Source organism: Cedecea sp. NFIX57 (genome assembly GCF_900177785.1).
In the GTDB taxonomy this organism is placed as follows: Bacteria; Pseudomonadota; Gammaproteobacteria; order Enterobacterales; family Enterobacteriaceae; genus Cedecea; species Cedecea neteri_C.
The window spans coordinates 1-57,041 of sequence record NZ_FXAS01000006.1 but is presented as its reverse complement, the minus strand read 5'-3'; the positions used below and the strand labels follow the sequence as shown (position 1 = coordinate 57,041).

Sequence of the window (57,041 nt, the reverse complement as noted above, 5' to 3'; positions counted from 1 at the left end):
TCCAGCTGAGACTGTGTGCCATGCAGCCAGCCTTTCCCCACCAGGCCGCCAGAACCAATCGCGATTTTTGACTGAATGATGTGATAACCCGCCCCACGTGGATCTAGCGTCGGATCCAACAGCATCATGATGCGTTCGCGCTGGTAGTCATGCATAAGAAAGAACCATAGCACCGGAATGAAAATGGCCATCAGCACGGCGGCTGCGGCGATAATTCTCCAGCTAATCCCCGACAGGAACAGCACAAAAAGACCGGATGCCGCCACCAGGATGGCGGTGCCGAGGTCAGGCTGCATCGCAATAAGTAAGGTAGGCACAAAAATGATCGCCAGGGCAATGGCCGTCTGTTTAAGCGACGGTGGGCTCGGATTCTGATTGATAAATCGGGCCACCATCAGCGGAACGGCAATCTTGGCAATTTCCGAAGGCTGGAAGCGGATAATGCCGAGATCCAACCAGCGCTGAGCCCCTTTGCTGATTTGCCCGATGCTATCGACCAGCAGCAATAAAATCACGCACAGGGCAAAAAGCCAGGGCGCGGATCTTTCGTAGAAGCGCGGAGTGATTTGCGCCATGGCAATCATTACAATAAGCCCCATCGCGATCTGCCCGGCTTTACGCTCCATCATCCCGGTATCCTGGCCGCTGGCGCTCCACATCACAAAAGCGCTGTAAGCCAGCAACAACATAATCAACAACAGCAGCGAGGGATCAAGATGAACTCGTGCCCAACACATTCTTTTCTGATGAATATTTTCCATGTAATACCTCTGCAGCCGTGAGGTAATTCAGTTCGGATTAGCCTGGTGATATCCGTGTATTAGTTCGAGCTGCTAACGATAGAGTAAGTGTAGGTAGCCGGTATTATTTTTTTATCTACGGAAGAGACTAATCCAATAGCCATTGCCTCACTGGGAGAATAGCCCGTGAGGTTATACTCGCTATGCAATATTTCGGCTATTTTGGCTTCATCAAGTTTTGTACATGCACGATACGTTTTTTTAAACATTTCATTGAAACGACGGGTTTCTTTTTCAAGATAAGTCACATCAGCGGGCCTTAAATCCCCGCTGTGTGAAATAGAAGCCGGGTGCAGAAATAAGCTACCATCCGGTAATGAACGCCTGTCATCTGCGGCACAGAACATGATCGTTGCCGAAGAGCCGACGGTAGACATGGCCACGGTTGTGACGGGGATGACGGAGCTTCTGACGGCCGCAGCCGCCATCAGGCCTGCGTCCATATCACCGCCATAGCTATTTATATATAAATAAATTCTCTCTACATCATTATTTTTATTAATTTCATCAAAGACGCTGACCAGCCTCGACACGGCAGACGTTTGCATTTCTCCCGAGTAATAGATTTTGGCGATTTTATTTTTATCTTCAACAGACTGCGCTGCAGCAAATGAAACATACGAAATTAACACGGTCATGATCAGGTGTATTATGGCTTTCACATCTCTCTCCTTGATAAATTTTACGTCACACTCCATTTTTTCACAGCTTATAATATAGTGTTGCAAAAGCAAGGTGTTTTATATCCGGAGTTTAAACAAAACGTTAATGTAGAAGTAAAAAGAAGAAAACATATAAAAACAAAACAACCCTCTGTAATGACTAACAATATTAACCAGTTCTATAAACCTCCGTTATAAATGATTGCGCTGTAAAGCCGGAGGGGCATCGGTTCTCTACCAGGCCGCAACTTCATAGCAGCAATAACAGAAGAAATTGAATTACAGGTATTTTATTTCAGAAAACATTATTAAGCTGGCCGTAGCGACAAGATGGTCGCCAGCGGCCTGGGGGGGCTAAAGTAATAGCCCTGCAGCCGGTCACAGCCTGCCTGGCAAAGCAGCTTGAGCTGGTTTTCGTTTTCCACTCCCTCTGCCGTCACCGCCATACCCAGCGCGGTGGCAATTCGTACCGTGCCGTTCACCAACGCCAGCGCCTGCTCATCGCTGTCCACCAGGCCGGCGAGCGATTTATCAATTTTGATCGTGTCGAAGTGAAAGCGACGCAGATAGCCGATGCTCGAATAGCCGTTGCCAAAATCATCCAACGCCACCGCCATGCCCAGTGATTTCAGATTTCGAATTGCCGCCAGGGCGCGATCCGGGTTTTCCAGCACATAGCTTTCCGTCACTTCCAGTTCAAGCCGCTGCGCCGGGAAGAAAGTATCCTGTAGCACCCGGGCAACCTTATCCTCAAACTCTGGATCCCGGAACTGCGCCGGGGAAATGTTCACCGACAGGCGGAGATCCTCACAAGACGCTAAATCGCGACACGCCCGGCGGAGCACAAACTGCCCGAGAGAATAGATAAGACCGCTGGTTTCTGCCACGGGAATAAACTCATCGGGCAACAGCTCGCCTTCCGGGCGGCGTGGCCAGCGCACCAGCGCTTCTACACCGGTCATAGCCTGGCTACGCGCATCAATAATTGGCTGATACCAGACTTCAAATTCATCTCGTGCAAGACCCACACGAATGTCGTTTTCGATGGTTAAGCGACGCTCACGAACGTTATTTAACGCTGAATCATAGTAAGTTGTGCGCCCTTTTCCGGTAATTTTAGAGTGATACATCGCAATATCGGCGCGGCGGAATAGCTCAGAGCTGCTGCAGTCCACCAGCGATCCCGACGCAATCCCGATGCTGGCACTGATATGAATAGTGCTTTCCCCCACGGGTATGGGCTGGCTCAGATAATCCAGCACTGAACCTGCAAATGTCGCCGAGTGTTCCCCTGCGCGTGCGCCACCGATCATCATGGCAAATTCATCCCCACCCATGCGCACCAGCATACCGTTTTCCGGCACGCGCTCGCGTAGTGCATGAGCAATAGTCACGATTAACTTGTCGCCCTTGTCGTGCCCGTAAATATCATTCACGTCCTTAAAACCATCAAGATCGATAAATACCACGCTTTTTTCGTCGGTATCTCCCCGTTTGCTGATGGTTTCCAGCCGCTCTATAAGCGCTCGTCGGTTGGGTAAGTGACTGAGCCAGTCGGTCAGCGCGATGTTTCTCGCCTGCTTTTCTCCACGTGCCAGCTTGTACAGCCCCAGGCTACTGATGACGATAAACACCAGGATTAACACCGCCGCAAGCAACGTAATACGCAGAATGTCTGCCGAAGCGGCACGGGCAGCCTCTGCCCCAGGCTGCCTTGGTTCCCAACTTAGATAACCCAGTGTTTCACCGGATGCGCTGTTTAACGGGACGCTGGAAGAATCTGTTGGAGTGGCCGTCAGGCGCAGATTCTCAATTTGGAAGGTGTTGCCCAGCTCTTTCAGCATGAGATCGTTGATCTGACGGCCAATCACCAGGTAACGCCGCGTCGCATCGTGGACCTGAAGCCGCCCTAGCATGGGCCGGATAAGCCCAATCCCGATAAACGAAACGCCGCTTCCGGTCTGAGTGATACCGGCAAAGATTTTTTTGTCATCTCTCAGCGTTTGCGCATTTTGATACACGAGGGACTCAAACCCCTTCCCGAGTTGTGAGATGTTTTGCCCCGTCACTCGCTGCCCACGAAACGATCCCCAAAGCACATTGAACCCCTCATCCAGCACATACACTCCGTCGTAGAGGTTATTGATTTTGTAACCCGCACCCCAGGTGTTATACAGCCAGTTAACGTCCAGTTCAGGGCGGTAAACTTGATTTACGGCATCGTCCCAAACCGCATTGTCGATAACCAACGCCCACACGCGATTAACCGAGGTTTGTATGGCCCCTTGTACCGACAGTGCGCTTCGGTGTTCATCTATCTCATTGGTTTTGCTGCTGATAAGGTGAAGTGAAAGGTAGAGAAGTGAGATAACCGACACGATCAGCCCGATGCCTGCCACAAACACCATGGCAAACAATGTTCCGGCAACGGGTGTACTTTTCCAGCTAAGGAGATTACGCAATTTCAGCTCTCTTCTAAGTGAAATAACGTGGAGATTTCCGGCATTGGATTTAGAGAAGTGCTTTTACCGTAAAATAAGCGTAATACACCCTGGGGAAAGCGCTGCCCGAATAATTAACGGGCAGCGTGATGGATCAGGCAATTTTGATAATAATCATCCCCACCAATAGCAGGCTAATGCCGACCCAGCCTTTGCGATTGAGGCGCTGGCCGAAGAGGATCCAACCTGCAGCCACGGTGGCAGCAATACCAAACCCGCCCCAGAGCGCATAGGCTACGGATAACTCAATACCTTTAACCGCCTGAGCCAGGGCACTGAACGCGGCCAACACGGCCAGCAAGGACAGTACGCCGTATATCGGGCGTTTAAAACCATCAGATTGTTTTAAAAAGATATTAGCAACAATTTCCAGCACGATAGCTAATGCCAGCCACAGCGCGTGTACCCACTCAAACGACAGCATGATGTTCGCCTTTCTTTGACATTACCGGGCGTGATTTTTTTGCTCGCGTACCCGATTTAATCAACGAAATACCGACAACCAGCGTGGTCAGGCCGAGTATTTTTAGCGGTGAAATGGACTCATCAAACAGCATGACGCTGAAGACGGTAATAAACAGAATGCCGATACCTTCCCACATGGCATAGGCCACACCAAGGGCAATTTTTTTTACCGAAAACGCCAGAAAAATATAGGAGATCGCGATCATGACCAGCATAAAAATATAACCCATATTACTATCGCTAACGCTTGACCATTTCATTGATAAGGTGCCGGTAATTTCGGCAACGATGGCTAATCCCAATAAAATCCAATAAATCATGATTTCTCTCCTGACAGAGAAAATAAAGATGCAAAAAACCGACAAGCGACGTCGAAACGACGGGCAAGGGAAAATTAAAAAACCAGAGAAAATGTCAGAAGAAAGGGACTATAGCGCGTTGCGCCAGTGCTGCTCACCAGAAAGTGAAGAAGTAGACGTGATAAAAACAGAATGCTGATTGATTGAAATGCTGAACGTATTGTCCATAATATTTCCAACTTATCCGCGGTGTTGCTTCTCGTCAGTTGCGGATAGAAAATTGTCCTCAGTAGTTAAACACGGGGATTTTATACCATAATTCGGTATGTTAGCGCCTGACCTTTACACTCCTTTACGATAAGCAACAGCAAAAACACAATGTATGAAACTGTTTTTAACGTTTAAAATAACGTAATAAAGGGATGACTATTTTAACGGCGGTGTATTATTCCCCCTCCCGCACACTGGAGAACCAGCCACAATGGCAAAACCAATTATTACACTTAAAGCACTGAAAGCCGTGATTATGCTGGGCATGCTGGTCATTATTCTGGTGGGTATTAAAGCGGCCGCCGATATCATCGTGCCTTTTATTCTGGCGCTATTTATTGCCGTTATTCTCAACCCGCTGATTCGTCGCCTCGAGGGGCTGCGGGTGCCGCGCGTATTGGCCATTAGCCTGGTCATTGTCGTCATTATCCTGAGCATGGTGCTGCTGCTGGCATATCTTGGCACTTCGCTAAATGAACTGGCGCGAACCTTGCCGCAATACCGCTCTTCGCTAGTGGTCCCCTTAAAAAACCTTGAACCCTGGCTACAGCGCGCGGGAATCTCCGTTTCCGTCGATGAGTTAATGAAGTATGTCGATCCTAATGCACTGATGACGCTGGTGACCGGCCTGCTGACGCAGCTTTCCAACGCGATGACCTCTATCTTTTTACTGCTGCTTACCGTGGTATTTATGCTAATTGAGGTTCCTCAACTGCCGCGCAAACTGCAGCAACTGATGGCTCGCCCGGAAGAAGGTATGGGCGCCATTCAGCGGGCGCTGGACAGCGTCAGCCATTATTTGGTGCTAAAAACAGCCATCAGCATTGTCACCGGCCTTGTCGTCTGGGGCATGCTTGCCGCCCTGGACGTCCGCTTTGCCTTTATCTGGGGGCTGCTTGCCTTCGCGCTCAACTATATTCCAAACATCGGCTCCGTGCTGGCGGCCATCCCGCCAGTAGTACAGGTTCTGGTGTTTAACGGGCTGTACGAGGCGCTGATTGTTGTCGCAGGTTATCTGCTCATTAATCTGGTATTCGGCAATATTCTGGAGCCGCGCATGATGGGCCGCGGGCTTGGGCTCTCCACGCTGGTGGTATTCTTGTCTCTGATTTTCTGGGGCTGGCTGCTTGGCCCGGTGGGTATGCTGCTGTCTGTACCGCTGACCATTGCGGTGAAAATTGCGCTGGAGCAAGCGGAAGGCGGGAAGAGTATTGCGGTGCTACTGAGTGATATGAGTAAGTCCTGAAGATTTTGCCCCTCTCCCCAAAGGGAGAGGGCGGAAACAGCAGGTCAGGTTAGAACAGTACACAATGTATTCCCTCTCCCTTCCAGGGAGAGAGCCAGGGTGAGGGTGTTAACCGAACACCTAAGCTCGCCCCAGTCCCTCCTTCTTTGGGGGAAGGAAAAAATCACTCCGGCTCTAACTCAAAACGCTCCGCAATATACCCCAGCGCCTGAGACACACCATCCGCGCTAATGGTATGCACCACGCCGGGTTCAAACAGCGTTTCAACTTCCGCCCCGGCTTCAATTAACGCAGCGGCCGCCGCTTCACTTTCAGCCCACGGAATCACCTGATCTGCCATGCCATGAATCAACAACGCCGAAGCGTCTGCCGCTACATGATAAGGTTTTGGTGAAGCAAGACGCCCGGAAAACGCAACCACGCCCGCCAGCGGAAAACGGGAGGTAGCCAGAACATCAAGGGCCATAATAGATCCCTGAGAGAAGCCCAGCAGGATGACCTGATCTTTGCCCGGCGTTACGTCATGCTGCTTAAAAATAGCCTGCAGCTTCGCATCAAACTCGGCACGGGCCTCTACAATGCGCTGCGGGCGGTTTTGTACGGTCACACCTTCCAGGCTGAACCACTGCCAGGCATCGCCGCCGCCGTCAAAAGGTTCGCTGCCGTTCGGTGAAGCAAACAACACTTCCGGCATCACCTGTTGCACGAACAAACCTAGCCCTTCGAGATCCGCCCCGGAACTCCCTACCCCATGTAACATCACGATCAGTTTTTTCATTTCCCTGCCCTGTGCTCAAACCTGAATGAATATCCTCGCAGGCGGCTACCTTATCGTGATATCCCCCTTCACAACAAGTCAACCACCGCTAAATACGTGGCAATGTCGGACTTGTTTTTGAGCAAGTGCTCAAGTATATTTTGCGCTTGAGCAACCGCTCAAATTTGGCTTTTTTAGAGGCATTCAACATGCGCTTCACTAACCGCTGGCTGATTCTGGCGATCCTGACCAGCACCCTTTTCCTGATCATTATTGATATGACGGTGCTCTACACCGCGCTACCAAGGCTCACTCAGGCTTTAAACGCTACGGCGTCTGAAAAACTGTGGATCATTAACGCCTACCCGCTCGTGGCGGCGGGCCTGCTTCCCGGCGCGGGCATGCTGAGTGACCGCCTTGGCCACAAGCTGCTGTTTATGTCCGGATTGCCAGTATTCGGTATAGCTTCGCTTTGTGCGGCTTATTCGCCCACGGCTGAACTGCTGATCGCTTCGCGTGTTTTTCTGGCCATTGGCGCAACCATGATGATGCCAGCCACGCTCGCCATTGTCCGCCAGGTGTTCACTAACGAGCGCGAGCGGGCGCTGGCCATCGGCATATGGTCTGCTGTGGCTTCCGCCGCCGCGGCGCTTGGCCCGGTTATTGGCGGCGTGCTGCTGGAATACTTCTGGTGGGGATCAGTTTTCCTGATTAACGTACCGGTCGTCTTGCTGGTGATCGTCTTTGCCTGGTACCTGATCCCGCGGGATGCGGGGAAAGCCAGTCGGCCCTGTGATTTCACCGCTTCGCTGCTGATTATGCTCGGCCTTGTAGGTGTGATTTACGCGCTCAAGGAACTCAGCAAGATGGATGCCTCGTGGCTAACCGTGGCCGGCTCTTTGCTGGCTGGCATACTCTTTTTAACGCTGTTTGTTCGTCGTCAACAGCGTTCGGCCCAGCCGATGATCGATTTCTCGCTGTTCCGTAACCGCATGTTTGCCAGCGGCATTAGCGTGGCTATTATCACCATGATCGCGCTAACCGGCATTGAACTGGTGCTGACCCAGCGCTTACAGCTTGTTTTGGGCCTGACGCCGCTGTTAGCCGGGCTGTCGATTCTGCCGATCCCGATTGGCTCTGCCCTCGCTTCACCGCTGGCGGGCATCGTGCTGCCGCGCTGGGGCGGCGCCAAACTTATGGTCTTCGGCCTGCTGGTGACAGCCATGGGTATGACCGGCATGGCTTTGCTGGCCGATTACAGCCTGGCACCACAGCTCGCCGCGCTGTTTGTCATCGGGCTTGGGCTTGGCGTGGCGTTTACCGCCGCATCAACATCCATCATGCTAAATGCTCCGGAAGAAAAAGCCGGCATGGTCGCGGCGATTGAGGATGTCTCATGGGAAATGGGTGGCGTCCTTGGCGTCACATTGCTGGGCGGGCTGATGACGGCGGTCTACAGCGCAAGCCTGGTGTTGCCTGAAGGCCTCGTCGCGGGAAACAGCGCTTACGACAGCCTGGATGAAGCGCTGCATCTTGCAGGCTCGATGAGCACAGCCAGCGCCGGGCTGCTGAAAGAGCTGGCGCGGAACGCCTTCAACCACGCCTATCTGACGGTGATTATTTGCGCCGCAGTGCTGGTCGCCGTCAGTACCGTGGTATTGAAATATGTGCTGCGCCAGCCGGAAAAGCTGTCCAGCCAACGGGTTAAAAGCTGATAAGATGCCCCACCAGCGATTCAGATAACCGTGGAAACGTCATGAAAGAAGCACCGGACACGCTAAGAAGCAAAATCCTGAGCGGGGCCATTGAGCTGTTCATCGAGAAAGGCATTGAGAAGGTGACCACCCGCGAACTTACCGAGCGGGTGGGCATCTCGCGAAGCCACATTTACCACTACTTCAGCGACTGGCAAACGCTTTGCATTGAGGCTATGACGGCGTTTTTAATGGCCGATCTGCACAAGTTTACCGATGAAACCAAAACGTTTTCCCCGGAAGATAAGCTGCAACGTTTGATCCACACATATCTCCCTCACGCGCCGGACGCTGTCTGGCAGCTTTACGGCGCGCTGTGGCACCAGGCGGCGCACAGCAGCGTATGGGCGGAGCTTGCGCTGGTGATGACGCAAAAATGGGAAAAAGTGCTGGCCGATATCGTCGATGACGGTATTTCAGCAGGCGTGTTTAAAGCGGTGGATGCCGCCAGAGCCACGCGCCAGTTCAGCGCCCTGTTAAACGGCTATGCCGATAAACTGCTGGTCGCCTCAGCCCCCGCCGACAGGCAGCTGGCGCTGGACGACATCGACAGTTTTATTCGCTTGGTCCTGCGCGCTGGCTAAATAGCTATCCGGCGGCTGATCTCTACCACACTGTCGCTCGGCAGGCGGTAATAGTGCGTCACGTGCGTGGCGTTTCTCACCATAAACGCGAAGCACTTACGCTGCCAGCCCGGCATACCTTGCCCGTCCTCACGAGACACGATGGTTTCATGGCCCAGATAATAGGTCACGTCGTCCACGCTGAAGGCACACACCATCTCCCCTAACCTCGCCATCAGTTCAGGAATATGGGGTCTTTCCATAAAGCCGTACTGAGCGATTCCGCGCCAGTAATTCGGTGCCTGCTCCACGATCACCAGCCTTTCTCCGGCCGGTACGCGCGGGACGTTCATGATGGAAATGGTCAGCGAAAGCACCTGCTCCTGCAGCGCGTGGTTGCGTGCCACATGCCACCGCATAACCGGCGGAATACCGTTGCGCGTTTTTGTCAGAAACACCGCCGAACCCTGCACGCGCGGAACGCCACGCTCTTTCAATGCGGCGAAGAAGGTATTTACATCGATAACCTTTTCATTCACCGCGTTGGACGCCGCCGCCGCGCCACGGTGCCAGACCAGCATCGTAGTACAGACCACGGCTGCCAGCAGCAGCGGAATATAGCCGCCCTCCAGCACTTTGCTCAGATTAGCGATCAGGAAGCAGGTATCAACGATCAAAAAGCCCCCCGCCACCAGCGCACTGGTCAGTCGCCGCCACTGCCAGATATGGCGCATCGCCACATACAGCAGCCCGGAGGTCATCAGCATGGTGAGAGATACCGCAATCCCATAGGCCGCCGCTAAGTTCTCGGACGACTTAAAGAACACAGTCAGAAACAGCGTGACGCCCATCAGCAACCAGTTAATCACGCCGATATAAATTTGCCCGTAGCTCTCCGCCGCCGTCTGGCGTATGCGCAAGCGAGGCAGCCAGCCCAATTGAATCGCCTGCCGGGTCATCGAAAATGCCCCGGTGATAATCGCCTGGCTGGCAATAATGGTGGCCAACGTGGCAAGGATCACCAGCGGGATCAGCAGTGCCGGCGGGCAAAGGCGGAAGAAGATATTCTGGGTGATATCAGCCCCGGAAAGGATCAGCGCCGACTGCCCCGCGTAGTTCAGCAGCAGACTCGGGAAGACCACGCCGTACCACGACATCCAGATAGGCTTTTTACCGAAATGCCCCATGTCGGCATACAGCGCTTCCGCCCCGGTAACGCACAGAAACACGCCGCCCAGCACCATAAAACTGACAAAACCATTAGAGACGAGAAACTGCAAACCGTACCAGGGGTTAATAGCCAACAGCACGGCGGGATGCTGCGCAATCCCCCAAATCCCAAGCCCCGCAATAGAAATAAACCACAGCGCCATAATCGGCCCGAAGACTTTACCGATTTTAGCCGTGCCGAAAGGCTGCACGGCAAACAGCAACACCAGAATCGTCACCGCAATCGGCAGCACCCAGGTTTCAGCCTCAGGCAGGATCATATTCAGCCCTTCAATCGCGGAGAGCACTGAAATCGCAGGGGTAATCGCCCCATCACCGTATATCAACGCCGCGCCCAATAAAGCCGCCAGCACCACCCAACGCGAGCCTTTGTCTCTCGCCATCAGCAGCGACATCAGCGCCATAATGCCGCCCTCACCGTGGTTGTCGATGCGCATAGCAAACATCGCATACTTCACCGAGGTGATAAGGAGCAGCGTCCAGATAATCAGAGACAACAGCCCTAGAATAACCGACGGGGTCGGATCGTTGCCGGATAACAGCAGCACCGTTTTCAGGGTATAAAGCGGGCTGGTACCGATATCGCCAAACACCACGCCCAGGGCGCTTCCGGCAAGGATAAATTTATGCGGCGTTGTCCCGGAGGCTTCCGCGCCGTCCGCTTGCGACAGGTTTGTCATGTCCAGTCCTTTCTGTGATTTTTCTGGCAGTTGCCATGACAAAGTATAGAGGTGGATAAAAAACTTAAGATAAACAGTGGCAAATAAAAAGGCCTAACGGTTTCCCGCCAGGCCAAAGGTACTCCACATTAAAACACTTTTTTAATTAAAGACCATCCCACCGTCGATAAGCAGCGACTGGCCGGTCATATAGTCGGAGTCCGCGCTGGCCAGGTAAGACACACAAGCGGCCACATCTTCCGGCTCGGACAAACGGCCCAGGGTGATGCGTTTGGCGAACTCGGCGGTGCCATAGCCCAGCGGTTTGCCTGCGGCTTCGGATACCTGGCGGTCGATTTCAGACCACATTGGCGTTTTGACGATCCCTGGGCAGTAGCCGTTCACGGTGATGCCCAGCGGGGCCAGGTCACGCGCAGCGGTTTGGGTCAGGCCGCGCACGGCAAATTTGCTGGAGCTGTAAACCGCCAGTTCCGAGTTACCCACGTGGCCGGCCTGGGAGCAGGCGTTGATGATTTTCCCGCCGTGACCTTCAGCTTTAAAGGCTTTCACCGCGGCCTGAATACCCCAAATCACACCCTTCACGTTGATGTTGTAGACCTTGTCGACGATTTCCGGGGTGATCTCCTCGATAGGGGTAGAAGGCGCTACGCCCGCGTTGTTGACGATGACATCAAAACCGCCCAGTCCTTTACGGGCAGCCTCAACGGCGGCGAACACTTGATCGCGGTCGGAAACGTCTGCAGTCACCTCCAATGCGCGGCCGCCGTTGCGGTTAATTTCATCCGCTACTTCTTTTGCAGTTTTGGCGTTATAGTCAGCCACAGCGACGGCAAAGCCGTCTTTAGCCAGACGCAGCGCGATAGCTTTACCGATCCCCTGACCGGCACCGGTAACCAATGCTACTTTTTTCATCACAATATCCTTCTGTAGTTTAAAGAATTTGGCTGAGGTGCAGCTGACTCATCAACAGATGGTTGTCGCTGTAATCAACCGGAATGGCTACCACCGCCGGCCCCTTCACATCCATAGCCGCGCGTAAAGTTGGCTCCAGCGCTTCCGCGCTTTCCACCGCGAAGCCACGTGCGCCAAAGGCATCCGCGTAAGCTTTAAAGTCCACAGGCCCGAAGTTAACGCCGGACAGACGCTGGTATTTTTTCTCTTCCTGAATCGCCACCATGTTGTAGGCGTTATCCACCCAGATGATGTGCAACACGTTAGCGCCAAGACGCACCGCCGTTTCCAGCTCCATGCTGGACTGCAGGAAGCCGCCGTCGCCGGACACCGAAACCACTTTACGTCCCGGATTCACCAGCCAGGCACCAATGGCCCACGGCAGCGCTACGCCCATAGTTTGCTGACCGTTAGAGATCATCAGCTGGCGTGCGCGGAAGCTATAAAGGTAACGGGCGATCCAGATGTGGAAACTGCCCATATCGACGGTTAAGGTCACGTCGTCGTTCACGATATCCTGCATCGCCCGGACGATACGCAGCGGGTGAAGAGCAAACTGATTCAGCTGTGCGCCCCGGCGGCTTAAAAGCTCGCGCTGGTGCTGCCTGTCTACAAGAATTTCAGATGCGCGTGGGCTAAGAATCAGCGGTTTTTCAATACGGGCGGTGAGCTTGTCCAGCGTGCTGGCGATATCACCTACCAGCTCGACGTCCGGTACGTAGTTACGTTCCTCATAGGCGGGCAGTACGTCGATATGCACCAGCGTAGCATCGCCGGTGTTCCACATCGCCGGCTCGTATTCCACCGGACTGTAACCGATACAGATAACCAGGTCGGCAAGCTGCAGCAGGCGGTCACCAGCCTGGTTGTTAAACAGCCCAACGCGCCCGGCAAAACGACCAAAGTGCTGCTGATTCACCGCGCCTGCGGCCTGATAAGTGCTGGTGACCGGAATATGGCTTTTTTCCAGCAGATGGAACAACGCCGCACTGTTTTCCTGTTGGCTCGCCATCAGCCCCAGCAGGAAAACAGGGTTTTTGGCCTGCGTGATAAGCTTCGCCACATCATTAATGGCCGCATCCGGTGCGGCACCGGCTTTAACTGACCCATTCGCAGGCAAAATGCTCCCGGTTGCCGGGCCGTCGCTGATGTCCTGCGGCAGGCTGACAAAGGCGCTGCCAGGGCGGCCATGCTCGGCGGCGCGAAAAGCATTTGAAACTACCTCAGCAATCGCATCCGAAGACGGGACTTCTACCGAGTATTTCGTCACCGGGCTAAACATTGCCACGGTGTCCATACTTTGGTGTACCAGTTTGGCTTTATCGGAACGTTTTACTGCCCCGCCCAACGCCACAACCGGATCGCCTTCACTGTTGGCGGTCGCCATGCCGGTTATCAGGTTTGAGCAACCTGGACCAGAGGTGACCAGCGCCACGCCCGCTTTCCCGGTGATACGCCCGACGGCTGCCGCCATAAAGGCGGCGTTAGCTTCGTGTCGCACTGGAATTAATTCAATCGGCGAGTCGTTGAGCGAATCAAAGACCTTATCGATCTTCGCCCCAGGGATCCCAAAGACGTGCTTCACGCCCTGAGCTTCAAGCTGGCTGACCACCATGTCAGCACCGTGCGCCCACTGACGCAAAGGTTTTTTGTTATTCATGGCTCACATCTCCTCAGGGAACGCTAGTTTTCAACCGCGCGGATAGCCGCGTCGAGGTTTTCTGGGTGCAGGTTGGCGTTAAGAAATGCGCTGTCTGCCGGAAGGTCGATCATCAGTTTGTGGATCTCGCCGAAGGTCAGCACCCCCTGCTCCAGTTGATAGTCGAGCAGATGCCCGCCGCCCTGGCGGTCATCGGTAATAAAGTGTTCGTGATAGCCCGCCACGTTGATGCCCTGCATATGTTGTGGGGTACGGAACCCGACTAGCACGCCTTTACGACCGTTAAAGCGGAACACCGGCTGGTCATCCAGCACGTCCGTCATCGCGCGGTATGGCGGCTTCTGGCGTGGAACGGTGCGGGTATGTGCATGGCGGAAATGGCCGTCGATGCGCAGGGCACAAAACAGGTTATCGGAGGGAATTTTTGCGTCGATAATCTCGTGCAGCTTCTGGCGACTGGTCGTGCTGTCGATACTCAGGCGGTATTGAGGTTTAAACCAGGTCATCACCGCAAACGGAGTTTTCTGCTCTGGACTGGCTGCCCTGGCGCTGCCGTCCGACCGTAATTGATACACGTTGCTGTTGAAGGCAATCATCTCGCCGTCCAGCTCGTTAAACGTGCCCAGGCCAAAGTCACCGAGCTTCAACAGGTCGGCCATGGTGGTTTCCCCTTCATAGACGCCGCTCAGTAACGCGCTCATCAATGAAGTCTGATATATCATGTTTTCTTTATTGGCTACGGCGAAGGTCTCGACCATCTCTAAAAGACTTTCTTCGCAGGAACATAGAGTTAGATCGCTCATGGCGTCTGTCCCCTCTGGCTGAACGTTAAGAAACTTTAATTAAATGTTGACGTGATCCAGCTCACAGTTCCAATATAAAAGCCCTTCTGGTTTGAGACGTTTTTGATATGGAACTTCGCTATCTCCGCTATTTTGTCGCCGTCGCCCAGACGCACAATTTCACCCGAGCAGCCGAACTGCTGGGTATTTCACAGCCTCCTCTTAGCCAGCAAATTCAGCGCCTGGAACGTGAAGTGGGCACCCCACTTCTGCACCGCTTAACCAGAGGCGTGGAGCTGACCGATGCGGGAGAAGCGTTTTATCAGGATGCCTGCCAGATTCTGGCCCACAGCGACGCTGCGCTGGAGAAAGCCCGCGGCATTGCCCGCGGTATTAACGGCAAGCTGTCGCTCGGGATAACCAGTTCAAACGCGTTTAACCCCAAGATTTTTTCTCTACTGCGCCAGTTTCAGGCGCACTACCCGGCCATCGAACTTCGCCAGAGGGAAACCAATATGGCGGGCCTGATGCAGGAGCTGGATGAAGGCTTGCTGGATGTGGCGTTCGTACGCCTGCCCTGTGAAAGCAGCAAGCGGTTTGCGCTCAAGCTGATTGACGAAGAGCCGATGATGATTGCCCTGCACAAGGATCACCCTCTTTCAGGGGAGAAAGAACTGGACCTGCAAGCGTTAGCCGACGTACCGCCGGTGCTGTTTCCGGAAGAAGTGGCCCCAGGGCTTTATGGACTGATGTATGACGCCTGCCTGCGGGCGGGTATCGATCTGACAGGCGCCTGCCAGGCTTCACAAATTTCGTCCTCGTTAAGCATGGTTTCAGCAGGCTTCGGCTTTGCCCTTGTACCGCAATCGATGACCTGTATTGCCAGCACGAATGTCACATTCCACGTGATTCGCGGTGACCAGGTGAAAACGGACATTGCGCTGGCCTGGCGGCAGTTTGAGCGTTCCCCGTCGGTGAAACGCTTTATTCAGTTATTCGCACACTGAGGCAATTACCGCTGGCGGCTTGCTATCCACTTACGATACTTTTTGGCTCTTAACATACTGTCAGCCTGCTGCAACAGTAGCGCCCACAATGGAGAAACAGCGGCGTTAGGACGTTTATTCTCTCCCATTCTGCGCAACTGGTATTTTACCAAAGCCATATTTGCCAGCGCGACCATAGGTTTATTTTTCCACCTGATGGGCGGAAGCTGAGGTTCGGTGTAGTCGCCCTGGAACCACTCACGTGGCAGTGCCGGATTAAGCGCCAGTGCAGTAGCCATTCCCACCACTGCAACGCCGCTTTCAACCACCGTTTGCGCCACGGCAAGGCGCCGAATCCCGCCCGTCACCATGAGCGGCATTAGGGCAATCTCTTGAACATCCTTCGCAAACTCAAGAAAGTAAGCTTCACGCGCCAGCGTACGTCCGTCGCGGGTTTTGCCCTGCATCGCTGGCGCTTCGTAACTGCCGCCCGAAAGCTCGACCATGTCCACCGCCACTTCCCCCAGTAACCGAACTACCTCTTTTGCATCCCCGGCGCTAAAGCCCCCACGCTGAAAATCCGCAGAATTGAGTTTTACGGCCACGGTAAACCCTGGGGAAACCACTGCGCGCACTGCGTTAATAACCTCTAACAACAGGCGAGCCCGGTTCTCAAGTGACCCACCCCAGCGGTCCGTTCTCTGATTAGACAGAGGAGAAAGAAACTGGCTTAGCAGATAACCGTGGGCGGCATGAATCTCCACGCCGGAGAAACCCGCCTGCTCTGCCAGATTCGCCGTCGTGGCAAAGCGAGTAATGACCTCATCGATCGATTGTTCGTCCATTGCCTGCGGCACAGCAAAATGACGGGACATGCTACCAAGGTCGAGCGCAACCGCAGAAGGTGCCCAGGTTTTTTGCCCTAATCCCGCCGGCATCTGCCGCCCCGGATGATTGATTTGCAGCCATACCTGAGCCTCGTGCGCGCGGCTGACCTGCGCCCAGCGGCGGAATTTATCCAGCTGGCCGTCATCTTCCAGCACCACGCCGCCCGGCCCGGTCATCGCGCGGCTGTCTATCATCACGTTTCCGGTGATAATCAAACCCGCCCCACCTTCGGCCCAGCGCCGGTAAAGCTCAATCAGCGGCTGAGAGGGCGCGTGATCCACATCCGCCATGTTCTCTTCCATGGCCGCCTTAGCCAGGCGGTTCGGAACGCGCGTGCCATTGGGCAAAAGTAACTCGTCAAAAATGTTCATGGGTTTATACCTGGTGAGATAACAAACCCAAACCCTAAGCTTAAAGTTAAGTTTAAGGTCAATCGATTTTAGGGATTGTCGTTAACACCCGCCTGGCGTTTGCCGCACAATCGAAATCATTCGGCCGGTTCTCAATCTCCTCCAGCAGCGAAGCAAGTTGCGCTTTATTTTGCGCCAGCTCCTGCTCAATCTGTTCAATATCCGCCACTTTTCGGCGTAATGTGACCAGAAGCTGCTCACGATCCCATTTCATCAGGTCGCCAGGCAACAGCGTGCGAAGTTCTTCGAGTGAAAAACCTGCTCTCTGAGCGGTCACAATCAGATTCAGTATCAATACGGCTTCCGCAGAATAGTGCCGGTAGCCATTGGACTGCCGCTTTATGGCTTTCAGCAAACCAATACGTTCGTAAAACCGAATACGTGAGGCGTTAAGCCCGGTCATTCGGGCAAGTTCACCGATATTCATCCAAATCATTCCCCACGCTGTTATGCCGTACCTGATGTTTTAAAGCTTATAACATGCCGCTCGAAGTGACCTAATGCTACAATAGTCACCATTCACAAATCCGAACACAGGGAGAAAGTATGTCTGAAACTCACGTCCAGGGCGGGGAAACCAGAGGACCAGCAGAACACAGCGTCAGGGAACAGATCATCGAGGCGGCGACCGAGTTCTTCGGCCACTATGGGTTTGAAAAAACAACGGTTTCCGATCTCGCTAAAGCCATCGGTTACTCCAAGGCTTATATCTACAAGTTTTTTAAATCCAAGCAGGAAATCGGCGAGGTTATCTGCGACAACCGCCTGACAAAGATGATGGAAATCGTCAGCCAGTCGGTGGATGACGCCACTGGCGCATCGGCTAAGCTGCGGGCGATGTTCAGTGCCTTAATCGCCGCGGGCAGCGACCTGTTCTTCTATGACCGTAAACTCCACGATATCGCCATTGTTTCCTGCCTGGAGAACTGGCCCTCAGCCGAACGTTACAAGCTGCAGCTACGGGCAGTGCTTACCGTCATCCTCCACGAAGGCCGCCAGTCCGGTGAATTTGAGCGCCGTAGTCCGATGGATGACACCGTGAACGCCGTTTTTCTCGTCATGCTGCCGTTTATCAGCCCGATCCAGCTGCAATATAACCTTGAGCTGGCTAAGCAGGCCGAACAGCTTTTGCCCGCGCTTATCCTCAAAAGTTTAATGCCCTGACCGCATTTTGTGACCATTGACTAAATTGGTCACTTGAATAATTATTGCGTTCCTGCTACGTGTTTATAAGGGAACGTATGTTTCGTCTTCAGCCTTTTCCTGCCGCTGTGGCGCTGCTGTGCTCGGCGCTCACCGCCTGCGGTGACTCATCTCAGCCAGAGGATCCGCGTACCCAGCCACCGCTGGTTCGCGTTGTTGCCGTTCAGTCCGCCAACGATAACGCCCGGGCTTTTACCGGCATTGTTGCCTCCCGAATCCAAAGCGATCTCGGTTTTCGCGTGCCGGGCAAAATCCTTGAGCGCCTGGTGGACAAAGGCCAGACGGTGAAAAACGGCCAGCCCCTACTCCGGCTCGATCTTCAGGACTTAAGCCTGCAGGCGAAAGCGCAGGATCAGGCCGTCGCAGCCGCCAAAGCCCGCGCGAAACAGGCCGCCGCCGATGAAGCCCGCTACAGAAGTATTGTCGGCAGCGGTGCGATTTCCGCTTCGCAGTATGATCAAATCAAAGCCCAGGCCGACAGCGCCAGAGCGGATCTGCAGGCGGCCATTGCGCAGGCCAATGTGGCTAAAAACGCCATGAATTATGCGGTGCTGACGGCAGATTCTGACGGCGTGATCATGGATACCCTGGCCGAACCTGGTCAGGTTGTCTCCGCCGGGCAAGCGGTGATTCGCCTGGCCCGGGCAGGTCAGCGCGAAGCGGTTGTGGATTTGCCGGAAACGCTGCGCCCGGCGCTGGGCACCGTCGCTCAGGCTCATCTTTACGGTTCAGATGGCGCTCCCGTAGCCGCCACCTTACGCCAGCTTTCCGACGCGGCAGACCCGCAAACTCGTACATTTGAAGCGAAGTTTGTACTCGCGGGTGCGCTTTCCCAGGCCCCTCTCGGCAGCACGGTCACGGTCGCCATCCCTGACGCAGGCACTCCCTCACAAAACGTGATTGTGCCTCTGGCCTCGCTCTATGACGCCGGGAAAGATAAAGGCACCGGCGTTTGGGTGGTAAGCGGTAAACCGGCCAAAGTGAGCTGGCAGCCGGTTAGCATCCGCCGCATCAGCGACGAATCCGCCGTTGTTGCTACCCAGATTGACAGCAACGCCAGCATTGTCGCCCTCGGCGCACATCTGCTGCACGAAGGCGAAGAAGTAAGGCCGCTCGCTCAGAGCACCACTGATCTGGCGGGAGCACCGTAATGCGCGATTCTCGCTTTAACCTTTCCGCCCTCGCGGTGCGGGAAAAATCAGTTACGCTGTTCCTGATCCTGCTCATCACGCTTGCCGGGATCATCGCGTTTTTTAAACTGGGCCGCGCCGAAGACCCGCCTTTTACAGTGAAACAGCTGACCGTGATCACCGCCTGGCCGGGTGCAACCGCGCAGCAGATGCAGGATCTGGTGGCCGAGCCGCTGGAAAAGAGAATGCAGGAGCTGGACGATTATGACCGCACCGAAACCTACACCCGTCCAGGCCTTGCCTACAGCGTTGTTTCCTTAAAAGACAGTGCGCTACCCGCCAACGTGCCGGAGGAATTTTACCAAGCGAGGAAAAAAATCAGCGATGAGGCTAAAAACCTGCCGGATGGCGTGATTGGCCCGCTGGTGAATGACGAATTTTCAGACGTAACCTTCGCGCTGTTTGCCCTGAAAGCTAAAGGCGAGCCGCAGCGCCTGCTGGTACGCGATGCCGAGAACCTGCGCCAGCAACTGCTGCACGTCCCCGGCGTGAAGAAAGTGAATATCATTGGCGAACAGGCGGAGCGCATTTTTGTTTCGTTCTCTCACGACAGGCTCGCCACGCTCGGCGTCTCGCCGCTGGATATTTTTCAGGCGCTGAGCAACCAGAACCTGCTCACGCCCGCAGGTTCTATCGAGACCGCTGGCCCACAGGTGTTTATCCGCGTGGATGGCGCACTGGATCAGCTCTCAAAAATTCGCGATACCCCTATTGTGGCGCAGGGGAAAACGCTGAAACTGTCAGACGTAGCTGACGTCGAACGCGGGTATGAAGACCCGGCGACATTCCTCGTCAGAAACAACGGCGAACCTGCTCTGCTGCTCGGCGTGGTCATGCGCGACGGCTGGAACGGGCTTGATTTGGGCAAAGCTCTGGATCAGGAAACCCGCAAGATCAACGACACGATGCCGCTCGGCATGAGCTTCAGTAAAGTCAGCGATCAGTCGGTGAACATCAGCTCCGCCGTAGATGAGTTTATGGTGAAGTTTTTTGTCGCCCTGCTGGTGGTGATGGTGGTCTGCTTTGTCAGCATGGGCTGGCGAGTGGGCATCGTGGTTGCTGCCGCCGTGCCGCTAACGCTGGCGGTGGTGTTTATCGTCATGGCCGCCACCGATAAAAACTTCGACAGGATAACGTTAGGCTCGCTCATTCTGGCGCTGGGCCTGCTGGTAGATGACGCTATCATCGCCATCGAAATGATGGTGGTGAAAATGGAGGAAGGCTACAGCCGCGTGAAAGCCTCCGCCTACGCCTGGAGCCACACCGCCGCCCCCATGCTGGCGGGCACGCTGGTGACCGCCATCGGCTTTATGCCGAACGGCTTCGCCCACTCCACCGCCGGAGAATACACCAGCAACATGTTCTGGATTGTCGGCATCGCGCTGATAGCGTCCTGGCTGGTGGCCGTGGTATTCACGCCTTATCTCGGCGTGAAATTGCTCCCGGATATGCACAAAGCCGCACTGGCTGAACACGCGCTGTACACCAGTAAAAACTACAATCGCTTCCGGGCATTGCTGAAAAAAGTCATCGCCCGCAAGTGGCTGACCGCCGGTTCGGTCATTGGCCTGTTTGTGCTGGCGATAGCCGGAATGGCCGTGGTGAAAAAGCAGTTCTTCCCCATCTCCGACCGCCCGGAAGTGCTGGTAGAAGTGCAACTGCCTTATGGGACTTCCATCGAGCAGACGACGAGGACTACCGAGCGCATTGAGAAATGGCTCAGCGCCCAGAAAGAGTCCAAAATCGTCACCTCCTACATCGGCCAGGGCGCGCCGCGTTTCTACCTGGCCATGGCGCCTGAGCTGCCCGATCCTTCATTCGCAAAAATCGTGATCCTCACGCCCGATCCCGATGCACGAGAAGCATTGAAACTGCGACTCCGTCAGGCCATCAGCAACGGGCTGGCACCGGAAGCTCAAGTCCGTGTCACCCAACTGGTCTTCGGGCCTTATACGCCCTACCCGGTGGCGTTTCGCGTGATGGGGCCAGACCCGGACGTGCTGAGAACGATTTCGTCGCGGGTTGAAAAAGTGATGAATCAAAGCGGGCTGATGCGCACCGTGAACATCGACTGGGGCTCCCGGGTCCCTACGCTGCATTTCACCCTCAACCAGGACAGGCTCAACGCCGTGGGCTTAACCACCTCTTCCGTCTCGCAGCAATTACAGTTTCTGCTTTCCGGCGCGCCGTTGACCGAAGTACGAGAAGATATCCGTTCCGTGCAGGTTACCGGGCGAGCGCGAGGCAGCGTGCGGGACGATCCGGCGCAGCTCGCTGCATTAACGCTCATCGGCGCGAACGGGCAAAAAGTGCCGCTCTCGCAAATCGGGAAGGTTGAGGTGGTGATGGAAGACCCGGTGCTCCGACGTCGCGACAGGACGCCAACCATTACCGTGCGTGGCGATGTCGCCGATGGCCTTCAGCCGCCGGATGTGTCAACGGCGATCGTGAAACAAATTCAACCTATTGTGGCTGAGCTTCCGGCGGGGTACCGCATCGAAGAAGCAGGCGCCATTGAAGAATCCGGCAAGGCTACGGCGGCCATGGCCCCGCTGTTCCCGATCATGATCGCGTTAACGTTGTTGGTGATTATTCTTCAGGTTCGGTCGATCTCAGCCATGCTGATGGTGTTTGCCACCAGCCCGCTGGGGCTTATCGGCGTGGTGCCAACGCTGCTGATTTTCAACCAGCCGTTCGGCATCAACGCCCTGGTGGGGCTGATTGCGCTTTCGGGGATTTTAATGCGCAACACGTTGATCCTCATCGGCCAGATAAAGCATAACGAGCAGGCAGGACTGACGCCTTTTGATGCCGTGGTTGAAGCGACGATCCAACGTTCACGCCCTGTGCTGTTGACCGCGTTGGCGGCGATTCTGGCGTTTATTCCCCTGACCCATTCCGTGTTCTGGGGAGCGCTGGCGTACACGCTCATCGGCGGGACTTTTGGCGGCACCTTTATGACGCTGCTGTTCCTGCCCGCCATGTATGCGATCTGGTTCAAAATCCGCCCACCAAAGGTCGATAACTAACCGACTTATCAGGCCCGGAGGAGATCTCTCCGGGCCATATTCCAAATCATGAACACCGCTCATGTTCTAATGAAATTAAATCACTTTTACTAAAACTGTGACTCAGGCATAAAAGATGCAATATTGTTAACGACATGCAATGTGAAGATTACTGACAGGTAAAACCACAGCTAACCAAAGGTTATCTGTGAGAAATCAAGCAGTAGATACAGGCAAAAAACAGAATTAAGGTGCCGGATTACCATGACTAAAGCGTTTACTTTTACTCTTAAGAGCATTGTTTTTGATGAGAATTACAACCCATCAGGGAATACGCGCATCACAACCAATTTTGCTAACCTGGCTCGCGGCGAGAAGCGTCAGGAGAACCTGCGTAACGCTTTGATCATGATTGATAACCGCTTCAACTCTCTGGCGAACTGGGACAACCCAACCTCCGACCGCTACGGCGTTGAACTTGAAATTATTTCCGTTGAGCTGGATGTCGAAGGCAAGGGCAACACCTTCCCGGCGATTGAGATCTTAAAAACGCACGTGCTGGATAAGAAAACCGGCCAGCGCATCGAAGGCATCGTCGGAAACAACTTCTCCTCCTATGTCCGCGACTATGATTTCAGCGTTCTGCTGCCAGAATACAACCAGGATCGTGAAAAATTCACCATTCCGGAAAACTACGGCGACCTGCACGGAAACTTGTTCAGACACTTTGTTGGTTCAGACACCTACAAAGAAAACTTCAATAAAGCGCCGGTGATTTGCCTGAGCGTATCCAGCAAAAACGTTTACCGCCAGACCGGGAACCGCCACCCGGTGCTCGGCATCGAATATGAGCAAGATTCATCTTCCCTGACCGATCTCTATTTCAACAAAATGGGGCTGAAGGCTCGCTACTTCATGCCGCCAAACAGCGTGGCGCCTTTTGCGTTCTACCACACGGGCGACCTGGTGAATGACTACTCGAACCTCGAGCTTATCAGCACCATCAGCACCATGGAGACGTTCCAGAAGATCTACCGCCCTGAGATTTACAACGCGAATTCTCCGGCCGGGCTGTGCTTCCAGCCAAGCCTGAACCACCAGGATCATTCATTTACTCAAATTGTTTACGATCGTGAAGAACGCAGCCGTTTGGCCATCGAACAAGGGAAGTTTACTGAAGAGCACTTCATCAAACCGTACCAAACAATTTTAGAGCAGTGGTCTGCCAACTACCCTCTTTGAGACACCAAATACAAGGTTATTCAACATGAAAAGATTATTGCCTACGTCCACTGCCGGCAGCCTGCCAAAACCATCCTGGCTGGCCCAGCCTGAAACGCTGTGGTCGCCGTGGAAGCTGCAGGATCAGGAGCTCATTGAGGGTAAACAGGATGCCCTGCGCCTGGCGCTGCACGAACAACAGTTGGCCGATATCGACATCGTCAGCGACGGCGAGCAGACTCGCCAGCACTTCGTCACCACCTTTATCGAACACCTGGACGGCGTGGATTTCGAGAAACGCGAAACCGTGCGCATCCGTAACCGCTACGATGCCAGCGTCCCGACAGTGGTCGGCGCCGTGGCTCGTCAAAAACCGGTGTTTGTAGAAGATGCGAAGTTCCTTCGCAAACAGACCGACCGGCCAATCAAATGGGCGCTGCCTGGCCCGATGACCATGATCGACACGCTGTATGACAACCACTACAAAAGCCGCGAAAAACTGGCCTGGGAATTCGCTAAAATCCTGAACCAGGAAGCGAAAGAGCTGGAAGCCGCCGGCGTGGACATCATTCAGTTCGATGAGCCAGCCTTCAACGTGTTCTTCGACGAAGTTAACGAATGGGGTATCGCCACGCTGGAACGCGCCATCGAAGGGCTGAAGTGCGAAACCGCCGTGCATATCTGCTACGGCTACGGCATCAAAGCTAACACCGACTGGAAGAAAACGCTGGGCTCCGAATGGCGTCAGTACGAAGAGGCGTTTCCAAAGCTGCAGACCTCGAACATCGACATCATTTCGCTGGAGTGTCACAACTCCCATGTGCCTATGGATCTTCTCGAACTGATTCGCGGCAAGAAAGTGATGGTGGGCGCCATCGACGTGGCCAACCACGCCATTGAAACCCCGGAAGAAGTCGCCAATACGCTGCGCAAAGCGCTGCAGTTCGTTGATGCCGAAAATCTCTACCCTTCCACCAACTGCGGTATGGCTCCGCTGCCGCGCCATGTTGCCAGAGGCAAACTGCACGCGTTAAGCGCCGGTGCCGAAATCGTTCGCAGAGAGATTCTGGGTAAATAACCAGAAGTTTATCTAGCCAGCCTGGCGATTGAGAGATCGCCAGGTTTTTTTATTCCGTTTGATAGCTTCTACTCTCACAGATTAAAACGAGCAACCTGCCGGGTTATGCATTCGTACGTCTGTCTATTAATGATTCACAAAACCGCCAGGATCTTATGATGAGCATCATTTACGTTGTTGTTCTGACTTATATAAAACCATTAGAAGAAGTTGACGCTCAAATTCCTGCTCATGTTGAGTGGCTGAAGAAAGGTTACGCAGAGGGAGTATTTCTTGCGTCAGGAAGACGAATTCCCCGTAATGGCGGCGTTATTCTTGCAAAATGTGACAGCATTGAGTCTCTGGAAGCCCGCCTTAGCCAGGACCCATTCCAGAAACTCAACATTGCTACAGCTGAAATTCTGCCCTTTGAAGCCACAATGAAAACGCAGTTACTGGACGCTGTTTTTTAAGTTGAGCCCGAATCAGCATTCCAGCGATACCGAACATAATTGCGCATAACGTTTGATAACTACCAATATTGTCAGGTTTTTGTCATTGATTTTTTACCCGCGTCAGCGGTAGCATCCTGGTATTCGACATTCGAGAAATTATAAGATGCTCAAGAAAAGAGACTTTATCCGAGCCTGGTACTCAGGTGCTACGATATTTACTTGTTTTACTCTGGGAAACGATATTGGCAATCGTTTCTTTTATGGTTCAAAGATTCCCTGGTTGATCAGCATCATCATCGCTTTCGTTATCTGCGGTTCGGCACGTTCCTATTTTTCGTCGAAAAACTAATTTCAAATCATGGCAAGTTAAATATGTCTCGTGATTTCGGTGTTTATTTACACACGAACAACCTACCGACGCCTGAAGAGTGGAAAGAAGAGATATTACAGCAAAGGTTCCCCTGTGAGCTTGACAGCGATATCGCCTTACTAACGTTCAGTGGATTCCTGCGCTGTTCAGTTAACGGCGTAATTTCTGGCTTTGAATATTACACCAGCGACCTGGATAACGAGGTGCTCAATGAACTTAACTTATCCAGATCCCTGAACTTCGATATCACATTTTGCGCCGGGGCGCCTGCTGCTGAAGCCATTGCTGCACTCGCAGCTGCAAGCTGCCTGACAAAATTATCCGAGGGTTATCTCGTCGATTTCTGTTCTGGAAAAACAGTACCCTCAGACGCGGTTATCGAATGGGCTAAATCTCAACCAGAAATGCAAGCAACATTTTCATAGGCATTACTTTTCTCTTTCAGATGGAGCCCTTTGCAGTGCGATACAGCGCTCATTTCTTAGACACATCGAACGATGATGGTTATGTTCACCATTCCATTTCGAATATAGATGCGGACCCAAATCCACAATCCCATCACTTAAGAACGAAGGTGTTAGTCTGTGAGCATGAAGCCCCTGTTTTATTGATCAACGTTTATGTTGAGGTGGATAATGACAGCTATATTACGGATAGCTGCTTTTGTGAAATGCTAAGTAATGATGAATACGTGGTTATTCTGTCAGGCCAGTACGTACATATCGTTGAAATATCTTCAAAACAGGTCAAAAGCATACGACTTGGCGACTATGTCGGGCATATTTACTCAATCCCTAACCCTGCCAGTACTGAGCTTAGCGAGAACTTCCTGGTCGTAACTTACTGCTACGTTTTTTTGCTCAACCTCACTAAAGGTATTATCTGGCAGTCCCAAATGTGCGCTATTGATGGCGTAGTGATAGATGATATTGATGGCGATATCATTTCTGCTCGGGGAGAATGGGATCCTCCTGGTGGATGGGTAGACTTCAAACTTTCATTGAACACTGGTGTATTAATAAAAAACTTAAAAACCCAGCCTGGAGTGAGGGATAACCGACATGTTGAACATCGCACAATGAAAACTATCGAAATGCTGAGAGCTGAGCTTCTGGCTATTGGCGAGCAACTCGGGGGCGGCACCAGGCGAAACCATTACTTTATTATTCCTGATAAGCCTGACTATTTCGCGACACCCTACCTGGAGATTCATGACCAGGAATATCATTTTGTGGTGAACGAGCGAGGTATGGAGATCACACGAAAGGTAACGCCAAGTGATGACGAAATTCTTTATTGGTTTACTAGTTGCGGCGTCAATGCGTTAGCTTCAAGTTACGCTGCTACACACGCCTCGCCTGATGAAGAGTTCAGGACGGCGTATTTTAGAAAGCGGTTTTACTTGATGCTTTCAATAAAAACAGCATGGGCAACCAGAGAGAAGAATGAAATAAAATCTCATTTTCACGTATAACCCCTGGAATAATCATTATTCACCTTAATGGTATTACTCTATAGGCTGCTTCCGGCCAGGGGCCGGCAAACCTTCCGAGGCCAGGCTCTTGTGCAACGTACATCCGCAACACCTGATTGAGAGATTGCCAGGTTTTATTCCGCTTCTTGTTCTTCGCTTAGCCCTTTCACGCCGCACAGATGGCACTACTTTTCCAATGACGGGCACGCTCAGATTTTAAGTGCTGCCACGATTGCGGCTTCTATTTTCTCCGGGGTAGTGAACGGTGCAAAACGCTTCAGCGGTTTCCCGTCCCGGCCAATCAGGAACTTTGTGAAGTTCCACTTGATCCGTCCCCCCAGCACGCCTGGCAGTTCATTTTTCAGATAACGGAACACAGGATGCGCTGCAGCGCCATTGACCTCAACTTTTGCGAACATCGGGAAGCTCACGCCATAGTTAATATGGCAGGTCCGCGAGATTTCATCGGCGTCGCCAGGTTCCTGCTTACCAAACTGGTTGCAGGGGAAGCCAAGCACCACCAGCCCCTGCGCGGCATATTTCTTGTAGAGTGCCTCAAGGCCTGCGTACTGCGGCGTAAAGCCGCACTGGCTGGCGGTATTTACAATCAGCACCAGCTTACCGGCGTAATCGGACAGAGTAATCTGCTGGCCAGTCAGGCTGGTAGCCGTTAGTTGATGAAATGGATTCATGCTGGAGTCCTTAGCGCTCGCTTACGTGATGCTTTCAATAAAAACAGCGTGGGCAACCAGAGAGAAAAATAAAATCTCATCTTCACGTATAACCTCTGGCTACCGCATTATTAACGGCGCGGAGTGCAAATTAGCCTGCACTCTGGTGACATCTAACTTTATCTATTTTTTCACACCATCGATTATCAAAAGGATAAATTTATCACTTGCGATCTATCCCCTTCGAAATACCGAATCACATTATCAAACGCCACTTTGAAATATAGCTCGTAACTGGCCTGCTCTACATAGCCAAGATGAGGAGTACACAATACATTCGGCATACTTAAATAAGGGTTGGTTGGGTTATAAACGGGTTCATCCTCGTAAACATCCAGCGCGGCATAGCCAGGACAGCCCTGTTTTAGCGCTTCGTAAAGAGCCCCTTCCGCAACCAGTTCCGCACGGCTGGTATTAACGAACAAGGCATCGGCTTTCATCCCTGACAGATCGGCAAAGGTAATGTTGCCCTCTGTTTGCGCCACTAAGCGCTGGTGAACGGTGACAATATCGGATGTAGCAAAAAACTGTTCACGATTTTCCGGCACCAGGAACCCGGCAGACCGCGCTTCGTCCTTAGCACGTTCACTTCCCCAAACCTGAACCTGCATATCAAATGCCTGCGCATAACTTGCAATGCGTTTACCTATCTTGCCAAACCCAAGAATACCGATGACTTGCTGACTGACCGCAGATCCTATTTCCGTTTGCCATCGCCCTTCCCTCATCGCATTCACTGAAGAAACCAGTTTACGTCTCGAGGCCATAATTAATAACCAGGTTAATTCTGCCGGAGCCACCGGAGAACCCACGCCTTCGACTAGCGCAACACCTGCCCGAGTACAGGCGTCAATATCAACATTTCTTGCCAATTTACCCGTTTGGCTGATTAGCTTTAGATTCGGTGCCCGGCGTAAAAATGCCTCATCAACCACGGTTCTTTCACGAATAAGGATTAATGCCTGAGCATTCAGAAACTGTTCGTCTGCCTGGGTGCTTTTCGTTAAATCCCCAAGCGAAGTGCAGCAGAACTTATCATGAGTGTGGAGAAAAGTGAGTGCCTGAGTGGCAAGCTGATAATCGTCTGGAATTAAAACCTGAATAGTCATTATTCACCTTAATATTTATGGTCTTGCACTATTGGCTGCGTCATTATATTAGCGGAATGTCCCTGTTTGCGTATTAATTTCGGCCAGTAGCCAGCGTTCAAAATCGCTTAATGCGGATTCGTTGATTCCCGTCTCCACCGGTTTCACTAAACAGAATTTTTTACTCAACGAGTCTGATTCCGGCCAGGGGGCGACCAGCCTTCCGTTATCGAGTTCTTGTGCAACGTACATGCGTGGTACCAGGGCAACGCCTTGCCCAGCCAGTGCGGCAGCAATGGCCATTTCATGAAGATCGTACCGGGCTCCCTGCGCCAGATTATCAAGGCTTATTCCCGTTGCACGGGCATAGTGATGCCATGCATCCGGGTTCAGTCGTCGGTGAATTCTTGGTAAATCCTTCAACTGTCCCTTTCCCTCATGATCTGTTAACAAACCCGGGTGGCATACGGGAACCAGTTTTTCCTCAAAGAGAAACTGCACGCGCATCCCGGCCCATGCGGCATGTTCAAAATGCACTACGGCATCAAAACCGCTTCCGCTCAAAACGAAAGGATCGGTTCTGGCGGCAATATTTAACGTGATGTCCGGATGCAAAGCAGCAAAACGGCTCAGCCGGGGGATAAGCCACCGGCTCGAAAATGTCGGTGGCGCGGCAATATCCAGACTCCTGCTGTCCCTCGGCATACCCATGACGTACTGAGTATCTCTTTCAATTCGCTTAAGCGTTTCGCGAACATGGGAGGCATAACGCGTACCGACAGGGTTGAGTTTCACGCGGCTCCCTGTCCGGTCAAATAGTCGACAACCCAGTAACGATTCAAGGCGTGCAATCTGGCGACTAATGGCCCCTTCCGTCAGCGAAAGTTCCTCGGCTGCCCGGGCAAAGTTACCGTGCCGGGCCGCCGCCTCAAAAGCCTGCAGGGATGTACTGCTGGGAATTTTTCTACGCATACGCCTCCAGACAGATAATCAACAATCAGTGAATAAATATCACTGATCGATGAAATATTATCGATTCATTTGCGGAAGTATAGCCAGTAGCATGACAAAAAATCATCAAGCCGATTTACTGATTTACGCCTGCGGTGATTAGTCGATGCCATGTCTCTGGAAGTGAGCAAGCGTCGAATGATTTTACTCCACCGCCGTCAGGCATAAAAACCGGGTCTATCTCCTGAACTCCCCTGAGGTCTTTATGAATTATTCATCTTTTCCGTCCTGCCAGATTGGCGATTTTCTGGTTACCGCCTTAAGTGATGGCTCTATGTCCGCTAGCCTGGATTTACTCTCTGGCATAGACATCGCTGAAGCAAAAGCCATCCAGCAGAGCGCAGGCCTGGCCGAACCCGGCAATATTCAAATTAACGCTTACCTGATTCACGGGAAGGGACTAACCCTGCTGGTGGATACAGGTACGGGGGGACGGAATAACGTTGGCGGGCAATTGAGAACAAATCTTGCCGCTCTGGGTGTCGGTCCAGATGACGTGGACATGGTTTTGTTGAGTCACTGTCATCCTGACCATATTGGCGGCCTGCTGGATGCTGAAGGAAACCCTGTCTATAGACAGGCGGAACTTCATTTGCACCCTCTGGAAGCAGAGTACTGGCTGAATGATGAAAAACAAAGAGGTGCCAACGAGCGGGGCAAACTTAACTTCAGGCTGGCACGTCAAACAATAGAGGCCTATGCACAGAACCTGCATTTTTTTAGCCAGCGTGAAATCATGGCGGGTATCCTCCCGGTTTGGTTACCGGGTCACACGCCGGGCCACACTGGCTTTCGCATTGATGCGGACGATAAAAGCTTACTCATATGGGGGGACATCGTTCATTACCCCCATATTCAATCTGCGCAGCCCAGCGCCTGTATTCTCTTCGACATTGATCCGGTGCAAGCCGAACAAACGCGGAAAAACGTGCTGAAACAAGCCGCAAGGGAAAAACTGCTTATTGCAGGTATGCATCTGGACCGAACAGGCTTTGTTACCCTTGGCATGGTTGATGATGGGGATGCTATTTCCTATGCCCTTGCGCCAATCGCATGAGCATATTCCCCCCAGGGCCTACCCGCCAGCCGCAGCTTAAGTAGCTCGATAAACTTTTGCGCCCTGGGACTTCGTTCTGCCTGAGGAGTGCCGCTCAGCGCCACGATGTCAGCATCCTGCAGCGTGTATTCCGGCAGTAGTCTCACCAGCTCGCCACTGTGGATTTGCGGCAGCACATCCCATTCGGAGCGCATAATGATCCCCCTGCCCGCCAGCGCCCACTCTTTTACCACTCTCCCTTCGTTGCTCGATAATTTAGGCGAGACCCGCTGTGGACAGTCTCCTTTAGGGCCGGAAAAACGCCACAGCGTCACGTCTTCGCTGTTTTCCCGCAGCGCAATGCAGTCGTGCTCCACAAGCTGTTCCGGGGTTAGCGGCGTGCCCTTTCGATTCAGATATTCCGGCGAAGCACAGATAAAGCGCTGGTTGGGCGCAAGCTTGATGCAGTGCATGCTGGAGTCACGCAACTCGCCGATGAAAACAACCAAATCCCACTTGTGTAGCGTGGCCCAATGCGGGTCGTCGGAAAGCGTCAACTCCACTTCAAGGCTTTCATGCTGGGCAGCGTATTCCCCCAGCAACGGCGCAATATAATCGTTGCCAAACCCCAGCGGGGCCAGCACGCGCAGCTTCCCACTGACCTGCTGTCGCCGGTCATCCAGCGCAGATTGCAGTCCAGCCAGCTCGGTGAGTATTTTTTCTGCCCGGCTAAGCAGCAGCGAACCTTCATCGGTCAGTGAAACCTGCCGAGAAGGCCGCAAAATAAGATCAACACCAAGTTTTTGTTCCAGCCCGCGCAGGCGCTGCGTAACGGAAGGCGGCGTGACGTTCATCGCCCTTGCTGCGGCGGCCAGCGTGCTGTGGGTGGCAATAGTGTGGAAGAAAGCCAGATCGTCGCTGTTTATCATTAAGTTGAAACCTAATTATTCATTTCCTTTATATTAATTTATACCTAATTAGCCTAATGGCAACATGGCCTCTCACACAACAGGAGACCCGCTATGTCCACCGAATGGCTCACCACCCGTGATACCCCTTTTTTGCTGATCGAGAAAAGCAAATACCTGCACAACATTGAGCGGCTCTATTCCCGCGTTGACGCCTTAGGGAGCGAAGTCCGGCCACATCTGAAAACGCTGCGCTCCATTGAGGCCGCCCGCTATCTGCTTAAGCACAGTGATTCCCCGGCTACGGTTTCCACGCTCGCCGAGGCTGAAGCCTTTGCCGCGGCGGGATACACTAACCTGCTTTACGCCGTCGGTATCGCGCCCCACAAACTTCCCCGCGTGGCGGCGCTGATGGCTAAAGGTGTGAATCTGCATATCCTGCTCGATAGCGAACCGCAGGCTATCGCAGTGGCTGAGTACAGCCGGGCGCACAATCTGGCGTTTTCGGTTTTTATTGAAGTGGATTGCGACGGTCACCGGGGCGGTTTGCCGCCGCTCAGCGACGAACTTTTGACGCTGGCCCGCCTCATTGAGGCAAGTAGCTCAACGTTGACCGGGCTGCTGGCTCACGCCGGGGAATCCTATAGCTGCCGCACGGACGAGGCTATTCTCGCGGCCGCCAGAGCCGAATATACTGCCATTAAAACCGCTGGAAACCGTCTGCGCTCGCAGGGCTATGCTTGCCCCGTATTAAGTGTAGGTGCCACGCCGACAGCCCATTTTGCAGACAATCTCCCCGGCATCAGCGAAGTCAGAGCCGGGGTATTTACCACCTTTGACCTGGTGATGAAAAACGTCGGAGTCTGCCGCCTGGAGGATATTGCGATTAGCGTCGTCGCCACGGTGATCGGCCACAACAGGGAGAAAGGTTGGGTATTTATCGATGCCGGATGGATGGCGCTTTCCCGCGACAGGGGCACGGCGGCGCAAAGTCAGGACTACGGCTACGGCCAGGTGTGCAGCCTGAACGGTAATCCCTTAGAAAACCTGCTGGTCAACACGACCAACCAGGAGCACGGCATCATTACCTTGCCGGAAGCGTCAGCCTTTGTCGTCGATGATTTACCCGTCGGCAGCCGGGTGCGTATTCTGCCCAACCACGCCTGCGCCACCGCCGCCATGCATCAGCAATATCAGGTTCTGAGCGAAGATGGCGAGGGGCACGAAGTCTGGCAGCGGATCGTCGGCTGGTAACCTGCTGCTATTTCGACTGTTCTGTTGAAAGGTACAACACCAGCAGCGCCTGCGCTTCGGCGAGCACCGCTTTGCGTTCTGCATCATTTTGCAGATTGGCCGCCGCCGCTCCTTTGAGCATTTGCAGAATAACAATGGTCATCAGGCTGGCACGTTCAGGGGATAAACCAGGGAGCACTATCTGAAGTGCGGTGGAAAACCCGCCACGCATGGCGTCCCTGAACTGGAGGCGAGCCGCTTCATGCTCGCCGCGCTCTTCCACCAGCCTCAGGGCAAAGGTTCGCTGTGACTGCAGCGAAAGCACAAAGCGAGTGAACAAGTCTGCAGCTGCGGGGATGTCCACCCCGGTAACGCTTGCCTCCAGCGCTTCCAGCCTGTCGATCACTTCACGGGTGTACTCCAGCAGCAGCGCGTCGGCCAGCGACTCTTTGTTGGGGAAAAACCGGTACAGCGAGCCAATGGCCGTGCCCGAGCTGGCGGCGATCTCGGTCATGGTCACGGCGTCAAAGCCCTTCTCAGCGAAGAGTCGGGTGGCTGCTTCGGTTATTGCCGCCACCCGAAGATGGCCGCGCAGGCGTTTAGGCTGGTTTGCCGCTAAGGGCGCTGGTTTCGTCATAAAATATTTCGTATCAATCCGCTAACATTTATTCGCATAACGCCCATTGAGATATGCGAGGGCATCCTCTAGAATCTAAGTTATGTGAGGAGTTCCTCGCATAACTTAACTCTCCCTGAGTTTAAGCCACGACTCAGGCGTGAGCCAGCTTAAACCGAATATTCTTCCGCGCTGCGGGCGGCTATACAACAATGAAGAAACAAGATCCTGCCAAACCCAACGGTTATCACCTGCTGTCACCCCAGCGCATGCAGTGGAGCACGCTGATTGCTGCCACCGCGCTTTTCGGCGGGCTGCTCACCTGGCTAAATATTCCCGCCGCTCTGTTACTTGGGCCGATGGCCGCCGGGATCGTTGTCTCCCTCAACGGCGCAAAAATTCAGCCCAACGGCTCGCTGTTTCTTATCGCCCAGGGCGTCATCGGCTGTATGATTGCCAGCAAAATGCCCCGCAGCCTCGCCGACACCTTCAGCTCTCACTGGCTGCTGTTTATTGTCTGTGTCTTTTCGGTGATTTTTATCTGTATGCTGCTCGGCTGGATAATGACCCGTATGCGCATCCTGCCCGGTACCACCGCGCTCTGGGGATTAAGCCCCGGCGCAGCTACCGCCATGACGCTGATGGCCGAAGCCAACGGCGCAGACACACAGCTTGTCGCCGCCATGCAATATCTGCGGGTGATTATGGTGGCAAGCGTCGCTTCCGTGCTGATGAAAGTCTCAGGCGAGCACATCCCGGCCACATCAGCGGCGATCGATCTTTTTGCGCACGGCTCTCACGTTGCGATGGCTGAAACCTTTGGGCTTATCGCTTTCGGCTGCATTGCGGCCAAACTGCTGCGTCTGCCTGCCGGGGCACTGTTGATCACCCTGATCGCTGGCGTGGTGCTCTCGCAAAATAACTGGATTGAAATCGCGCTGCCGCAGTGGGTGCTGGTGCTGGCGTACACCATTGTCGGCTGGCGCATCGGGCTGAAATTCACACGCCCGCTGTTAAAACATGCTGCCCAGGTGCTGCCGCGTATTGCGGTCAGTATTGTGATTTTGATTGTCCTTTGCGGGGTGATGGCGGCATTTTTGGTGGTCGTGGCCGATATCGACCCGCTCACCGCTTATCTGGCTATGAGCCCCGGCGGCGCGGATTCCGTGGCGATTATCGCCGCCTCCAGCAAGCACATCGACATCGCCTTTGTGATGTCGATGCAGATGACCCGCTTTATTATTCTGGTCGCCTTCGGGCCGATCATCGGCAATATCATGAAGCGGCAGGCTACGAGGTAAAAATGCATATTGTGATGGATTTGTTTATCGGCGCACTGCTGTGCAACAGCGTGCCACATTTGGTTTGCGGTCTGACGGGAGAACGCTTCCCAACGCCGTTTGCCAAACCCCGAGGCGTGGGTCTTTCTTCGCCGCTGAGCAATTTTATTTGGGGCGCATTGAATGCGCTTATTGCGCTCCTGCTGATATTCAAAAGCGAGTCGTCTTTCGCCCAGCCCCATAACCTTATCCCCGCGGCCATCGGCTTTTTGCTCATGGGGCTTTATCTTTCCATGCATTTTGGCAAGGTGAAACAGGCTTCAAAGCGCCCGAAATAAGGCTTTACGCCTCATAGAGCGAGAAAAGCGCGCTGGCGTTGTAAACCAGGCCAAACAACGCCACGGCAAGCAGAAAAAGCGCTGAGATTCGGTCGAGCAATTTACCGTGCCGCTCAGGCACCCAGCGCTGCACGGTGAGGATATAAAGCGCCAGGATCGCAAAATCAAGCACAATCCACACCAGGGCTAGCGTCATAATACTGGTACTAAAATCCTGGGTAACCGCCATAAACTGAGGGAAAAAAGAGACAAAAAACAGAATGTCTTTTGGGTTAGAGACGCCAACCACAAAGCCTTTTAAGAGTCCTCCCCCGTCGCTTATTGCCGTTCTTGCAACACTTCCTTCATGCCTGCTTTGCAGGCTGACGATAGCCCCCCAACCAATAAACACCGAGCCCGCCAGACCCAGCAAAGACAGGTGCAGCGTCGAGAGAGAAACAATGCCCGCCAGCACCATGGCCGCAAAGGCAATCAGCACCAGCGAAGCACTGTTGGTGCCGATGACGGTCAGAAACGCTTTCCTGCTGCCGTGCCGCGCCGCCGTACCGGTCACCAGGGCAACAACCGGGCCGGGGGTCAGGATCAACATAAAGACAGCGAGCGTGTAGGCACCCAGCAGGGGAATATTCATAGTGTTAAATTCTCACAATCGGTTTCACTGTGATGCATTAAACCCTCTACTCCAGGCGTTGAAAAACGGAAAAAACTACGATTCAATGTGAGTAATACTCACAATAGAAGCACTCTATTATGACACTGCCGCCACTGTATGCGCTGCGTGCGTTTGAGGTTGCCGCCCGGTCAGGTTCGTTCAGCAAAGCCGCAGCGCAGTTAAACGTCACGCCCGGCGCAATCAGCAGACATATCCGCACGCTTGAAGCCTGGTTCGAATGCGAGCTGTTTCACCGTAATGGCCCCAAAGTCGAGGTTACGGCCGCCGGTAACGCGCTGGCGATGCAGCTCTCGGAGGGTTTTCATCGGTTGGATCAGGCCTGCCATGCATTTCGCAGCGGCAACCGTAAACTGCGTTTAAAATCGCCGTCGACGCTGACCATGCGCTGGCTGCTGGATGTGCTGAGCGCCTTCCGGCAGCGGCACGCTAAGCCGGAAATAGAAATGACCAGCGTGTGGATGGATACCGATAGCGTGGACTTTACCCACGAACCTTATGACTGCGCGATTCTGTTGGGTGATGGTCGGTTTGGTGCTGGGACGGAAGCCCGCCTGCTGTTCGACGAGTGGCTGGTGCCAGTGTGCTCGCCAGCCCAGGTTGAACAGGCCCGCATGGACATGTCTCGCTGTGAGCTGATTCACCCCTCTCCGGATCGCCGTGACTGGCGAAGATGGCTAAAGCGCACCGGACAATTCAACGAACTTAATATTGCGCGCGGCACGGTATTCGACACGCTGGAACAGGGCATTCGGGCGGCCATCAGCGGCCACGGCATTTCAATCGGTGATGCGTTGTTATGCCAGGCGGCAATCCAGAGTGGTCAGCTCGCACTGCCGTTTGCCGAAGCGATTGCCAGCGGGGAAGGCTATTGGCTTGTCTGGCCGAAGCACTCGGCGCGTTTAGCCCATATCACGCTGCTGGGCGATGCCTTAAAAGAAGTTGTGCCTCAGCAATTGCCCGACACATTGACGCTGCTGCGCTAAACGATCGGAAATAAACACAGTTAGCTTCTGGTATTAGCAATATTGTGAGCCGTTATTTATTTGTCGATGATTATGCTTAAAGGACTTCCGCTTACCGAAGGAATATCACCTTGCCAACTCATCAGGAGCAGCCGCCACTTTCCGTCGCGCTTTCACGGCTTCGGCTTCGTCATTTTCAGGCCCTGGATGCCTTACAGCAGTTAGGCTCGTTGCGGCGTGTCGCCGCTGAGCTGGGGCTCAGTCAGTCAGCTACCGTGGCGCTGATCAACGATCTTGAACATGCTTTTGGTATCACGCTGGTTAAACGAGAAAAGCAGGGTTCAACCCTGACGTCCGAGGCAGAAATGCTGATCGCTCGTTCAAAAATCATTCTGCAAGAGGTGGCGCTTGTTCAGCAGCATACCTTGCAGTCCCGCGATATCGGAGGGCGTGTTCGGATTGGCGCCTCGCCCTATCTGATCAGTTTCTTACTTCCTCAGATGCTCAATTTGTTTAGAACGCAACATGGCAATGTTTATGTGGATATCCAGGAAGATACCCTTGATGCGTTGCTGCAGAAACTGGTCGAAGGCGAACTAGATGCTGTTATTGGCAACGTCGATACAACCGCAACCTTATCTCCCGGCGTCGAGCTGGCTCAAATCTTTCTGTGGGATGAGTCGCTCAGTATTATTGCTGGCCGGGGTCATGCACTTTATGACCATGCCCACGCCACGCTTGAGCAAATCCTCGAAGGCCCCTGGATATTGCCTCACGCCGACTCCCACATCCGCCACCTGGTCGATAAGGCAATCTCGATGCTCAACGCCCCGCCTCTGGTACCCATGATTGAATGCCGCGGGATCCTCAATCTGATTAATCTCACCGCCGCAACCGCTGGGCTGAGCATTGCCCCGACGTCACAGATCAATCAATTCTTGTGGCATGACCGGGTCAAATTAATTCCCTGCCCGGTGAACATCGCCATCCCCCCCTACGCGTTTATTACGCGAAAATATAAAAAGCCCTTAAGCCTGCTGGATGATATGCAGCGGTGCGCAACCGAGGCCGTGGCTCTGCTGGCAAATGGGGAGCCACGCTAATAGTGCCGTTACCACCTCCTCCGGGCTGGTCTTATCGCTTTCAGGCGGGATGACCTTAAATTGAGATCAGGTGCCTCAGAAATCGGGACTTCCGCATCTGGCCATTGCCCGCCACTATTTCTGCATCCAGAGCAGGCGCCCGACACGGGCTCAAGGACCCAAAATGCAGCTGTACTATTATGAGCATTGCCCTTTTTGCGCAAAAGTTCGCTATTTTGCCGGGTTAAAAGGCATCCCTTTGAACCTGCAAGTCGTAATGGCGGACGACAAAGAAACGACTTTCCGCCTGGTAGGAAAAAAAGTCGTACCGGTGTTAACCCAGGCCAACGGGCAAGCCATCGCCGAAAGTAACGAGATTATTCATTATTTGGATAGCCTGAATGGCGAACCCGTTTTAACTTCCGAGCGTCAACCAGACACAGACGAATGGGTCGCGTCATTGCGCCTTTTCCTTAAGAATTTAACCTACCCGCGTTTTAGCCGAACGCCTTTTGCGGAGTTGGCAACGCCCTCTGCTTATAGAAGTTATTATCAGAAAGAAACGGACGCGATAGGCAACCTCGAGGAAAAGTTCGCCCAATCTGAGAAATGGATTCAGATGCTAAACCTTAAACTCGACGAACTAAGCCCGCTATTAAGCCACCCTATTGGCAGCCGTCAATCTTTATCACTCACGGATATCGAACTGTTCGTTTTCCTGCGAAATGCCAGCATCGTCAAGGGGGTAATATGGCCAGAAAACGTGAAGCATTATTTAAAAGACTGCGCTACTCGCAGTCAATTACCGTTGTATTTTGATATTGCAATATAAAGACCTCCCCCATACAACATTAAGAAAGCATTCTTTAATCTCGGCGTTATTGAGGATCAAAAATATGTATCAACACCGCAACTGGCAGGGTGACCTGTTAAATATTCCTGTCGGCAAAGTGGTTTGCGTGGGCAGCAATTACGCTAAACATATTCAGGAAATGGGCAGCGCAACGCCGGACGAACCTGTTGTGTTTATTAAACCCGAAACGGCGCTGTGTGACCTCCGCCAGCCACTGGCATTGCCCACAGGGTTTGGGCCTGTACACCATGAGCTGGAGCTGGCGGTGTTGATAGGTTCTTCGCTTAAACAAGCCAGCAATGAAGAGGTGCTTCAGGCCATTGCCGGATACGGCATTTCCCTTGATCTCACGCTCCGTGAACTTCAGGCCAAAATGAAAAAAGCTGGCCAGCCGTGGGAAAAAGCTAAAGGCTTCGATGGCTCATGCCCTTTGTCGCCTTTTATTTCAGCTGAGAAGTTTAAGGGTGACGCCCAAAATACCTCACTCGAACTGAAAATTAACGGTGAAATTCGCCAGCAGGGCTCCACGGCTGACATGATACATAAAATTGTGCCACTGATTGCCTATATGAGCACATTCTTCACCCTGCGTGCCGGAGATATTATTCTCACCGGCACACCAGAAGGCGTTGGTCCGTTAAAGAGTGATGACGTGCTGGAGCTCAGCTTCTCCGAATATAAAATGGCAACTCGTGTTTTATAGCGTTTATTTCAAACGCCGGGGCGGCATCAAAAAGCAGTTGCCGCCCCTTTCGGGTATTCGCCCTCTCTCTTTCATTCCTCCGGCTGCCCCCTTTGCAGCCCGTCAGCCGTAGCCTTAAGCTCGATAATCTGCCCGATCTGGTCGTGATACACCGTGAGCTGGTTGTACTGGCTCATCTCGGAAACGAGCTGCGTCGACAAGTTAAAGCTGCGGGCCAGCTCGCTAAGCTGAAACGGGCTATGCTCGTCGCGATATCGGTCGCTGTACCTGCGCAGGCTGTACTGATACCAGAGGATCAGCAGCCAACCGTTTATGGCCGCAATCAGTAAATACAGCAGCACGGAATTAAGCGACTGCGCGATGATTTCCCCGCGCTGGTCGGGCAATAACATCAGCTGAAGCAGCAAGTTTTTCCACACACAGTACAGAAAACCAGCCCAGGCAATGGCGGTGATCAGGCCGTCGAACAGGCGCGGCCCCAGTCGGTCTTCGTTCAATATCAGCGTGTTAGTCTGCATCATATTCTTCCTTTTCCACGGTCAGGACTTATCCAGCGCGCGCGGGCGCGGCGGCGTTTAAGCATCACTTTCGGGAACGACACCAGGGTGGTAAACAGGCCTATCATCCAGTACATCAGCGGGAACCAGACAATCCAGAACAGCGATCCGGCTATCCGCTTTTCATAACGCCGCTCGATGAACAGGCTGACCAGGAACTGCATCAGGCACATCACGCCCAGCAACAGCCCGGTAAACTCCGGCGGAAAGAGTGTTTCAACCACCAGATTGGCCGGCAGTGCGGTCAGGTGGCTGGCAATAAACAACAGGATGGTGATCGCATAGGCAAAGGCCCAAACCGTCGAGAGTACGTACTCCATAAACAGCGGCCACATCCGGCGGTGTTCCCAGCGGAACAGACGACGCAGGTTGACCAGGAACACTTCCGCCCCGCCCTGCGCCCAACGCAGCCGCTGCCTCCAAAGCCCTTTGAGCGTTTCCGGCATCAGGATCCAGCACAGCGCGCGCGGCTCAAAATAGAGCGTCCAGTGATGCAGCTGCAGTTTCCAACTGATATCAATGTCTTCGGTGATCATGTCCGGGCTCCAGTACCCCACATCCGCCAGCGCCTGGCGGCGAAAGGCGGCAACCACGCCGGAAACGGTAAAAACGCGGCCATAAATACGCTGGGTGCGTTTAATCAGCCCGATGATCGAAGAGAATTCGCCGACCTGAATACGGCCAATCAAATTCGAGCGGGTGCGGATTCGTGGATTCCCGGTAACGGCACCCACATTGGGGTGCCGAATCAGCGGCATCACAAGATAAGCCGCAGTGTCCCGCTCCAGTAAGGCATCGCCGTCGATGCACACCAGCAGATCCCCGCGCGCGGCGGCGGCACCGGCTTTGAGGGCCACAGCTTTACCCTGATTAGCGGCCAGATGAATCACCCTCAGCTTCGGGTATTCCTGCGCAAGTTTGTTCAGGATCTCAGCGGTGTTATCGCGCGAACCATCGTTAATGGCGATCACCTCAATGTTGGTATAGCGCTGGGCCAGCGCGGCTTCTATCGTTTCACGGACGTTTTTACCTTCGTTAAAACACGGGATAAGGATAGAGACCAGCGGATTGCCTTCAAGCTGCGGCGGCGGCACGTCTTTGTCCCACGGCCAGTGGCGCTCCAACCGGAACCAGAAATAGAGCCCGCCGGTCATCCACAGCACCGACATGAACAGCGGCCAGAAGAACACAAAGTCCAGCAGGATTTTCCCGGTAAACACCGCCGCCATGCCGAGCGGCAGCCCAAAGACCAGGCCCAGAATCAGCAAGGAAAGAAGACGATCAGTCATTGTTTGGGTACCAGTAAGAGGAAATTTCAGGTCTGATACTTGAAATATCAGGCTGGTTATTGATGAAGTCGTCCGGGTAGTAGCCGTAATGCTTCACGCCGTTCAGCTGCAGCAGCAGCATCCATTCCACCAGTTGTTTATCAGCGATGCCTTTCTGCGCCTTGTGGTTCCAGTCACGCGCCTGAAGCTCAAAAATGGTTTTATTCATTCCCGAAGGCTTCGCCGCCACGGCTTTGATCAGTTGTTCCAGCCAGCTATTGCTCTCTTCCAGCGGCACGGACTCCATCAGCGGCATCGCCATCGGCACCGTCCAGTCGTAGGCAGCCAGGAAATCGTCAATGTTCTGGGCGAACCACGCCTCACTCTCCGGCTCCAGAATCGGCAGCGCAAAGATATTTCGGGCAGTTTTTATCTGTGGGCCACGGATATTCCGCACCGCATCGGTCAGCGTGCGGGTGAACTCAATCAGCGTCTGGCTTTTAAAGCGCGTCCAGCGCTGAAGTTCAGCCGGGTTTTGATGAATGTCGCCGATGCTTCCCTGAAACCCCGCCTGCCGGTAAGCGGTCATGGCGTCCGGCCCGGCATCTTCAAAATCCGTGAGCAGCGCGTCGTCGTGAAAAAGAATGCCGTCAAACACCGCATGCCGGGCGAGATCTTCATAGATGTCGACAATCTGATGCCGAACCTGCCGGTTCCATGGAGAAAGTCGCAGATAAGGGCTGGTGGCCCGATGCGTCTTCCCGCTGGCGGCGTCCCAGCTTTGCACCCTGGGCAGCGCGGCATTCAGATCAAAAGAGAGCACCGGAAGCCAGGCGAACACTTTGGCATCGCCTCTGGTACGTAGCTGCCAGGCGACGAAGTTAAACAGGTCGGCACGAACGGGCAGCCAACGGTTGGGAAAATAGAGCGACTTGATATTGCCGTCGCCCAGCGGGTCTGAAAACGCCTGCAAAAAGACATGGCTGATTTTCATGTCATACACCCGCTGCACAAGCGCATCGATATTCTTCGCCTGCTGCACCGGGTTCGGGTCGTAGACATAGTCGAGATCCACATGCATAACGCGCACCGGATCCGGCTCCCGGACGCGGCTCACCATGCTGGCGAATGCTTTGAGCGTTGGATTGCCGGAAATCAGCACTCGCGGAATGTTGTCCAGGTCGCGGGCGTCAGCGAGGCCATCATTGAGCGTGAACGCCATCTGGTAACCCTGCTTTTTGAGCACGCTGAGTGAGGTGCCGTTAGCCGCGCCATAAGGCCAGACCCAGGCACGAGGCGCTTTCCCGCTTACCTGCTTAATTTTTTGGCTGATTTGGCGCGCATCGTCGCCAATACGCCGGGTGAACTGCCCGTCACTTTCGTACTGGCTGGTGGCTTTATCCCAAGCCCGATTGGCGACCGCAGGCTCACGGCTACCCTGGGGATTCGCCTGAATGCCGTAATGTGACGCCCAGGTATGTGAGCCAATCTCAACCAGCGTCGACTGGCTAAGTTCACGCACCATATCCCAGGTGGCAAACTTATCGCGGGCGGTCATCAGCCCACCAAAATCGACGTTCTTCCCCGCTGGGGTATCGACCCAACTGCCGACAGGAGCCCAGAGCGCAGGGACATTATAAGCCTTGAGCAGCGGCCACACGCGGGTGTAAAAGCTGCTGTAACCATCATCAAAAGTGAGTAAAAACGCCTTTGACGGCAACGGTGTGCCTCCCCGGTGGGCGTCCAAAACTGCCTGCACGCTGACCGCGTGATAGCCGTTTTGCAGCAGCCAGCTGATTTGCTCGTTAAGGGCGCTGGTGCGCACCGCCAGATAACGCTGATCGGGGTCGCGATCTTCAACATCATGGTAAGCCAGCACCAGAAAATGATTCTTTGGCCAGGGCCGGTTAGCTTCAGGCAACGGCCGCTCTTTCGGCGGCAGAAAATGAATCTCCTGCGCGCCCAGGCCAGAAAAAGTCAATAACCAGCCAAAAACGATCAGGCCGAGGCGAAAACTGTTGGTCAGCATGTTTGTCCTTAAAATCGTAAATTCGCATCAAAAGCGACGGCGAGATGCGTTTCCCGCTTGCCATCCCAGGGCCGCTTTTCCCAGTTCAACATGGCCCCGGTGTCGAGGACGTTGTTCCACTGAATACGCTGGCCATATCCCAGAGAGGTCATCGCCCCCGCCCCGTCATTTTTTTGCCGATAAATGCCTGCTCCGGCGCTGATCTGCTGGCTCCAGACGGTGTCATAACGCTGGTACATCACATGGTTAACGGCGAGCGTTGGCGCGGCGGATAAGTCCCATTTCGGGCTGTAATACACCGTGTCGGTCTTGCTGTTGGTGCTGTAAGCCACGCCGGGCTGCAGGTCGAGCGTGATCCGAGCCGTCTGCCACAGCCGTTCTTTGCCCTGTAAGGCGTATTCCTGCCGGTGGTTATGGTCTGAAAACCAGCTGGTCGTGGTCGCGATCTGATATTCACGCCGTTCGTTTTGATGCCAGCGCACCCACAGGTTGGCCTGATTCGCACTTACCCCGTTGCGCAAAGCCCGCAGCGGCGTTGCCCGTGCCAGGCGTTCCACTTCGCCTCCTACTCGCCAGCTGTCGCTGAAGCTGTGCCAGGCCGAAACGCGCCCGCCGGGCTTATTGCCGCCGTTGAAGTTGTTGTTCGCGAGTTCAAACTCGACCCAGCTATTGCGCGGCCGCCATTCGACGCCCCCAAACACGCTGCGGCTGGAGCCCTTACCTTCTTCAAAACGCCCGCTGTTAAAGCGGTGGCCACCAAACAGCCGCCAGCTGTCGGCCACGGGCGGGCCATAAACGGCCATATCCCAGCTAAAATCGTGCGCACCGCTGACGGGCGTATCAGAGTGGATCCCCTGCTGGCCGTTAATGCGCAGTTCGGACATTTGGTGAATCTCACGCGTTCGCTTCAAGCGCTGAGAACCAATATCCAGCGGGGCGCGCTGCATCACATCGTCCGTCAACAAATCCATTTGCCGCCACTCATGCAGATCCTGTGCGACATAAGCTTGCTGCCGTTCAAGCTCAAGGTTGGATGGCTCGAGCACTTCCGCTTTTTTTAGCTCTCGCTCAGCGGCCTGCGGCAACCCTCGCGCCTGCAGAACCCTGGCATAGTCTATACGTAACCCCTGATTACCTGGCGCGGTACTGGCCAGGCGCCGGGACAACGTTTCTGCTGCCGGCAGTGCATTGGTTGATAAGAGGTATTGCAGAGAGAGCGTTTTAGCTTCCAGCCAGCGATCGTTCGGTACGGGGTTCGGGAAACCCGACACGTAGCGGCGGTAAGGCGTGATCTGAGCAAGGTTTTGCAGATAACGACCGGCGGCGTCGTACTGGCCGCTGTCCAGCAAGGCATAAAACATCACCTGCTCATTCTCATTCGTCGCGCCGCTGAACAACTGCGGCGTTAGCGCCTGCGCCCTTTCTACCTGCTTTACTGCCAGGTAAGACGCAATAACCCACCGTAAAGCCCAGGGCGGAACGCGCACGTTTTCTGAGGCCAGGGCTTCATATTCCTGAATGACTTTTGGGTAGTCATTGTGAGCGTAGAGCGCCCCAAGCCTGTCTATTCGCGCCCGCGTGAGGTCCTGCTGAGCCTGAGGATTACCGTGCCATTTGGCGAACAAGGCGTCGTAGCGATCCAACGCCCGCTGCGCGACGGTAAAGCGCGCCTTCTCTTCACCCAGCGAAATTTCGGCCATACGCACCATTTCGGCTGCCGCATTAAGTTCAAGCTGTCTGCGTTCATTTGGCAGCAGTTCAGCTTGGTTGGCTAACGCCAGCGCCGGTGTATTCACCCTGTTCACGGTCAGACTGGATATCAGGTTTTGCAGCGCGGTTTTATCCCCCGGCGCAACCGCGAGGGCTCGCGTGTCGCTTAGCAACTGGTCCCAAGTATTTCCCTGCCGAAGATAGACATAAGAGAGCGTCTGCCAATGAGCCAGCGTCGGCTTCTCCTCGACCAGGCGCAGGGCTTCCTCTTTGGCCTGCCACGCTTTTTGCCCGTCGGCCAGCGTTTTAATTTGCCCTATGCGGTAATCATTGTTGTCGGGCGATAGCTGAAGCGCCCGCGCCCAGAGGGAAAGCGACTCCGTCCAGCGATGAAGGTTACGCAGGGATTGTGCCGTGGCGGCGACCCCACGAGCCGGAATAGCAGTACGCTCCTGATAACGCTGCCACACGCTGACCACTTCATCATCACGCCCGGCCCAGGAGGCGACCTGCAGCCAGTCGGCCACCTGTTCCGGCTTCAGTGCTCTTTGCTGTGCCTCACGTTTTAAGGCGTCAAGCAGGGGCTGATAGTCCCCGTTTCGGGCCTGTAATATCTGGCTGTCATAGCGCGATGTTGCCCCCACCCCTTGCGCTGAAAGCAGCCCCGGCATGATGAAAAATAACGAGAGCTTAACGCCACGATAAAAGAATAACTTATTGATACTCAGCCGCTGTCTCATAAATATCTATTATTCCATTATGAATGAGCATGGTTTATCCGCCGCGTTGAATGCCGGATATCGGCATTAGCGGATGAAATTCACACGATAAAACACTCCTTTGATACGCAGAGTATTTATTTAAACGGGCATGCCTCACCTAACGTTTTTTCCTGCACCTGGCTTTAGGAACAAACTCAAAATGACGTTAATTGCATGTTAGATCAGACAACAGGGATGATAAGTCACGACGAATAATTTTGTGAATACATCTCATCAGCCTAAGAGCCGTTTTTAAGAATACTCTGCATCGGCTTTTCAACGAATGATTTGCCATACAAAACAAAATCACAAGCCATTGATTTAAAATTAAAACCATTCATACATACAATAAAAAAATGATATGAAAGATGTTTTTGCCAATATGCTTAAGTGAAAATCAATGTATTAATCAGGAGATTTCCTGGCAAAAAATCCTAATTTAAAAGGCGGTCTCTTCTCTGTTATTTCTTTTTATTTATAATTTTAAATACCAGAAATAAAGAAGGATATCTCAGCACCCTTAATACCTTGCCAAGAAATAATTCACAATACCGCCTAACTTACCTCAAGGTAAGTTAGATTATTTACCATGAAATAGAGACACACGCTGTGTACACGCTGGCCCATGATATCAATGGTCAGGCATTTGGATTCGAGTAATATTAAAGGGATACGCTGCGGTGGATGCGACAATTTTGATCACACAAGATCGCTATCTTTATCAGGGAATACAAAGTTATTTTCCGGACATTATTCTGCTGCACTCCGTGGGCAGAAGGAGCTTCAGCTACGGCTACAAAGAGTACGCTATCCTGGTGGATAGCCGGTTACCGCTGGCGCAGTGGGAAAACATTATCACCAGCGCAGAGAAGGCTGAAGCGCTGGTGCGCTGCATAGTGCTGGATATGCGCCATACGGAACTTTTTCCGCTCAGGCAAAAGTGGAGCTTTGATATGTCGATGCCGCATCGGGAGGTTGAAGCGCTGTTCTGGGTACTGCAAAAAGTGAAGCTCGACCGTCAGGCCGGGGAATGGTTTTATGGCATGCGACTGACTCAGGAGGAGCGGCTGATGATGGCATGGCTCAGACGGGGCTTGCCCATGGAAACCGTGGCGGAAAAACTCAACACCTCACTAAAGAGCCTTTATCGCAGGCGGAATGAGCTTTACGAAAGATTGGGCCTGACGAATTTTAACGAGGCCTGCCTGCTTATTTATACCGACGAAGAAAACAACTATCCGTGATTCAGGCGACGGCAGCGCTGGCGTAGCCGCCGCCCTTCTGACTCAGGATGGCTGCAACGGTAAAGTGGTCATGCAGGTCTGGCTGTCATTAAAAGTAGCAAAAGCGGAATGCGCGGAACGCCCCTGGTAGCTGACACTGACCGTCCCTTCGGTATTGCGCGGCAGCCACACGCCGATGAAGCCGTTCTGCTGACTGGTCAGCGTTTTTTTCAGGAGGACTTTACCCGCTTTGTCAGTAATTTTGACGTCGAACGCCGTATTGGCCAGCTCGCCCTGGCAGCCGGAAAGACTGTGGTTAAAACAAGGGTGGGTTTGCTGTAGGTATGGCGCAAACGACAGATAGAATTTGTCGCCCAGCGGATAGCTAAACTTCTGCTGCCCGTCCGAAAGCACCAGCGCACGGCTGGTAATGCCAGCGCTGTAACCCAGCGGACGCGTTTGCGGAGACTGGTCGATAGCCTCCACCATCTGCTCAACGGTTTTTCCCGCCAGCCCATGTTTTGCGAGAAAGTCATTCGCTTCAGGGGAGACTGCCAGCGCAGAACCGCTAAGCGCCAATGTCAGTAGCGCCGTCATAATACGTATGTTCATTCAATTTCCTTTTAGAAAGTGAGATTTCTGAAATGACTGGCGCGGACGATACACCTTCCCCCTAGAGGAAGGTCAAAGCCCTGACGGTAAAGAAAAGTAAGCTCATGTATTTAGAGTACTTTAATTGATTTTTATCAAATTCCCCCTGTGTTCACGACGGAAGAGAATCGCGCTGCCGTTGTATTGCTGGTGAAGCGCATTGGTTGCTCCATGGCTTCAGCTGTGGGTTCTCCGCATGGGATCTAAATCACAATTTTCAGTGAGTTAGCGACAAGCTAAAACCGCTCAGCCTGTCCCACAACCGCTTAACCCTGAATACGACCACTCGGCCACTCTTTTCCCTCTCTTGCCGCAAAAATCGTCACGCTATAGCTGGCCTATTTTTATGCCCTTCTTTTACAACAACCAGGTTCAGCAAGACGGCAATCAGGCATGGCGCCGGGGCTGACAAACGGATGAATTATGAATAAAAATAAATTTCTCAAACATATACCCTGGGTGATTCTGGGTATCATCGGGGCCTGTTGTCTGGCCGTCGTCGCCCTGCGACGGGGGGAACACATCAGCGCTCTGTGGATAGTCGTCGCCTCGGTGTCGGTCTATCTGGTGGCTTACCGCTACTACAGCCTTTACATTGCCCAGAAGGTGATGAAACTGGATCCTATGCGTGCCACACCGGCGGTCATCAATAACGACGGCCTGAACTACGTCCCAACGAACCGTAACGTGCTGTTTGGCCACCACTTCGCGGCGATAGCCGGTGCGGGGCCGCTGGTCGGCCCGGTTCTGGCAGCACAGATGGGCTATTTGCCTGGCGTGCTCTGGCTGCTGGCGGGCGTTGTACTAGCCGGGGCGGTGCAGGACTTTATGGTGCTGTTTATCTCCTCGCGCCGAAACGGGGCTTCCCTTGGTGAGATGATCAAAGAAGAGATGGGGCCCGTGCCGGGCACCATTGCCCTGTTTGGCTGCTTCCTGATCATGATTATTATTCTGGCCGTGCTGGCCCTGATTGTGGTGAAGGCGCTGGCGGAAAGTCCGTGGGGCGTCTTTACCGTTTGCTCAACGGTGCCGATTGCCCTGTTTATGGGCATTTATATGCGCTTTATTCGTCCTGGTCGGGTCGGTGAAGTGTCCGTGATCGGGATTGTGCTGCTGGTCGCTTCGATTTACTTCGGCGGCGTGATTGCCCACGACCCTTACTGGGGCCCGGCGCTGACCTTTAAAGACACCACTATTACCTTTACGCTTATCGGCTATGCCTTTGTCTCTGCCCTGCTGCCGGTCTGGCTGATCCTCGCGCCGCGCGATTACCTGGCAACATTCCTGAAAATCGGTGTTATTGTCGGCCTGGCGATTGGTATCGTTATCCTCAATCCAGAACTGAAAATGCCGGCGATTACGCAGTACGTGGATGGTACCGGCCCGCTGTGGAAAGGTGCGTTGTTCCCGTTCCTGTTTATCACCATTGCCTGTGGCGCAGTATCCGGCTTCCACGCGCTTATCGCGTCCGGCACCACGCCAAAATTGCTGGCTTGTGAAACCGATGCTCGCTTTATCGGCTACGGCGCAATGCTGATGGAGTCATTTGTGGCCGTTATGGCCCTGGTGGCGGCGTGCATTATTGAGCCGGGTCTGTACTTTGCCATGAATACGCCACCGGCAGGTCTGGGCTTTACCATGCCAAACCTGCACGAGCTGGGCGGAGAAAACGCGCCGATGATTATGGCGCAGCTGAAGGAAGTAACCGCGCACGCGGCCGCCACCGTCAGTTCCTGGGGCTTCGTGATTTCTCCAGAACAAATCCTGCAAACGGCGAAAGACATCGGCGAACCTTCCGTGCTCAACCGCGCAGGCGGGGCTCCTACGCTTGCCGTCGGTATTGCGCATGTGTTCCACAAAATTGTGCCGGTCGCCGACATGGGGTTCTGGTACCACTTCGGGATTCTGTTTGAAGCGCTGTTTATTCTTACCGCGCTGGATGCCGGCACCCGTTCAGGCCGCTTTATGCTGCAGGATCTGCTGGGTAACTTTATCCCGTTCCTGAAGAAAACCGACTCGCTGGTGGCCGGTATCATCGGTACCGCAGGCTGCGTTGGGCTTTGGGGCTACCTGCTGTATCAGGGCGTGGTCGATCCGCTTGGCGGCGTTAAGAGCCTGTGGCCGCTGTTCGGCATCTCCAACCAGATGCTGGCGGCAGTAGCATTAGTGCTGGCCACCGTGGTCCTGGTGAAGATGAAACGTACCCAGTACATTTGGGTCACCGTGGTACCTGCGGTCTGGCTGCTTATCTGCACCACCTGGGCGCTGGGCCTGAAACTGTTCAGCAGCAACCCGCAGATGGAAGGCTTCTTCTTCATGGCCAACCAGTATAAGGCGCGTATCGCCGCCGGTGGTGCGGATCTGACGGCACAAGAAATCGCTAACATGAACCACATCGTCGTCAATAACTACACCAACGCGGGCCTGAGTATTCTGTTCCTGGTGGTGGTTTACAGCATCATTTTCTACGGCATTAAGGCCTGGAAAGAGGCGCGTAAATCTGACCAGCCAACGGACAAAGAAACGCCTTACCAGCCGGTGCCGAAGGAAGGCATTAAGATTTCTTCCGGCCACTGATCGCTTCATCTGACTGCCCCGCATAAGCGGGGCTTTAATCACTTAAGGAGCGACGAATGTTTGATAACTTAGGGGCTGCAAAAAAGTACCTCGGCCAGGCGGCAAGAATGCTCGTTGGCATTCCGGACTACGATACCTACGTACTGCATATGCAGACGAACCACCCGGATCAGCCGCCCATGACCTACAAAGAATTCTTCCGCGAACGCCAGCAGGCGCGCTATGGCGGAGACGGTAAAGGCGGCATGCGCTGCTGTTAACAGGAATGACGCGATGACACCGATTACAGTAACCGTATTAATCGGTTTTTTAGGCGCAGGGAAAACCACCCTGTTGCGCCATATCCTGCATACCCAGCAGGACGAGAAGATTGCCGTTATTGAAAATGAATTTGGCGAAACGCCTATCGACAGTCAGCTGATTGGCGACCGCGCCACGCGCATAACGACGCTGAGCAACGGCTGCATTTGCTGTACGCGGTCGAGCGAGCTGGAAGATGCCCTGCTGGTTCTGCTTGAGAGCAGGGACAAAGGTGAAATTCACTTCGACAGGCTCATCGTAGAATGCACCGGCATGGCTAATCCCGGCCCTATCCTGCAGGCCTTTTTCGCCCATGAAATCATCTGCGAACGCTACCTGCTCGACGGCGTAATCACCCTGGTTGACGCGGTACATGCCGACTCCCAGCTGGATCAGTTCCCACTCACCCAGTCGCAAATCGGCTACGCCGACCGTATTTTACTGACCAAAACCGACGTGGCCGGTGAATCTGCTGCATTGCTTGAACGCCTGCAGCGCATTAACGCACGCGCCCCGGTTTACCCTATCGTTCACGGCGATATTGACCTTACTCTGCTGTTTAACACCCGTGGCTTTATGCTGGAAGAAAATGTTGTGGCGACGAAGCCTCGCTTCCACCGCATTGCTCCGCAGCAAAATGAAGTCTCATCTATTGTGGTGACGCTGGACTACCCGGTTGCGCTGTCCGCTGTCTCTTCCGTGATGGAGAACCTGCTTTCCGGCTTTGCCAACAACCTGCTCCGCTACAAAGGGATGCTGTGGATTGAAGACCAGCCCTGTCGCCTGCTGTTCCAGGGCGTGCAGCGCCTTTACAGCGCCGACTGGGACCGAGAGTGGCAGCCGGACGAGACGCTGGAAAGTACGCTGGTCTTTATTGGCATTTCACTGCCGGAGGCTGAAATCCGTGACGCTTTTGCCGGATTAAAGCCCGACGCCTAATGAATCGGCGTCAAAGCCCCACCGCTTCTTTCAGTGATTTTAAATAGCGGCGGCTCACCGGCACGGTGCGACCATCCCGCAGCAGCAGTTCCGCCTGACTGTTATCCTCCAGGCGGATCTCCTGCAAATAATTCATGTTCACCAGATATTGTCGGTGGCAACGCAGCAGCGGTGTGCGGCTTTCCAGCGTGCGCAGCGTTAATTCGGTAAAGCCTTCTTTGCCATCCCGGCTAGTGACATACACCCCGCTCAGCCGGCTACTGACGTAGGCCACCTCTTCCATCTGCAGCAGCCAGATGCGGCTATGGCCGCTACACGGAATAAATTTCAGCGGCTGCTGGCTTTCCGGCAGGCGGGAAACATCCTGCGCTTCGGCCTCCTGGTGCAGGCGAGCCAGCGTTTTTTGCAGCCGCTGCGCCTCAATAGGTTTTAGCAGATAGTCAAAAGCGCACTCCTCAAAAGCCTGCACCGCGTATTCATCAAAAGCGGTGAGAAACACAATGCGTGGTCGGTGGCGTTCATCCAGCATACCCACCATTTCCAGCCCGCTGATGCGCGGCATCTGGATATCAAGAAACAGCACGTCCGGGCGCAGCTTGTTCACCGCGCTAATCGCCTCTATCGCGTTAGCGCATTCCCCGACTACCTCAATCTCACCGTCATTCTCAAGCAGGACGCGCAGGTTCTCACGCGCCAGCGGTTCATCATCAACAATCAATACTCTTAACATACCAACTCCTCGGCGGGCAGGCGCACGGTGATACAGGTAAAACGATCGGGTTCGCAGCTCACGTCCAGGCCATAATCCTCGCCAAACTTCGCCCGCAGCCGCTTGTCCACCAGATTCATTCCCAACCCGTTACCGTTCTCTTTTGGTCGGTACAAACCGGCGTTATCCTCAACATCCACCAGCACGTCTTTTCCCTCGGTACGGGCACGAATAGTAATCATGCCGTGGCCTAATTGCTGGGAGGTGCCGTGTTTAATCGCGTTTTCAACAATTGGCTGTAGCGTAAAGGCCGGCAAACGCTGATTCGCCAGCTCGTCTGGCACCAGCCAGTTCACCGCCAGCTGTGTCTGGAAACGCGCCAGCTCAATTTGCAGATAGGCATTCACATGCTCAATTTCATCGGAAAGCGTGACGATTTCAGACGGGCGCTTGAGATTTTTGCGGAAAAACGTCGAGAGATACTGCACAAGCTGGCCGGCTTTATCGCCATCGTGGCGGATAACTGCTTTCAGCGTGTTCAGCGCGTTAAATAAGAAATGCGGGTTCACCTGCGCATGCAGCAGCTTGATCTCGGACTGGGCCAGCAGCGCTTTTTGTTGCTCAAATTTCCCGGCCAATATTTGCGCCGACAACAGTTGCGCAATCCCTTCGCCAAGCGTGCGGTTGATCGAGCTAAACAGCCGGTTGCGCGCCTCGTAGAGTTTTATGGTGCCGATCACCCGCTGGTTTTCACCCCGCAGCGGGATCACCAGCGTCGACCCCAACTTGCAGTTCGGATGGAGTGAGCAGCGATAAGGCACCTCGTTACCGTCGGCGTAAACCACTTCGTTATTCTCTATGGCCTGCCAGGTATAACCAGACGAAATAGGCTTGCCCGCCAGGTGGTGGTCGGCCCCGGTGCCGATAAACGCCAGCAGCCTTTCCCGGTCGGTGATCGCCACGGCGCTGATATCCAGCTCCTGGTGCAGTACCTTCGCCACTTTCAGACTGTTTTGTTCGTTAAATCCTTGCCGGAGAATCCCTTCGGTCGACGCCGCGACCTTCAGCGCGGTGGCCGAGAACGCGGAGGTATATTTCTCAAACATCGCGCGTTTATCCAGCAAAATGCGCATAAACATGGCGGCACCCAGCGTGTTGGTGACCATCATGGGCGCGGCAATGCTCTCCACCAGGTAAAGTGCATCCTCAAAGGGCCGTGCGATAAGTAAGATAATGATCATCTGCACCAGTTCGGCGACAAAACTCGTCGCTCCGGCGACCAGTGGGCTGAACAATTTGTCCGTTCTGCCCCGCCGGATTAAAACGCTGTGGATTAACCCGCCAATCAGCCCTTCCGCAATGGTGGAGATCATGCAGCTCAGCGCCGTCATCCCGCCGAGGGAGTAGCGATGCAGCCCGCCAGTCAGCCCAACCAGTCCTCCCACCACTGGCCCACCTAACAGGCCGCCCATTACGGCACCGATGGCGCGCGTATTGGCAATCGAACCTTCGATATGCAGGCCAAAATAGGTACCCATAATGCAGAAAACCGAGAAAGTGATGTAGCACAACAGCTTGTGCGGTAAGCGCACGGTCACCTGCATCAAGGGGATAAACAGTCGGGTTTTGCTCATTAACCAGGCTATGACCAGGAACACGCACATCTGCTGCAGTAGCAGCAAGACTAAATTGAATTCGTACATCTTCAGACAATCTCCGCTCTCGAGGCGAGAAAGATAACGCGATGAGAATAGAATTTCCGGGGTATGGCGCAGATTTGTTAAATTTGGGAGGAAAAATAAGAGTCTGATCAGCGTCGGGCAGTACAGATTTAAAACTAAAAAAAGCGAAGCGCGCAATTATCAGCCAGAGCCAGGGCATTAATAAAGACTATCAATAACCGTCAATTATTTATCACCTCTCCTCTGATGATTGTTATTTAAACGTATTTAATTAACCAATTTAAAGATAAGCAATGCCATATTTTTGCTATAGAGTATTAATTCCAAGCAGAAAAGCACCATCACTTATTTATATTTCTTATGGCTATAAGTCATATTTTTATATTCTTCTGGCCAGCGTCATTAGTAGGTAGTATCAGCCAAATAATAATGGCTCAACGCCATAACACCGCATGTACGCGCCAACCATCAGCATATCATGCTGTTACGTTGCGAACATTTTCAGCAGTTAAGGACCAGGATAATGATCGTTCTTTCGGGCGTATCAAAGATATTTGCCAGCAAACATGGCGCAATCACCGCCGTAGACAATATTAATATCAACGTCAATAAAGGGCAGATTTACGGTATTATCGGCTACAGCGGCGCGGGTAAAAGCACGTTAATCCGGTTATTAAATGGGCTTGAAAAACCCACCTCAGGTTCGATCGTTGTCGCCGGGCAGGATATTGCCCAAGCCAGAGGAGAACAGCTCCGTCAGGCTCGCCTAAAAGTCAGCATGGTCTTTCAGCACTTTAATCTGCTGTGGTCCCGAACCGTTGCCGAGAATATTGCCTTCCCCCTGCAAATTGCCGGCGTAAATAAACGCCAGATTCAGCAACGCGTTGACGAACTGATTAAGCTGGTGGGGCTGGAGGGGCGCGAAAACGCCTGGCCTGCTCAGCTTAGCGGCGGCCAAAAGCAGCGAGTCGGCATTGCCCGCGCGCTGGCAAATAACCCGGACGTTTTGCTGTGTGACGAAGCCACCTCGGCGCTGGATCCACAAACGACCGACGCGATTCTCGATCTGCTGCTCGACATTAACCGTCAGCTCAATTTAACCATCGTCCTCATCACCCATGAGATGCATGTGGTGCGCAAAATTTGCCAGCGTGTGGCGGTGATGGAAAACGGCAGAATCGTTGAAGAAGGCCCGGTACTGGATATTTTCACTCACCCGAAGCAGCCCATCACGCAAACTTTTGTGCGTCAGATTGCGGGGCAGAATACGCCCAGCGAACCGTTCAATCCGCTTTGGGTTCAGGGCATCAGCGGCAGCATTCTGAAGCTGATTTTCCCCGGTGGAGAAGCCCGGCAGCCGGTGATTGCCGATGTCATTCAACACTTCAACGTCGCGCTGAATATCCTGCACGGCAACATCACCCAGACGGTAGACGGTGCGTTTGGCGAGCTGTATGTCCATATGGATGACGCCAGCCAGCTAGAAAATATTGTGCAATACCTGAATCAAAAGCGGGTAGAAACTGAGGTTATTCGACATGCTTGAGCAATACTTCCCGCATTTAAAACTCGACAAGCTGTGGGCCGCCACGGGCGAAACGCTTTACATGACAGCCTGGTCCGGCGTGGCAACGTTAGTGTTTGGCATTGCCCTCGGAGTGCTGCTGTTTCTCACTTCTCGTGGCCAGTTGCTGCAGAATCGTCTGCTGTATTCGGTGGTGACCGTGCTGGTCAACGTCTTCCGCTCGATCCCGTTCATCATTCTGATCGTCCTGCTGATCCCGTTCACGAAAACGCTGGTCGGCACCATTTTAGGCACCAACGCCGCGCTTCCGGCGCTGATCGTCGGGGCGGCACCTTTCTACGCTCGCCTGGTGGAAATTGCACTGCGCGAAGTCGACAAAGGGGTCATCGAAGCCACGCGTTCGATGGGGGCCAAAACCCACACGCTGATTTTCCGCGTGCTTCTGCCTGAATCCTCCCCTGCGCTGGTCTCCGGGATGACCGTCACCCTGATTGCGCTGGTGAGCTACAGCGCCATGGCCGGGGTTATTGGCGCAGGCGGTTTAGGCAACCTCGCCTATCTGGAAGGGTTCCAGCGTAACCATAACGACGTCACGCTGGTGGCCACGGCCACTATCTTAGCGATCGTTTTCATTATTCAGTTTATCGGTGACCGCATCACCAACCTACTCGATAAGCGCTAACGGTTTCTACATCTTTCAGGCGACAGAGACGCACTCTGCTGCCTGGAATTCCACGGCAATGCACTTTTAATCACTAATCACGACTGGACGAAATAATGAAAAAACAGTTTATGATGTTAGCTCTGGCTTCTTTAACCGCGTTAAGTCTTCACGCCAACGCCGCTGAAAAACTGATTGTGGGCGCCTCCAACGTGCCACACGCGGAAATTCTCGAGCAGGCAAAGCCGATTCTGGCGAAAGAAGGCATCGATCTTGAGATCAAAACCTTCCAGGACTATATCCTGCCGAATACGGCGCTGGCCGAGCATGAAATTGACGCCAACTATTTCCAGCATCAACCCTATCTGGATTCGATCCTGCAGGATCATAAAGGCGATAAAAACTACGATTTCGTCAGCGCCGGGGCTATCCACGTGGAGCCTATCGGCATCTATTCGAAGAAGTATAAAAGCCTGAAAGATCTGCCGCAGAACGGCAAAATCATTCTGCGTGACTCCGTGGCCGAAGAAGGCCGCATTCTGGCCATCTTCCAGCGCGAAGGTGTGATCACTCTGAAGCCAGGCGTGAAGCCGGTTAACGCACGTATCAGCGACATCGCCAGCAACCCGAAAAATCTGCAGTTCAAAGCGGACATTGAAGCCGCCCTGCTGCCGCAAATGTACGCCAACAACGAAGGTGATGCGGTAGTGATCAACGCCAACTACGCGCTGGATGCGGGTCTGAACCCAATCAAAGATCCGATTGCTGTCGAAAGCACCGAAGGCAACCCGTATGCCAACATCATCACGGTTCACAGCACCGACGTGAAAAAACATGACATCGTCGAACTGGTGAAAGTCCTGCACTCTAAGCAGATTCAGGACTGGATCAACGAGAAATATCACGGCGCGGTTGTGCCGGTTAATCAGTAATACGAAAAAGGGGCGCAATGCGCCCCTCAGACTGCTGACAAAGTCCTGGCCGTGAGGCCGGGACTTTGATCTAATAAGGTCAGTGCAAAAAACGGACTGACCGCCATGCTCAGAGAACTTT

53 protein-coding genes (1 of these 53 running past the window's edge) are annotated in these 57,041 nt (G+C 53.7%); 28 read left to right on the top strand and 25 right to left on the bottom strand.

All coding sequences use genetic code 11. The features are described from left to right. The 5 genes from mrdB to mdtJ form a co-directional block, all read right to left on the bottom strand. Positions 1–761, bottom strand: the 5' portion of a protein-coding gene (gene mrdB / locus B9Y90_RS06430) for a peptidoglycan glycosyltransferase MrdB (protein ID WP_085540636.1). 352 nt of this gene lie to the left of the window's left edge; only the first 761 of its 1,113 coding nucleotides appear in the window; its start codon is at positions 759–761; its stop codon lies beyond the left edge, outside the window. A 59-nt stretch (positions 762–820) separates the two neighbouring features. Continuing rightward, the gene (locus B9Y90_RS06425; protein ID WP_085540635.1) at positions 821–1,462 is read right to left on the bottom strand and encodes an ATP-dependent Clp protease proteolytic subunit; all 642 of its coding nucleotides are present in this window, start codon (positions 1,460–1,462) and stop codon (positions 821–823) included. 308 nt (positions 1,463–1,770) lie between these two features. Then, positions 1,771–3,924, bottom strand: coding sequence for a bifunctional diguanylate cyclase/phosphodiesterase (locus B9Y90_RS06420; protein ID WP_085540634.1), 2,154 nt, complete (start codon positions 3,922–3,924; stop codon positions 1,771–1,773). Between the two features lie 133 nt (positions 3,925–4,057). Further along, complete coding sequence (gene mdtI, locus B9Y90_RS06415; RefSeq protein WP_085540633.1) at positions 4,058–4,387, bottom strand: multidrug/spermidine efflux SMR transporter subunit MdtI; 330 nt, start codon at positions 4,385–4,387, stop codon at positions 4,058–4,060. Next, positions 4,374–4,748, bottom strand: coding sequence for a multidrug/spermidine efflux SMR transporter subunit MdtJ (gene mdtJ, locus B9Y90_RS06410; RefSeq protein WP_085540632.1), 375 nt, complete (start codon positions 4,746–4,748; stop codon positions 4,374–4,376). The genes mdtI and mdtJ overlap by 14 nt, the downstream gene beginning before the upstream one ends. 28 nt (positions 4,749–4,776) lie before the next feature. Between mdtJ and B9Y90_RS26890 the strand changes: the two genes are divergently transcribed. Together B9Y90_RS26890 and B9Y90_RS06405 are read left to right on the top strand one after the other, a co-directional pair. Then, on the top strand, positions 4,777–4,926 hold the full coding sequence (locus tag B9Y90_RS26890; RefSeq protein WP_176227845.1) for a hypothetical protein: 150 nt from the start codon (positions 4,777–4,779) through the stop codon (positions 4,924–4,926). A gap of 282 nt (positions 4,927–5,208) precedes the next feature. Beyond that, complete coding sequence (locus tag B9Y90_RS06405) at positions 5,209–6,243, top strand: AI-2E family transporter (RefSeq protein ID WP_085540631.1); 1,035 nt, start codon at positions 5,209–5,211, stop codon at positions 6,241–6,243. A 163-nt stretch (positions 6,244–6,406) separates the two neighbouring features. Here B9Y90_RS06405 and B9Y90_RS06400 read toward each other — a convergent pair whose 3' ends face one another. Further along, on the bottom strand, positions 6,407–7,021 hold the full coding sequence (locus B9Y90_RS06400; RefSeq protein WP_085540630.1) for an alpha/beta hydrolase: 615 nt from the start codon (positions 7,019–7,021) through the stop codon (positions 6,407–6,409). 188 nt (positions 7,022–7,209) lie between these two features. On the opposite strand from B9Y90_RS06400, the gene B9Y90_RS06395 reads away from it, so the two are divergent. Together B9Y90_RS06395 and B9Y90_RS06390 are read left to right on the top strand one after the other, a co-directional pair. Further along, on the top strand, positions 7,210–8,715 hold the full coding sequence (locus B9Y90_RS06395; RefSeq protein ID WP_085540629.1) for an MFS transporter: 1,506 nt from the start codon (positions 7,210–7,212) through the stop codon (positions 8,713–8,715). Positions 8,716–8,756: 41 nt separating this feature from the next. Further along, on the top strand, positions 8,757–9,338 hold the full coding sequence (locus B9Y90_RS06390; protein WP_085540628.1) for a TetR/AcrR family transcriptional regulator: 582 nt from the start codon (positions 8,757–8,759) through the stop codon (positions 9,336–9,338). On the opposite strand, the gene B9Y90_RS06385 is transcribed toward B9Y90_RS06390, so the two are convergent. From B9Y90_RS06385 to budA, 4 genes are all read right to left on the bottom strand, one after another. Next, the gene (locus tag B9Y90_RS06385) at positions 9,335–11,227 is read right to left on the bottom strand and encodes a potassium transporter Kup (RefSeq protein WP_085540627.1); all 1,893 of its coding nucleotides are present in this window, start codon (positions 11,225–11,227) and stop codon (positions 9,335–9,337) included. The two genes, B9Y90_RS06390 and B9Y90_RS06385, sit on opposite strands and share 4 nt — an antisense overlap. Positions 11,228–11,368: 141 nt before the next feature. Next, positions 11,369–12,139 carry a (S)-acetoin forming diacetyl reductase gene (locus B9Y90_RS06380; protein ID WP_085540626.1) on the bottom strand — a complete coding sequence of 257 codons (771 nt, stop codon included), beginning with the start codon at positions 12,137–12,139 and terminating at the stop codon, positions 11,369–11,371. A 19-nt stretch (positions 12,140–12,158) separates the two neighbouring features. After that, on the bottom strand, positions 12,159–13,838 hold the full coding sequence (alsS, locus tag B9Y90_RS06375; protein ID WP_085540625.1) for an acetolactate synthase AlsS: 1,680 nt from the start codon (positions 13,836–13,838) through the stop codon (positions 12,159–12,161). A gap of 23 nt (positions 13,839–13,861) precedes the next feature. Then, positions 13,862–14,641 carry an acetolactate decarboxylase gene (budA, locus tag B9Y90_RS06370; RefSeq protein WP_085540624.1) on the bottom strand — a complete coding sequence of 260 codons (780 nt, stop codon included), beginning with the start codon at positions 14,639–14,641 and terminating at the stop codon, positions 13,862–13,864. Between the two features lie 107 nt (positions 14,642–14,748). On the opposite strand from budA, the gene B9Y90_RS06365 reads away from it, so the two are divergent. Further along, entirely contained in the window at positions 14,749–15,627 is an 879-nt protein-coding gene (locus tag B9Y90_RS06365; protein ID WP_085540623.1) for a LysR family transcriptional regulator, read from the top strand. 5 nt (positions 15,628–15,632) lie between these two features. Here the strand turns inward: B9Y90_RS06365 and B9Y90_RS06360 are convergent, their stop codons facing one another. Together B9Y90_RS06360 and B9Y90_RS06355 are read right to left on the bottom strand one after the other, a co-directional pair. Beyond that, complete coding sequence (locus B9Y90_RS06360; protein ID WP_085540622.1) at positions 15,633–16,865, bottom strand: NADH:flavin oxidoreductase/NADH oxidase family protein; 1,233 nt, start codon at positions 16,863–16,865, stop codon at positions 15,633–15,635. A gap of 58 nt (positions 16,866–16,923) precedes the next feature. Then, positions 16,924–17,331 carry a MerR family transcriptional regulator gene (locus B9Y90_RS06355; protein WP_085540776.1) on the bottom strand — a complete coding sequence of 136 codons (408 nt, stop codon included), beginning with the start codon at positions 17,329–17,331 and terminating at the stop codon, positions 16,924–16,926. 119 nt (positions 17,332–17,450) lie between these two features. Between B9Y90_RS06355 and B9Y90_RS06350 the strand changes: the two genes are divergently transcribed. From B9Y90_RS06350 to B9Y90_RS27220, 8 genes are all read left to right on the top strand, one after another. After that, entirely contained in the window at positions 17,451–18,068 is a 618-nt protein-coding gene (locus tag B9Y90_RS06350; protein WP_085540621.1) for a TetR/AcrR family transcriptional regulator, read from the top strand. 77 nt (positions 18,069–18,145) lie between these two features. Next, positions 18,146–19,258: an efflux RND transporter periplasmic adaptor subunit gene (locus B9Y90_RS06345; protein ID WP_085540620.1), complete on the top strand. Its 1,113-nt coding sequence runs from the start codon at positions 18,146–18,148 to the stop codon at positions 19,256–19,258. After that, positions 19,258–22,326, top strand: a complete 3,069-nt coding sequence (locus B9Y90_RS06340; protein ID WP_085540619.1) for an efflux RND transporter permease subunit — start codon at positions 19,258–19,260, stop codon at positions 22,324–22,326. The genes B9Y90_RS06345 and B9Y90_RS06340 overlap by 1 nt, the downstream gene beginning before the upstream one ends. A 243-nt stretch (positions 22,327–22,569) precedes the next feature. Next, positions 22,570–23,547, top strand: a complete 978-nt coding sequence (locus B9Y90_RS06335; protein ID WP_045782386.1) for a DUF1852 domain-containing protein — start codon at positions 22,570–22,572, stop codon at positions 23,545–23,547. 25 nt (positions 23,548–23,572) lie between these two features. Further along, positions 23,573–24,604, top strand: coding sequence for a methionine synthase (locus B9Y90_RS06330; protein ID WP_008459294.1), 1,032 nt, complete (start codon positions 23,573–23,575; stop codon positions 24,602–24,604). A 158-nt stretch (positions 24,605–24,762) separates the two neighbouring features. Next, positions 24,763–25,056 carry a YciI family protein gene (locus B9Y90_RS06325; RefSeq protein WP_085540618.1) on the top strand — a complete coding sequence of 98 codons (294 nt, stop codon included), beginning with the start codon at positions 24,763–24,765 and terminating at the stop codon, positions 25,054–25,056. 354 nt (positions 25,057–25,410) lie between these two features. Then, entirely contained in the window at positions 25,411–25,833 is a 423-nt protein-coding gene (locus B9Y90_RS06315; protein WP_085540616.1) for a hypothetical protein, read from the top strand. A gap of 35 nt (positions 25,834–25,868) precedes the next feature. After that, positions 25,869–26,882 (top strand): Imm63 family immunity protein, encoded by a 1,014-nt coding sequence (locus tag B9Y90_RS27220; RefSeq protein WP_254902666.1) that lies wholly within the window; start codon positions 25,869–25,871, stop codon positions 26,880–26,882. A 209-nt stretch (positions 26,883–27,091) separates the two neighbouring features. Here the strand turns inward: B9Y90_RS27220 and B9Y90_RS06305 are convergent, their stop codons facing one another. The 3 genes from B9Y90_RS06305 to B9Y90_RS06295 form a co-directional block, all read right to left on the bottom strand. Beyond that, positions 27,092–27,574, bottom strand: coding sequence for a glutathione peroxidase (locus B9Y90_RS06305; RefSeq protein ID WP_085540615.1), 483 nt, complete (start codon positions 27,572–27,574; stop codon positions 27,092–27,094). Between the two features lie 185 nt (positions 27,575–27,759). Continuing rightward, complete coding sequence (locus B9Y90_RS06300) at positions 27,760–28,722, bottom strand: D-2-hydroxyacid dehydrogenase family protein (protein ID WP_085540614.1); 963 nt, start codon at positions 28,720–28,722, stop codon at positions 27,760–27,762. Between the two features lie 48 nt (positions 28,723–28,770). Next, a complete protein-coding gene (locus tag B9Y90_RS06295; protein ID WP_085540613.1) occupies positions 28,771–29,673 on the bottom strand; it encodes a LysR substrate-binding domain-containing protein in 903 nt (300 codons plus the stop codon). A 244-nt stretch (positions 29,674–29,917) separates the two neighbouring features. Here B9Y90_RS06295 and B9Y90_RS06290 point away from each other — a divergent pair, with 244 nt between their 5' ends. Next, positions 29,918–30,769, top strand: a complete 852-nt coding sequence (locus B9Y90_RS06290; RefSeq protein WP_085540612.1) for an MBL fold metallo-hydrolase — start codon at positions 29,918–29,920, stop codon at positions 30,767–30,769. On the opposite strand, the gene B9Y90_RS06285 is transcribed toward B9Y90_RS06290, so the two are convergent. Next, positions 30,745–31,677 (bottom strand): LysR family transcriptional regulator, encoded by a 933-nt coding sequence (locus B9Y90_RS06285; protein WP_085540611.1) that lies wholly within the window; start codon positions 31,675–31,677, stop codon positions 30,745–30,747. The genes B9Y90_RS06290 and B9Y90_RS06285 overlap by 25 nt on opposite strands. Positions 31,678–31,770: 93 nt before the next feature. Between B9Y90_RS06285 and B9Y90_RS06280 the strand changes: the two genes are divergently transcribed. After that, positions 31,771–32,910 (top strand): DSD1 family PLP-dependent enzyme, encoded by a 1,140-nt coding sequence (locus B9Y90_RS06280; RefSeq protein WP_085540610.1) that lies wholly within the window; start codon positions 31,771–31,773, stop codon positions 32,908–32,910. 7 nt (positions 32,911–32,917) lie between these two features. Here B9Y90_RS06280 and B9Y90_RS06275 read toward each other — a convergent pair whose 3' ends face one another. Further along, positions 32,918–33,526 carry a TetR/AcrR family transcriptional regulator gene (locus tag B9Y90_RS06275; RefSeq protein ID WP_085540609.1) on the bottom strand — a complete coding sequence of 203 codons (609 nt, stop codon included), beginning with the start codon at positions 33,524–33,526 and terminating at the stop codon, positions 32,918–32,920. A gap of 191 nt (positions 33,527–33,717) precedes the next feature. Between B9Y90_RS06275 and B9Y90_RS06270 the strand changes: the two genes are divergently transcribed. Continuing rightward, positions 33,718–34,806, top strand: coding sequence for an AbrB family transcriptional regulator (locus B9Y90_RS06270; RefSeq protein ID WP_085540608.1), 1,089 nt, complete (start codon positions 33,718–33,720; stop codon positions 34,804–34,806). Positions 34,807–34,808: 2 nt separating this feature from the next. Then, positions 34,809–35,123 carry a hypothetical protein gene (locus B9Y90_RS06265; RefSeq protein ID WP_085540607.1) on the top strand — a complete coding sequence of 105 codons (315 nt, stop codon included), beginning with the start codon at positions 34,809–34,811 and terminating at the stop codon, positions 35,121–35,123. A 4-nt stretch (positions 35,124–35,127) separates the two neighbouring features. On the opposite strand, the gene B9Y90_RS06260 is transcribed toward B9Y90_RS06265, so the two are convergent. Beyond that, the gene (locus B9Y90_RS06260) at positions 35,128–35,754 is read right to left on the bottom strand and encodes a LysE family translocator (protein ID WP_085540606.1); all 627 of its coding nucleotides are present in this window, start codon (positions 35,752–35,754) and stop codon (positions 35,128–35,130) included. A 119-nt stretch (positions 35,755–35,873) separates the two neighbouring features. Here B9Y90_RS06260 and B9Y90_RS06255 point away from each other — a divergent pair, with 119 nt between their 5' ends. The 4 genes from B9Y90_RS06255 to B9Y90_RS06240 all read left to right on the top strand — a co-directional run bounded on the left by B9Y90_RS06255 (position 35,874) and on the right by B9Y90_RS06240 (position 39,396). Next, entirely contained in the window at positions 35,874–36,779 is a 906-nt protein-coding gene (locus B9Y90_RS06255; protein ID WP_085540605.1) for a LysR substrate-binding domain-containing protein, read from the top strand. Positions 36,780–36,889: 110 nt separating this feature from the next. After that, positions 36,890–37,861 (top strand): LysR family transcriptional regulator, encoded by a 972-nt coding sequence (locus B9Y90_RS06250; RefSeq protein ID WP_085540604.1) that lies wholly within the window; start codon positions 36,890–36,892, stop codon positions 37,859–37,861. 163 nt (positions 37,862–38,024) lie between these two features. Next, positions 38,025–38,672, top strand: a complete 648-nt coding sequence (gene grxB / locus B9Y90_RS06245; protein WP_085540603.1) for a glutaredoxin 2 — start codon at positions 38,025–38,027, stop codon at positions 38,670–38,672. Positions 38,673–38,736: 64 nt separating this feature from the next. Then, positions 38,737–39,396 (top strand): fumarylacetoacetate hydrolase family protein, encoded by a 660-nt coding sequence (locus B9Y90_RS06240; protein WP_085540602.1) that lies wholly within the window; start codon positions 38,737–38,739, stop codon positions 39,394–39,396. Between the two features lie 71 nt (positions 39,397–39,467). Here the strand turns inward: B9Y90_RS06240 and pgaD are convergent, their stop codons facing one another. Genes pgaD through pgaA form a run of 4 tightly spaced genes read right to left on the bottom strand, consistent with a single transcriptional unit; the run spans position 39,468 to position 45,700 of the window. Then, entirely contained in the window at positions 39,468–39,914 is a 447-nt protein-coding gene (gene pgaD, locus B9Y90_RS06235; protein ID WP_085540601.1) for a poly-beta-1,6-N-acetyl-D-glucosamine biosynthesis protein PgaD, read from the bottom strand. Further along, on the bottom strand, positions 39,914–41,242 hold the full coding sequence (gene pgaC, locus B9Y90_RS06230) for a poly-beta-1,6-N-acetyl-D-glucosamine synthase (protein ID WP_085540600.1): 1,329 nt from the start codon (positions 41,240–41,242) through the stop codon (positions 39,914–39,916). Before pgaC ends, pgaD begins: the two co-directional genes overlap by 1 nt. Further along, positions 41,235–43,250: a poly-beta-1,6-N-acetyl-D-glucosamine N-deacetylase PgaB gene (gene pgaB, locus B9Y90_RS06225; RefSeq protein WP_085540599.1), complete on the bottom strand. Its 2,016-nt coding sequence runs from the start codon at positions 43,248–43,250 to the stop codon at positions 41,235–41,237. The genes pgaC and pgaB overlap by 8 nt, the downstream gene beginning before the upstream one ends. Positions 43,251–43,258: 8 nt before the next feature. Continuing rightward, the gene (gene pgaA / locus B9Y90_RS06220) at positions 43,259–45,700 is read right to left on the bottom strand and encodes a poly-beta-1,6 N-acetyl-D-glucosamine export porin PgaA (protein WP_085540598.1); all 2,442 of its coding nucleotides are present in this window, start codon (positions 45,698–45,700) and stop codon (positions 43,259–43,261) included. Positions 45,701–46,416: 716 nt separating this feature from the next. Between pgaA and B9Y90_RS06215 the strand changes: the two genes are divergently transcribed. Further along, on the top strand, positions 46,417–46,965 hold the full coding sequence (locus B9Y90_RS06215; RefSeq protein ID WP_254902665.1) for a helix-turn-helix domain-containing protein: 549 nt from the start codon (positions 46,417–46,419) through the stop codon (positions 46,963–46,965). Positions 46,966–47,007: 42 nt separating this feature from the next. Here B9Y90_RS06215 and cueP read toward each other — a convergent pair whose 3' ends face one another. Continuing rightward, a complete protein-coding gene (gene cueP, locus B9Y90_RS06210) occupies positions 47,008–47,556 on the bottom strand; it encodes a copper-binding periplasmic metallochaperone CueP (protein WP_085540596.1) in 549 nt (182 codons plus the stop codon). A gap of 462 nt (positions 47,557–48,018) precedes the next feature. Here cueP and B9Y90_RS06205 point away from each other — a divergent pair, with 462 nt between their 5' ends. Genes B9Y90_RS06205 through yjiA form a run of 3 tightly spaced genes read left to right on the top strand, consistent with a single transcriptional unit; the run spans position 48,019 to position 51,411 of the window. Beyond that, positions 48,019–50,172: a carbon starvation CstA family protein gene (locus B9Y90_RS06205; RefSeq protein WP_085540595.1), complete on the top strand. Its 2,154-nt coding sequence runs from the start codon at positions 48,019–48,021 to the stop codon at positions 50,170–50,172. A gap of 56 nt (positions 50,173–50,228) precedes the next feature. After that, complete coding sequence (locus tag B9Y90_RS06200) at positions 50,229–50,432, top strand: YbdD/YjiX family protein (protein WP_008460696.1); 204 nt, start codon at positions 50,229–50,231, stop codon at positions 50,430–50,432. Positions 50,433–50,445: 13 nt separating this feature from the next. Then, on the top strand, positions 50,446–51,411 hold the full coding sequence (gene yjiA, locus B9Y90_RS06195) for a GTPase (protein ID WP_085540594.1): 966 nt from the start codon (positions 50,446–50,448) through the stop codon (positions 51,409–51,411). 10 nt (positions 51,412–51,421) lie between these two features. Here yjiA and btsR read toward each other — a convergent pair whose 3' ends face one another. Further along, on the bottom strand, positions 51,422–52,141 hold the full coding sequence (gene btsR, locus B9Y90_RS06190; protein ID WP_085540593.1) for a two-component system response regulator BtsR: 720 nt from the start codon (positions 52,139–52,141) through the stop codon (positions 51,422–51,424). Further along, positions 52,135–53,823, bottom strand: coding sequence for a sensor histidine kinase (locus B9Y90_RS06185; protein ID WP_085540592.1), 1,689 nt, complete (start codon positions 53,821–53,823; stop codon positions 52,135–52,137). Before B9Y90_RS06185 ends, btsR begins: the two co-directional genes overlap by 7 nt. 502 nt (positions 53,824–54,325) lie before the next feature. On the opposite strand from B9Y90_RS06185, the gene B9Y90_RS06180 reads away from it, so the two are divergent. From B9Y90_RS06180 to B9Y90_RS06170, 3 genes are all read left to right on the top strand, one after another. Then, complete coding sequence (locus tag B9Y90_RS06180) at positions 54,326–55,348, top strand: methionine ABC transporter ATP-binding protein (RefSeq protein ID WP_085540591.1); 1,023 nt, start codon at positions 54,326–54,328, stop codon at positions 55,346–55,348. Next, a complete protein-coding gene (locus B9Y90_RS06175; protein WP_085540590.1) occupies positions 55,341–56,009 on the top strand; it encodes a methionine ABC transporter permease in 669 nt (222 codons plus the stop codon). Before B9Y90_RS06180 ends, B9Y90_RS06175 begins: the two co-directional genes overlap by 8 nt. A gap of 95 nt (positions 56,010–56,104) precedes the next feature. Beyond that, positions 56,105–56,920: a MetQ/NlpA family ABC transporter substrate-binding protein gene (locus B9Y90_RS06170; protein ID WP_085540589.1), complete on the top strand. Its 816-nt coding sequence runs from the start codon at positions 56,105–56,107 to the stop codon at positions 56,918–56,920. The last annotated feature ends 121 nt before the right edge of the window (positions 56,921–57,041 follow it).

What these genes read in the sequence shown, in the direction of transcription:
- mdtI (WP_085540633.1), bottom strand. Translation starts at nt 4,387, where the DNA reads ATGCTGTCGTTTGAGTGGGTACACGCGCTGTGGCTGGCATTAGCTATC.
- mdtJ (WP_085540632.1), bottom strand. Translation starts at nt 4,748, where the DNA reads ATGATTTATTGGATTTTATTGGGATTAGCCATCGTTGCCGAAATTACC.
- B9Y90_RS26890 (WP_176227845.1), top strand. Translation starts at nt 4,777, where the DNA reads ATGCAAAAAACCGACAAGCGACGTCGAAACGACGGGCAAGGGAAAATT.
- B9Y90_RS06405 (WP_085540631.1), top strand. Translation starts at nt 5,209, where the DNA reads ATGGCAAAACCAATTATTACACTTAAAGCACTGAAAGCCGTGATTATG.
- B9Y90_RS06400 (WP_085540630.1), bottom strand. Translation starts at nt 7,021, where the DNA reads ATGAAAAAACTGATCGTGATGTTACATGGGGTAGGGAGTTCCGGGGCG.
- B9Y90_RS06395 (WP_085540629.1), top strand. Translation starts at nt 7,210, where the DNA reads ATGCGCTTCACTAACCGCTGGCTGATTCTGGCGATCCTGACCAGCACC.
- B9Y90_RS06390 (WP_085540628.1), top strand. Translation starts at nt 8,757, where the DNA reads ATGAAAGAAGCACCGGACACGCTAAGAAGCAAAATCCTGAGCGGGGCC.
- B9Y90_RS06385 (WP_085540627.1), bottom strand. Translation starts at nt 11,227, where the DNA reads ATGACAAACCTGTCGCAAGCGGACGGCGCGGAAGCCTCCGGGACAACG.
- B9Y90_RS06380 (WP_085540626.1), bottom strand. Translation starts at nt 12,139, where the DNA reads ATGAAAAAAGTAGCATTGGTTACCGGTGCCGGTCAGGGGATCGGTAAA.
- alsS (WP_085540625.1), bottom strand. Translation starts at nt 13,838, where the DNA reads ATGAATAACAAAAAACCTTTGCGTCAGTGGGCGCACGGTGCTGACATG.
- budA (WP_085540624.1), bottom strand. Translation starts at nt 14,641, where the DNA reads ATGAGCGATCTAACTCTATGTTCCTGCGAAGAAAGTCTTTTAGAGATG.
- B9Y90_RS06365 (WP_085540623.1), top strand. Translation starts at nt 14,749, where the DNA reads ATGGAACTTCGCTATCTCCGCTATTTTGTCGCCGTCGCCCAGACGCAC.
- B9Y90_RS06360 (WP_085540622.1), bottom strand. Translation starts at nt 16,865, where the DNA reads ATGAACATTTTTGACGAGTTACTTTTGCCCAATGGCACGCGCGTTCCG.
- B9Y90_RS06355 (WP_085540776.1), bottom strand. Translation starts at nt 17,331, where the DNA reads ATGAATATCGGTGAACTTGCCCGAATGACCGGGCTTAACGCCTCACGT.
- B9Y90_RS06350 (WP_085540621.1), top strand. Translation starts at nt 17,451, where the DNA reads ATGTCTGAAACTCACGTCCAGGGCGGGGAAACCAGAGGACCAGCAGAA.
- B9Y90_RS06345 (WP_085540620.1), top strand. Translation starts at nt 18,146, where the DNA reads ATGTTTCGTCTTCAGCCTTTTCCTGCCGCTGTGGCGCTGCTGTGCTCG.
- B9Y90_RS06340 (WP_085540619.1), top strand. Translation starts at nt 19,258, where the DNA reads ATGCGCGATTCTCGCTTTAACCTTTCCGCCCTCGCGGTGCGGGAAAAA.
- B9Y90_RS06335 (WP_045782386.1), top strand. Translation starts at nt 22,570, where the DNA reads ATGACTAAAGCGTTTACTTTTACTCTTAAGAGCATTGTTTTTGATGAG.
- B9Y90_RS06330 (WP_008459294.1), top strand. Translation starts at nt 23,573, where the DNA reads ATGAAAAGATTATTGCCTACGTCCACTGCCGGCAGCCTGCCAAAACCA.
- B9Y90_RS06325 (WP_085540618.1), top strand. Translation starts at nt 24,763, where the DNA reads ATGAGCATCATTTACGTTGTTGTTCTGACTTATATAAAACCATTAGAA.
- B9Y90_RS06315 (WP_085540616.1), top strand. Translation starts at nt 25,411, where the DNA reads ATGTCTCGTGATTTCGGTGTTTATTTACACACGAACAACCTACCGACG.
- B9Y90_RS06305 (WP_085540615.1), bottom strand. Translation starts at nt 27,574, where the DNA reads ATGAATCCATTTCATCAACTAACGGCTACCAGCCTGACTGGCCAGCAG.
- B9Y90_RS06300 (WP_085540614.1), bottom strand. Translation starts at nt 28,722, where the DNA reads ATGACTATTCAGGTTTTAATTCCAGACGATTATCAGCTTGCCACTCAG.
- B9Y90_RS06295 (WP_085540613.1), bottom strand. Translation starts at nt 29,673, where the DNA reads ATGCGTAGAAAAATTCCCAGCAGTACATCCCTGCAGGCTTTTGAGGCG.
- B9Y90_RS06290 (WP_085540612.1), top strand. Translation starts at nt 29,918, where the DNA reads ATGAATTATTCATCTTTTCCGTCCTGCCAGATTGGCGATTTTCTGGTT.
- B9Y90_RS06285 (WP_085540611.1), bottom strand. Translation starts at nt 31,677, where the DNA reads ATGATAAACAGCGACGATCTGGCTTTCTTCCACACTATTGCCACCCAC.
- B9Y90_RS06280 (WP_085540610.1), top strand. Translation starts at nt 31,771, where the DNA reads ATGTCCACCGAATGGCTCACCACCCGTGATACCCCTTTTTTGCTGATC.
- B9Y90_RS06275 (WP_085540609.1), bottom strand. Translation starts at nt 33,526, where the DNA reads ATGACGAAACCAGCGCCCTTAGCGGCAAACCAGCCTAAACGCCTGCGC.
- B9Y90_RS06270 (WP_085540608.1), top strand. Translation starts at nt 33,718, where the DNA reads ATGAAGAAACAAGATCCTGCCAAACCCAACGGTTATCACCTGCTGTCA.
- B9Y90_RS06265 (WP_085540607.1), top strand. Translation starts at nt 34,809, where the DNA reads ATGCATATTGTGATGGATTTGTTTATCGGCGCACTGCTGTGCAACAGC.
- B9Y90_RS06260 (WP_085540606.1), bottom strand. Translation starts at nt 35,754, where the DNA reads ATGAATATTCCCCTGCTGGGTGCCTACACGCTCGCTGTCTTTATGTTG.
- B9Y90_RS06255 (WP_085540605.1), top strand. Translation starts at nt 35,874, where the DNA reads ATGACACTGCCGCCACTGTATGCGCTGCGTGCGTTTGAGGTTGCCGCC.
- grxB (WP_085540603.1), top strand. Translation starts at nt 38,025, where the DNA reads ATGCAGCTGTACTATTATGAGCATTGCCCTTTTTGCGCAAAAGTTCGC.
- B9Y90_RS06240 (WP_085540602.1), top strand. Translation starts at nt 38,737, where the DNA reads ATGTATCAACACCGCAACTGGCAGGGTGACCTGTTAAATATTCCTGTC.
- pgaD (WP_085540601.1), bottom strand. Translation starts at nt 39,914, where the DNA reads ATGCAGACTAACACGCTGATATTGAACGAAGACCGACTGGGGCCGCGC.
- pgaC (WP_085540600.1), bottom strand. Translation starts at nt 41,242, where the DNA reads ATGACTGATCGTCTTCTTTCCTTGCTGATTCTGGGCCTGGTCTTTGGG.
- pgaB (WP_085540599.1), bottom strand. Translation starts at nt 43,250, where the DNA reads ATGCTGACCAACAGTTTTCGCCTCGGCCTGATCGTTTTTGGCTGGTTA.
- pgaA (WP_085540598.1), bottom strand. Translation starts at nt 45,700, where the DNA reads ATGAGACAGCGGCTGAGTATCAATAAGTTATTCTTTTATCGTGGCGTT.
- cueP (WP_085540596.1), bottom strand. Translation starts at nt 47,556, where the DNA reads ATGAACATACGTATTATGACGGCGCTACTGACATTGGCGCTTAGCGGT.
- B9Y90_RS06205 (WP_085540595.1), top strand. Translation starts at nt 48,019, where the DNA reads ATGAATAAAAATAAATTTCTCAAACATATACCCTGGGTGATTCTGGGT.
- B9Y90_RS06200 (WP_008460696.1), top strand. Translation starts at nt 50,229, where the DNA reads ATGTTTGATAACTTAGGGGCTGCAAAAAAGTACCTCGGCCAGGCGGCA.
- yjiA (WP_085540594.1), top strand. Translation starts at nt 50,446, where the DNA reads ATGACACCGATTACAGTAACCGTATTAATCGGTTTTTTAGGCGCAGGG.
- btsR (WP_085540593.1), bottom strand. Translation starts at nt 52,141, where the DNA reads ATGTTAAGAGTATTGATTGTTGATGATGAACCGCTGGCGCGTGAGAAC.
- B9Y90_RS06185 (WP_085540592.1), bottom strand. Translation starts at nt 53,823, where the DNA reads ATGTACGAATTCAATTTAGTCTTGCTGCTACTGCAGCAGATGTGCGTG.
- B9Y90_RS06180 (WP_085540591.1), top strand. Translation starts at nt 54,326, where the DNA reads ATGATCGTTCTTTCGGGCGTATCAAAGATATTTGCCAGCAAACATGGC.
- B9Y90_RS06175 (WP_085540590.1), top strand. Translation starts at nt 55,341, where the DNA reads ATGCTTGAGCAATACTTCCCGCATTTAAAACTCGACAAGCTGTGGGCC.
- B9Y90_RS06170 (WP_085540589.1), top strand. Translation starts at nt 56,105, where the DNA reads ATGAAAAAACAGTTTATGATGTTAGCTCTGGCTTCTTTAACCGCGTTA.